The 55,038-nt window shown below is 71.3% G+C and carries 51 protein-coding genes (1 of these 51 running past the window's edge); 18 read left to right on the top strand and 33 right to left on the bottom strand.

What is annotated here, in order from left to right:
- Positions 1-260: 260 nt before the first annotated feature.
- Positions 261-536: a hypothetical protein gene (locus tag ABZU25_RS19270; protein WP_355030710.1), complete on the top strand. Its 276-nt coding sequence runs from the start codon at positions 261-263 to the stop codon at positions 534-536.
- Between the two features lie 127 nt (positions 537-663).
- On the opposite strand, the gene nudC is transcribed toward ABZU25_RS19270, so the two are convergent.
- From nudC to ABZU25_RS19250, 4 genes are read right to left on the bottom strand one after another with little or no spacing between them, the layout of a single operon-like run.
- On the bottom strand, positions 664-1,623 hold the full coding sequence (gene nudC / locus ABZU25_RS19265; protein WP_355030709.1) for an NAD(+) diphosphatase: 960 nt from the start codon (positions 1,621-1,623) through the stop codon (positions 664-666).
- A 46-nt stretch (positions 1,624-1,669) separates the two neighbouring features.
- Positions 1,670-3,013, bottom strand: coding sequence for a pitrilysin family protein (locus ABZU25_RS19260; RefSeq protein ID WP_355030708.1), 1,344 nt, complete (start codon positions 3,011-3,013; stop codon positions 1,670-1,672).
- Entirely contained in the window at positions 3,010-4,320 is a 1,311-nt protein-coding gene (locus ABZU25_RS19255) for a pitrilysin family protein (RefSeq protein ID WP_355030707.1), read from the bottom strand. The genes ABZU25_RS19260 and ABZU25_RS19255 overlap by 4 nt, the downstream gene beginning before the upstream one ends.
- A gap of 10 nt (positions 4,321-4,330) precedes the next feature.
- Positions 4,331-5,446 carry an LLM class flavin-dependent oxidoreductase gene (locus ABZU25_RS19250; RefSeq protein ID WP_355030706.1) on the bottom strand — a complete coding sequence of 372 codons (1,116 nt, stop codon included), beginning with the start codon at positions 5,444-5,446 and terminating at the stop codon, positions 4,331-4,333.
- Positions 5,447-5,979: 533 nt separating this feature from the next.
- Between ABZU25_RS19250 and ABZU25_RS19245 the strand changes: the two genes are divergently transcribed.
- The 6 genes from ABZU25_RS19245 (at position 5,980) to ABZU25_RS19220 (ending at position 10,519) form a co-directional block, all read left to right on the top strand.
- On the top strand, positions 5,980-6,372 hold the full coding sequence (locus tag ABZU25_RS19245) for a hypothetical protein (protein WP_355030705.1): 393 nt from the start codon (positions 5,980-5,982) through the stop codon (positions 6,370-6,372).
- Positions 6,373-6,439: 67 nt separating this feature from the next.
- Entirely contained in the window at positions 6,440-7,012 is a 573-nt protein-coding gene (locus tag ABZU25_RS19240) for a hypothetical protein (protein ID WP_355030704.1), read from the top strand.
- A 363-nt stretch (positions 7,013-7,375) separates the two neighbouring features.
- Positions 7,376-8,434: an ABC transporter substrate-binding protein gene (locus ABZU25_RS19235; protein ID WP_355030703.1), complete on the top strand. Its 1,059-nt coding sequence runs from the start codon at positions 7,376-7,378 to the stop codon at positions 8,432-8,434.
- On the top strand, positions 8,431-9,210 hold the full coding sequence (locus tag ABZU25_RS19230) for an ABC transporter ATP-binding protein (RefSeq protein ID WP_355030702.1): 780 nt from the start codon (positions 8,431-8,433) through the stop codon (positions 9,208-9,210). Before ABZU25_RS19235 ends, ABZU25_RS19230 begins: the two co-directional genes overlap by 4 nt.
- Entirely contained in the window at positions 9,200-10,084 is an 885-nt protein-coding gene (locus ABZU25_RS19225; RefSeq protein WP_355030701.1) for an ABC transporter permease, read from the top strand. The genes ABZU25_RS19230 and ABZU25_RS19225 overlap by 11 nt, the downstream gene beginning before the upstream one ends.
- A 3-nt stretch (positions 10,085-10,087) precedes the next feature.
- On the top strand, positions 10,088-10,519 hold the full coding sequence (locus ABZU25_RS19220) for an Rrf2 family transcriptional regulator (RefSeq protein WP_355030700.1): 432 nt from the start codon (positions 10,088-10,090) through the stop codon (positions 10,517-10,519).
- A 107-nt stretch (positions 10,520-10,626) separates the two neighbouring features.
- Here the strand turns inward: ABZU25_RS19220 and ABZU25_RS19215 are convergent, their stop codons facing one another.
- The 8 genes from ABZU25_RS19215 to dapE form a co-directional block, all read right to left on the bottom strand.
- A complete protein-coding gene (locus ABZU25_RS19215) occupies positions 10,627-10,827 on the bottom strand; it encodes a hypothetical protein (RefSeq protein ID WP_355030699.1) in 201 nt (66 codons plus the stop codon).
- 250 nt (positions 10,828-11,077) lie between these two features.
- On the bottom strand, positions 11,078-12,391 hold the full coding sequence (locus ABZU25_RS19210) for a DEAD/DEAH box helicase (RefSeq protein WP_355030698.1): 1,314 nt from the start codon (positions 12,389-12,391) through the stop codon (positions 11,078-11,080).
- 223 nt (positions 12,392-12,614) lie between these two features.
- The gene (locus ABZU25_RS19205; RefSeq protein ID WP_101369720.1) at positions 12,615-12,818 is read right to left on the bottom strand and encodes a cold-shock protein; all 204 of its coding nucleotides are present in this window, start codon (positions 12,816-12,818) and stop codon (positions 12,615-12,617) included.
- Between the two features lie 227 nt (positions 12,819-13,045).
- Complete coding sequence (locus ABZU25_RS19200) at positions 13,046-16,450, bottom strand: UvrD-helicase domain-containing protein (protein ID WP_355030697.1); 3,405 nt, start codon at positions 16,448-16,450, stop codon at positions 13,046-13,048.
- Between the two features lie 27 nt (positions 16,451-16,477).
- Positions 16,478-20,239 (bottom strand): ATP-dependent DNA helicase, encoded by a 3,762-nt coding sequence (locus ABZU25_RS19195; protein WP_355030696.1) that lies wholly within the window; start codon positions 20,237-20,239, stop codon positions 16,478-16,480.
- A gap of 128 nt (positions 20,240-20,367) precedes the next feature.
- Positions 20,368-20,913, bottom strand: coding sequence for a TIGR00730 family Rossman fold protein (locus ABZU25_RS19190; protein WP_355030695.1), 546 nt, complete (start codon positions 20,911-20,913; stop codon positions 20,368-20,370).
- On the bottom strand, positions 20,913-21,776 hold the full coding sequence (locus ABZU25_RS19185) for a TIGR00730 family Rossman fold protein (RefSeq protein WP_355030694.1): 864 nt from the start codon (positions 21,774-21,776) through the stop codon (positions 20,913-20,915). Before ABZU25_RS19185 ends, ABZU25_RS19190 begins: the two co-directional genes overlap by 1 nt.
- Positions 21,777-22,149: 373 nt before the next feature.
- Complete coding sequence (gene dapE / locus ABZU25_RS19180; protein WP_355030693.1) at positions 22,150-23,223, bottom strand: succinyl-diaminopimelate desuccinylase; 1,074 nt, start codon at positions 23,221-23,223, stop codon at positions 22,150-22,152.
- 78 nt (positions 23,224-23,301) lie between these two features.
- On the opposite strand from dapE, the gene dapD reads away from it, so the two are divergent.
- Positions 23,302-24,261, top strand: a complete 960-nt coding sequence (dapD, locus tag ABZU25_RS19175) for a 2,3,4,5-tetrahydropyridine-2,6-dicarboxylate N-succinyltransferase (RefSeq protein WP_355030692.1) — start codon at positions 23,302-23,304, stop codon at positions 24,259-24,261.
- Positions 24,262-24,311: 50 nt separating this feature from the next.
- Here dapD and ABZU25_RS19170 read toward each other — a convergent pair whose 3' ends face one another.
- Positions 24,312-27,614: a S8 family serine peptidase gene (locus ABZU25_RS19170; RefSeq protein WP_355030715.1), complete on the bottom strand. Its 3,303-nt coding sequence runs from the start codon at positions 27,612-27,614 to the stop codon at positions 24,312-24,314.
- A gap of 161 nt (positions 27,615-27,775) precedes the next feature.
- Here ABZU25_RS19170 and ABZU25_RS19165 point away from each other — a divergent pair, with 161 nt between their 5' ends.
- The gene (locus ABZU25_RS19165; protein ID WP_355030691.1) at positions 27,776-28,333 is read left to right on the top strand and encodes a sugar O-acetyltransferase; all 558 of its coding nucleotides are present in this window, start codon (positions 27,776-27,778) and stop codon (positions 28,331-28,333) included.
- Positions 28,334-28,438: 105 nt separating this feature from the next.
- Here ABZU25_RS19165 and ABZU25_RS19160 read toward each other — a convergent pair whose 3' ends face one another.
- The 5 genes from ABZU25_RS19160 to fdxA form a co-directional block, all read right to left on the bottom strand.
- Positions 28,439-29,086 carry a nucleoside/nucleotide kinase family protein gene (locus ABZU25_RS19160; RefSeq protein WP_355030690.1) on the bottom strand — a complete coding sequence of 216 codons (648 nt, stop codon included), beginning with the start codon at positions 29,084-29,086 and terminating at the stop codon, positions 28,439-28,441.
- On the bottom strand, positions 29,086-29,736 hold the full coding sequence (locus ABZU25_RS19155; protein WP_355030689.1) for an SIMPL domain-containing protein: 651 nt from the start codon (positions 29,734-29,736) through the stop codon (positions 29,086-29,088). The genes ABZU25_RS19160 and ABZU25_RS19155 overlap by 1 nt, the downstream gene beginning before the upstream one ends.
- A gap of 10 nt (positions 29,737-29,746) precedes the next feature.
- Positions 29,747-30,760 (bottom strand): prephenate dehydrogenase/arogenate dehydrogenase family protein, encoded by a 1,014-nt coding sequence (locus tag ABZU25_RS19150; protein ID WP_355030688.1) that lies wholly within the window; start codon positions 30,758-30,760, stop codon positions 29,747-29,749.
- Between the two features lie 97 nt (positions 30,761-30,857).
- Entirely contained in the window at positions 30,858-31,967 is a 1,110-nt protein-coding gene (dapC, locus tag ABZU25_RS19145; protein ID WP_355030714.1) for a succinyldiaminopimelate transaminase, read from the bottom strand.
- Positions 31,964-32,290, bottom strand: a complete 327-nt coding sequence (gene fdxA / locus ABZU25_RS19140; protein WP_355030687.1) for a ferredoxin — start codon at positions 32,288-32,290, stop codon at positions 31,964-31,966. The genes dapC and fdxA overlap by 4 nt, the downstream gene beginning before the upstream one ends.
- Positions 32,291-32,369: 79 nt before the next feature.
- On the opposite strand from fdxA, the gene ABZU25_RS19135 reads away from it, so the two are divergent.
- The gene (locus ABZU25_RS19135) at positions 32,370-33,341 is read left to right on the top strand and encodes a GNAT family N-acetyltransferase (protein ID WP_355030686.1); all 972 of its coding nucleotides are present in this window, start codon (positions 32,370-32,372) and stop codon (positions 33,339-33,341) included.
- A gap of 12 nt (positions 33,342-33,353) precedes the next feature.
- Here ABZU25_RS19135 and ABZU25_RS19130 read toward each other — a convergent pair whose 3' ends face one another.
- The 3 genes from ABZU25_RS19130 to mshB all read right to left on the bottom strand — a co-directional run bounded on the left by ABZU25_RS19130 (position 33,354) and on the right by mshB (position 35,273).
- Positions 33,354-33,818 (bottom strand): hypothetical protein, encoded by a 465-nt coding sequence (locus tag ABZU25_RS19130; RefSeq protein WP_355030685.1) that lies wholly within the window; start codon positions 33,816-33,818, stop codon positions 33,354-33,356.
- 64 nt (positions 33,819-33,882) lie between these two features.
- Positions 33,883-34,332: a hypothetical protein gene (locus tag ABZU25_RS19125; protein WP_355030684.1), complete on the bottom strand. Its 450-nt coding sequence runs from the start codon at positions 34,330-34,332 to the stop codon at positions 33,883-33,885.
- Positions 34,333-34,346: 14 nt separating this feature from the next.
- The gene (gene mshB, locus ABZU25_RS19120; RefSeq protein ID WP_355030683.1) at positions 34,347-35,273 is read right to left on the bottom strand and encodes an N-acetyl-1-D-myo-inositol-2-amino-2-deoxy-alpha-D-glucopyranoside deacetylase; all 927 of its coding nucleotides are present in this window, start codon (positions 35,271-35,273) and stop codon (positions 34,347-34,349) included.
- 86 nt (positions 35,274-35,359) lie between these two features.
- Between mshB and ABZU25_RS19115 the strand changes: the two genes are divergently transcribed.
- Entirely contained in the window at positions 35,360-37,504 is a 2,145-nt protein-coding gene (locus tag ABZU25_RS19115; RefSeq protein ID WP_355030682.1) for a prolyl oligopeptidase family serine peptidase, read from the top strand.
- A 75-nt stretch (positions 37,505-37,579) separates the two neighbouring features.
- Here the strand turns inward: ABZU25_RS19115 and ABZU25_RS19110 are convergent, their stop codons facing one another.
- The 3 genes from ABZU25_RS19110 to ABZU25_RS19100 form a co-directional block, all read right to left on the bottom strand.
- Entirely contained in the window at positions 37,580-38,047 is a 468-nt protein-coding gene (locus ABZU25_RS19110; protein ID WP_355030681.1) for a hypothetical protein, read from the bottom strand.
- Between the two features lie 412 nt (positions 38,048-38,459).
- Entirely contained in the window at positions 38,460-39,158 is a 699-nt protein-coding gene (locus tag ABZU25_RS19105; protein WP_355030680.1) for a hypothetical protein, read from the bottom strand.
- Positions 39,159-39,229: 71 nt separating this feature from the next.
- Entirely contained in the window at positions 39,230-39,727 is a 498-nt protein-coding gene (locus tag ABZU25_RS19100; protein WP_355030679.1) for a response regulator transcription factor, read from the bottom strand.
- A gap of 225 nt (positions 39,728-39,952) precedes the next feature.
- On the opposite strand from ABZU25_RS19100, the gene ABZU25_RS19095 reads away from it, so the two are divergent.
- Genes ABZU25_RS19095 through ABZU25_RS19080 form a run of 4 tightly spaced genes read left to right on the top strand, consistent with a single transcriptional unit; the run spans position 39,953 to position 43,882 of the window.
- The gene (locus ABZU25_RS19095) at positions 39,953-40,690 is read left to right on the top strand and encodes an ABC transporter ATP-binding protein (RefSeq protein ID WP_355030678.1); all 738 of its coding nucleotides are present in this window, start codon (positions 39,953-39,955) and stop codon (positions 40,688-40,690) included.
- Positions 40,687-42,027, top strand: a complete 1,341-nt coding sequence (locus tag ABZU25_RS19090; protein ID WP_355030677.1) for an ABC transporter permease — start codon at positions 40,687-40,689, stop codon at positions 42,025-42,027. The genes ABZU25_RS19095 and ABZU25_RS19090 overlap by 4 nt, the downstream gene beginning before the upstream one ends.
- On the top strand, positions 42,024-43,241 hold the full coding sequence (locus ABZU25_RS19085; protein ID WP_355030676.1) for a sensor domain-containing protein: 1,218 nt from the start codon (positions 42,024-42,026) through the stop codon (positions 43,239-43,241). Before ABZU25_RS19090 ends, ABZU25_RS19085 begins: the two co-directional genes overlap by 4 nt.
- Positions 43,232-43,882: a response regulator transcription factor gene (locus ABZU25_RS19080; protein WP_355030675.1), complete on the top strand. Its 651-nt coding sequence runs from the start codon at positions 43,232-43,234 to the stop codon at positions 43,880-43,882. Before ABZU25_RS19085 ends, ABZU25_RS19080 begins: the two co-directional genes overlap by 10 nt.
- Before the next feature lie 45 nt (positions 43,883-43,927).
- Here ABZU25_RS19080 and ABZU25_RS19075 read toward each other — a convergent pair whose 3' ends face one another.
- Positions 43,928-44,326, bottom strand: coding sequence for a helix-turn-helix domain-containing protein (locus tag ABZU25_RS19075; protein ID WP_355030674.1), 399 nt, complete (start codon positions 44,324-44,326; stop codon positions 43,928-43,930).
- 104 nt (positions 44,327-44,430) lie between these two features.
- Between ABZU25_RS19075 and ABZU25_RS19070 the strand changes: the two genes are divergently transcribed.
- A complete protein-coding gene (locus ABZU25_RS19070) occupies positions 44,431-45,333 on the top strand; it encodes an NADP-dependent oxidoreductase (protein ID WP_355030673.1) in 903 nt (300 codons plus the stop codon).
- A 230-nt stretch (positions 45,334-45,563) separates the two neighbouring features.
- On the opposite strand, the gene ABZU25_RS19065 is transcribed toward ABZU25_RS19070, so the two are convergent.
- The 3 genes from ABZU25_RS19065 to ABZU25_RS19055 all read right to left on the bottom strand — a co-directional run bounded on the left by ABZU25_RS19065 (position 45,564) and on the right by ABZU25_RS19055 (position 47,426).
- A complete protein-coding gene (locus ABZU25_RS19065) occupies positions 45,564-45,938 on the bottom strand; it encodes a DUF805 domain-containing protein (RefSeq protein ID WP_355030672.1) in 375 nt (124 codons plus the stop codon).
- Positions 45,939-46,087: 149 nt separating this feature from the next.
- Positions 46,088-47,272: a helix-turn-helix domain-containing protein gene (locus ABZU25_RS19060; protein WP_355030671.1), complete on the bottom strand. Its 1,185-nt coding sequence runs from the start codon at positions 47,270-47,272 to the stop codon at positions 46,088-46,090.
- Positions 47,262-47,426, bottom strand: a complete 165-nt coding sequence (locus ABZU25_RS19055; protein ID WP_355030670.1) for a hypothetical protein — start codon at positions 47,424-47,426, stop codon at positions 47,262-47,264. The genes ABZU25_RS19060 and ABZU25_RS19055 overlap by 11 nt, the downstream gene beginning before the upstream one ends.
- Before the next feature lie 144 nt (positions 47,427-47,570).
- On the opposite strand from ABZU25_RS19055, the gene ABZU25_RS19050 reads away from it, so the two are divergent.
- Both ABZU25_RS19050 and ABZU25_RS19045 read left to right on the top strand, forming a co-directional pair.
- Positions 47,571-48,323: an XRE family transcriptional regulator gene (locus ABZU25_RS19050; protein WP_355030669.1), complete on the top strand. Its 753-nt coding sequence runs from the start codon at positions 47,571-47,573 to the stop codon at positions 48,321-48,323.
- A 584-nt stretch (positions 48,324-48,907) separates the two neighbouring features.
- Positions 48,908-49,171, top strand: a complete 264-nt coding sequence (locus tag ABZU25_RS19045) for a type II toxin-antitoxin system prevent-host-death family antitoxin (protein ID WP_355030668.1) — start codon at positions 48,908-48,910, stop codon at positions 49,169-49,171.
- A 3-nt stretch (positions 49,172-49,174) separates the two neighbouring features.
- On the opposite strand, the gene ABZU25_RS19040 is transcribed toward ABZU25_RS19045, so the two are convergent.
- The 5 genes from ABZU25_RS19040 to ABZU25_RS19020 all read right to left on the bottom strand — a co-directional run.
- Complete coding sequence (locus ABZU25_RS19040; protein WP_355030667.1) at positions 49,175-50,917, bottom strand: ABC transporter substrate-binding protein; 1,743 nt, start codon at positions 50,915-50,917, stop codon at positions 49,175-49,177.
- Between the two features lie 144 nt (positions 50,918-51,061).
- Positions 51,062-52,048 (bottom strand): ABC transporter permease, encoded by a 987-nt coding sequence (locus ABZU25_RS19035; RefSeq protein WP_355030666.1) that lies wholly within the window; start codon positions 52,046-52,048, stop codon positions 51,062-51,064.
- Positions 52,049-52,057: 9 nt separating this feature from the next.
- The gene (locus ABZU25_RS19030) at positions 52,058-53,065 is read right to left on the bottom strand and encodes an ABC transporter permease (protein ID WP_355030665.1); all 1,008 of its coding nucleotides are present in this window, start codon (positions 53,063-53,065) and stop codon (positions 52,058-52,060) included.
- The gene (locus tag ABZU25_RS19025) at positions 53,062-54,150 is read right to left on the bottom strand and encodes a dipeptide ABC transporter ATP-binding protein (RefSeq protein ID WP_355030664.1); all 1,089 of its coding nucleotides are present in this window, start codon (positions 54,148-54,150) and stop codon (positions 53,062-53,064) included. The genes ABZU25_RS19030 and ABZU25_RS19025 overlap by 4 nt, the downstream gene beginning before the upstream one ends.
- Positions 54,147-55,038: the 3' portion of an ABC transporter ATP-binding protein gene (locus ABZU25_RS19020; RefSeq protein ID WP_355030713.1), read on the bottom strand. It continues 164 nt past the right edge of the window; the window shows 892 of its 1,056 coding nt (coding positions 165-1,056); its start codon lies off the right edge, out of view; it ends in the stop codon at positions 54,147-54,149. Before ABZU25_RS19020 ends, ABZU25_RS19025 begins: the two co-directional genes overlap by 4 nt.

The following is a 55,038-nucleotide window of genomic DNA, read 5'->3' as shown; positions in this document are numbered from 1 at the left end:
GGTTTAATTAGGTTTTCTAGTCGTAAGTTGCTAGTTCTTTATTAAATTACCCAGTGACCGGGAAGGGGCCGTCGGCATACTGCCGGCGGCCCCTTCCCGTTGCGGGTGCAAGCCCGCTGAGCAGGCATCGGATGATCGGACGAGGCTCAGAACCGATAGGCGAGTTTGCGTTGCTGGGATGTTCACGCGGCGTAACATGGCCGTCGAGAACGTGGAACTTCCACACTGGCTCATCCGTCGCGGTTCATCCGGAGACCCTCATGCGGTTCCTGATCGTTCGCACCGACATCCGCGCCGTCGCCGACGGGGACATCGCCGCCGCCTGGGCGGACGGCCACCGACTCCGCGACGAGACGACAGCGCCCGAGCCACGACGGCAGATCGTGCACGCCGAGGACCGGGACGCCGCACTGCTGCTGGCCCGCGCCCTGGCCGCGGTCGGCGCGGTCCGCGCCGGCCGGCAACGGGTCAAGGTCCTGCCGCTGAGCGAACCCCGGCCCGCCTTCCGGAACAGACCGCGCCGCACCAGCACCTGAAAACCACCGGACGTCCGTCGTGGTCGGACCGGCTCCCCCGCCGCGTTTCGCGCACCGCCGACCACGACGGCCCGTGTTCCCGGCCTGTGACCGCCGCGGCAACGGCGGCCACAGGCCGGGACCGTGCTCACCGGTCCGCGTGCACCCAACCGTCCAGCCAGCGGTGAATGAGGAACAGCGCGATCGACGAGGGTGGGGGCAGGATCAGCCGAGCCCCATCACCCACATCGACCGTCTGCCCGGCCAGCGCCGCCCCGATCTCCCGGCGTGCGAACCACCGGGCGTACGCGATCTCGGACGGATCGACCCGTACCGGATCGGTCGGGTTCGCGGTGGCCAGGAAGCCCAGCATCAGCGAGCCGGGGAACGGCCAGGCCTGGCTGCCCACGTACCCGATGCGCTCGATCCCGACGCCCACCTCCTCGCGGACCTCGCGCAGCACGGCGGCCTCCGCCGACTCGCCCGGCTCGACATAGCCGGCCAGACACGAGTAGCGCCGGCCACCCGGGGTGCCCGCCCAGCTGGCGTTGTTGCCGAGCAGGCAGCGCCCGTCCGGACCGTCCACGCCGTCGTGCACCAGCACGATCATCGCCGGATCGGTACGCGGCCAGATCCGCCCACCGTTGCGGTCCACCCGGGACCAACCGGCCTCGTCCATGGCGGTCGGTGCCCCGGTGCTGGACGAGTAGCCGTGCCGGGTGTGCCAGTTGACAAGCGCCAACGCGGTGGTCAAGATGCCGGCCTCCCGGTCGGCGAGCAGGTGACCCACCTCGCGCAGGTTGACCGCCCGGGTCCCCGGTAGCTCCGGCAGCGGCGCGTCGACAGCGAAGACCGGCACCCCGTCCGGCTCGACACCGAGGAACATCGCCGTCGACACCGACCCGGCGGGCACGTCGGCCGCGGCGAACAGCACCAGCGTGGGAGGTGACGCGTCGGCGCGGGCCAGCGTCCGACCCTCGTCGGACGAGTCGAGCACCAGCACCCGGGCGCGCAGCCACGCCTCGGTCAACCACTGCGGGTCGCCCCGCCGGTGTGCCGCCCGATCCAGTGTGGACCGGGCCAACGGCGGCGCAGCCTCCCCGCTCACGCCCGCGCTCCGCGGCTGTGCCGGATGGCCCGCCCGCTGCGCTCGTTCACGACACCGGCTCGGTACGGATCGTGGTGAGCGCGGCCAGCCCCGGCGTGACCCGCTCGGCGTCGCCGAGCACCACGATCGCCGCCCGAGCGGGTGCCAGGTACCGGGCCGCCGCCCGCGCGACGTCGTCGATGCTCGTCTTCGCCAACCTCGCGGCGTACTCGGCGAGGAAGTCCAGGCGCAGCCCGTTGCCCGCGTACGCGCTTGTCAACGCCGCCAACCCGGCCTGGGTGGACATGCCGAGCTGGAGCGTGCCCAGGGCGTACTGGCGGGCCTGCTCCAACTCCTCGGGCTTCGGCGGCAGCGACGCCAGCCGACCCAGCTCGTACGTCGTCTCCAGCAACGCCGGACCGGTGACCTCGGTGGCCACCTCGGCGGAGGCGACAAGCACCGACCCGGCCACGGAGTGCTCGATGCCCGAGTGCGGGCCGTACGTGTAGCCCTTGTCCTCGCGGATGTTCTCCACCCAACGGGAGGAGAAGTAGCCACCGAAGATCAGGTTGGCCAGTTGCAGCGGAGCGTGGTCGGGGTCGGTGCGGGGAACGGCCGGAAGCGCGATCCGCAACGAGGACTGCACCGAGCCGGGTCGGTCGACAAGCAGCAGCGGCCCCGGTTCCAGCGGCGGAGTCGCCGGCAGCTCGGCGACGCGCCCGGCGCCGGCCCAACCGCCGAGCGCCCGCTCGGCCGCGTCCAGGGCCTTCTCCGGCTGCACGTCGCCAACCACCACCAACTGCGCGCCGGCCGGGTGCACCCGCTCCGCGTGCAGGGTGCGCAGCGCCGCCGGTCGAACGGCGCGGATCTGGCCGGGCTCCGGGGTCTGCGTCGCGTACGGGTGCCGGCCGTAGATTCGCTTCAGCAGCGCCTCCCGGGCCAGGTGCGCCGGCTGGCTCTGCGCCACCTGGATCCGGTCGACGAGCCGGTCCCGTTCGGTGGCCACCTCGTCGCTGGGGTAGCTCGCGCTGGTCAACACCTCGGCCAGCAACTCCAGCATCCGGTCCAGGCCGGTGACCAGCCCGGCGCCGGAGAGCATCAGCCGGTCCGGGTCGACGCCCGCGGAGAGCCCGCCGCCCACCTTCTGCAACTCGGCGGCGATCTGCACACTGGTCATCGACTCGGTGCCGGACAGCATGGTCTGCGAGAGCATCGCGCCGCGGGCCAGGTGGACCCGGCCGAACGGGACCCAGAGCCGCAGCTCGACAAGCGGCACGGCGGGCCGGCGTACGGCGATCACGGTGAGACCGTTGCGCAGTGTGCGCTCGGCCTGCTTGGGCACCTTGAGCTTGCGGGTCGGACCGAGCGGGGGCAGCGTACGCGGCCCGGCGGGAACGGTGGTCGTGCTCATCGGGCGCCTCCGGCAATGACCTCGATCGCGGCGCGGCGCTCCGGGCGCAGGGTGGCCGCGGCGGCCCGGACCTGCTCCTCGGTGACCTCGCCGACCAGCCGGGGCAGCTCGTTGAGCAGGCCCGGTTCACCGCGTTGCTGCTCCAGCACTGCCATTCGCAGCGCCCGGCCGAGCACCGCATCGGTGTCGCGCAGCAGGTGGGTGGCCATCCGGGCCTGGGTGCGGGCCAGCTCACCGTCGGTCAGCCCGTCGGTGGCCAGCCGGTCCAGTTCCTCGTCGATGGTGCGCAGCACCTTGTCCACGTCGCCCCCGGGCGGCAGGTGCGCCTGCAACAGCAGCGCGGTGGGGTCGCGGACGTCGAAGGGGTCGCCCATGAAGCCGAGGTATCCGCCGAGGCTGGTCACCGTGCGGTCCCGTTGCACCAGGCGCTCGACGAGCCGCGACGCGTCACCGTCGGTGAGCACCTCGGCCAGCACCACGTAGGGCAGGTAGCCGGCGAAATCGGTGATCGGGTCGGGCACCCGCCAGGCCCCGGCGATCGCCGGCAGCGGCGCCAGGGCATCGGTGTACGAGGTGCGCCGCTCGGCGGTCAGGTCGGGCTCGGTGAAGTCGGGCCGAACCGGCGCCGGTCGGGCCGGAACGTCGCCGAAGTGCCTGTTGACCAGCTCGGTCGCCTCCGCCACGTCGATGTCGCCGCTGACGGCGAGGACCGCGTTGCCGCTGGCGTAGTACCGGCGGAAGAAGTCCGCGGCATCGGCGACGGTCGCCGACTCCAGGTCGTCGAAGGAGCCGTACCCGTCGTGCGCGTTCGGGAAGGTGTCGAACATGACCGGCGGCAGGGTCAACCAGGGGAAGCCGCCGTACGGCCGGTTGAGCACGTTGACCCGGATCTCCTCCTTGACCACGTCGACCTGGTTGCGCAGGTTCTCCTCGGTCAGTCGGGGGCCGCGCATCCGGTCCGCCTCCAGGAACAGCGCGCGTTCCAGCGCGTTGCTCGGCAGCGTCTCGAAGTAGTCGGTGTAGTCCAGGTGGGTGGAGCCGTTGAACGTCCCACCCGCTCCCTGCACGTGCCGGAAGTGGGCCAGCTTCTCCAGATTTTCCGAGCCCTGGAACATCAGGTGCTCGAAGAGGTGGGCGAAGCCGGTGCGTCCCTCCGGCTCCGAGCGGATGCCGACGTCGTAGACCACCGCCACCCCGATCACCGGGGCGCTGCGATCGGGGGTGAGCACCACCCGCAGGCCGTTGTCGAGGGTGAACCGCTCGACCGGATACTTCGTCGCTGGAATTCTGGATCTCCGCGCAGGCACGGAGTCGACCCTAGCGCGTCGACACCCGCGCCACCGCCGACCTCGACGGAGCCGCCGGAACCGGGGCGGTGACGAGGGGCAGCACCTCGGCGCCAACCCGCTCGGCCTCCTCCCGGTGTGGCCAACCGGAGAGGACGAACTCGTCGACACCGAGCGCGGCGTACTCGTCGATCCGGGCCGCGACCTCGGCGTAGCTGCCGACCAGCGCGGTGCCGGCGCCCTCGCGGACGAGGCCGACACCGGCCCACAGGTTCGGCGCGACGGTGAGCCCGTCGGTGCGGCCGGCGTTGAGCGCGGCCATCCGGGCCTGTCCGACGGAGTCCATCCGCCGGAATCGGGCCTGGGCGGCGGTGATCCGCTCCGGGCTCATCCCGGCCAGCAGCCGGTCGGCCTCCGCCCAGGCCGCGGCGCTGGTGGGCCGGGCGATGACGTGCAGCCGCAGGCCGGTGCGCAGGGTACGGCCGTGTTCGGCGGCGAGCGCCCGGATGCGGGTGACCCGGGCGGCGATCGACGCCGGCGGCTCACCCCACATCAGGTAGACGTCGGCCTGCCGGGCGGCCACCGTCTCGGCGGCCGGGGACGCGCCGCCGAAGTAGACCGGTGGCGGCTCGGCGAGCGGGGTGGCCAGCCCGCCGCCCTCGACCCGGTAGTGCGTCCCGGTGTGGTCGAAGGGCCGGCCGGCCCAGGCGCGGCGGAGCACCTCGATGAACTCGCCGGTGCGCGCGTAACGGTCGTCGTGCCCGAGGAAGTCGCCGTACGCCCGCTGTTCGACGGGGTCGCCGCCGGTCACGATGTTGAGCGACAGCCGGCCACCGGAGACGGCCTGGAACGCCTCGGCCTGCTGGGCGATCAGGGTGGGCAGCGCGAAACCGGCCCGGACCGCGACCAGCATGCCGAGCCGCTCGGTGTGCTGGGCGATCGCCGCGCAGACGATCCACGGGTCGGGGCAGCCGGCGCCCACTGGCGTGAGGACGGCGCCGAAGCCGTGCGTCTCGGCGGCCCGGCCGACCTCGGCCAGGTACGCGACGGTGGCGGCCCGGTCGTGCCGGGCGGCGCCCGCCGTGACGGTGGCGGCACCGACCTGGTCGCCGTCACCGGAGGTGGGCAGGAACCAGTGGAAGGTCATCGCGTCGTCGCCTCTCCGATGGATCTCCGAGTGCCGGACACCCTAGCAAACCGGTAGGAAATATCGACATGCAAGAGGCGCGCGATCCCATCACGTGGAGCCGGCCCGCTCCGACGACAGCCCGCCGCGTGCGATGGCAGGCCCTGACCGGCCCCTGATCCCGACCCGGACCGGAGCACTGAGGAGCAGAGCCAACGGCGCGACATGCCGAGTGGTCGTGACACAAGGCTCCACTTGGTGACGGAAGTACGGTGCCCGGGCTCAGGTTTACCAGAACGTTATACAACGAGGCGCGATTCGCCCCGCCGCAACTCCTGCCTGCGCCTGGTGGCCTGAAACGCCAGCTTCCACCGACCTCGTGGCAGATCATGGAAGGCGCAAATGCGACATCGCCACCGGCACTGCGGGGGCGCCATTGACAGCGTTCAAGACCGAGTTAATACTCGACTTCACCGGTAGGTTTATTAGAGTTGGGCGAAGCCAGCGCCCAACACCTGCTCGGCAGGTCGAGAACGGGGGACAAATTGAGAAAGATGTTTGGACGCATTACTGCCGTATTCGCGGTGGCGATGTTGGCGGTCGCTGGGATGGCGGTTCCCGCACAAGCGGGAAGTTACGTCCTACTGGACCCTTGCTTTGCGCTCGGCTTCACCGAGCGGAAGGGATCCGGCATCAACACCTGGGCCGTCGCCACGACGTTCACCGACAAGATCCAGGCCGAAAAGCGGGGCAGCACGAAGTGCGACACGGTGAAGGCTCGGGTCCAGTGGCGCGACCGTACGGGTGGGGTGCACTGGACGGGTTGGGTCAGTAGCTCGACCAACGCGGTGGCCACCGGCTGGAACGAAAACTACGGCTGGGCCCTCAAGGGTGAGCACAAGGGTGTCAAGTGGGGCTACGAGACGAGCTTCTCCAGCACGCCGTAACCCCCGAACCGGCAGGATGACGGTGCGGGCCCGCCCTGACCTGCGGAAACGACCAGAGAGGAGCGGCATGGACGCCAGGACCGTCCGGGTGATGACAGGCACACTGATCATCGTGGCCATCACCCTGAGCGCCTGCTCTGCGGGGCCTGTCGACACGCCCGAGCGCGGCGGTTATGCGGAGGCACTTCGCCGGGGGGCCAACGGGCAGGCGACCGCGCTCAAGGACTCGCAGGTGACCGAGGACGAGTATCGGACAGCCGTGACCGAGATGGTGGAGTGCGCGCGAGGGGCCGGGTTGATCGTCTCGGAACCAAGGCCCGACGGCACGGGAATTCTCCTCAACTACGACTTCTCAGTGCCCGACGGATCGGATGCTGATGAGCGGGAAAAAGCTCATGACGCATGTTATCGAATGCATCTTGAAATCGTTAGCGACGAGTACCTCGCGCAGCGCAGATCCCTGTTCGAGGCCAAGGAGAAGGCCCTCTTCGACACGGTAGTCGAATGCATGAAGGAGCGGGGGGCTGAAACCGGGAGGGTAAATACCCAGGATGGCGCGGAGATTAATCGGATCAACCATGAATGGCCCGAGGAGTTTGTGATCTGCCATCGCCAGGTGTTCGAGCCGGGCAGCTCGTGACTGACAGGCCCTACGCCTCCCAGCCCTAGCACCGGAACGGACAGTAAACTCATGACGTCCGAGGGCAAGAAAGTTACTTGATCTTCGACTGTCCGCTCCAATCCTGGGCAGCGGTCCGGCAATGTCGCCTTGGTCCGAAATGCAACACCGACCTCGGGAACAAAGCACAACACCGCTGGCCGCCGTCCGGGTCTGCCGCAGGATGGCCAGTCCTTGCGAAACGGGCCGAGAGCCCCGCCACCCAAACCCTCCCCGGGCTTGCGCTGGTGCCTCCTCTCGCTATCTGGACCGCTCTTGACACGACGATGGGCCTGTTCCATCCTTCCTACCAATCAGGTAGGAATACTTCAGATTGGATGGATCATGAGACGGCTCACCTCCCGTCGGCTGATCTCGATAGCCGCCGTTGTCGCCGTCGGCGTCGCAACCCTCGGCACCGCTGGGGCATGCGGCGACGACAGCGGCAGTGCAGGCGCGGGCCCCGTCACCCTGCGCTTGGGTTACTTTCCCAACATCACCCACGCTCCGGCCGTGGTGGGGGTAGAAAAGGGCATCTTCAAGGAGAAACTGGGCAGCGGAGTAACCCTCGATCCCAAGACCTTCAATGCCGGACCCGAGGCGATCGAGGCCATCTTCTCGGGCGCCCTGGACGCCACCTACATCGGTCCGAACCCGACCGTGAACGCGTTCTCCAAGTCCAAGGGCGAAGCGGTGCGGGTGATTTCGGGCGCGGCCTCGGGCGGCGTGGCGCTGGTGGTCAAACCCAGCATCACCTCGCCGGAGCAGTTGCGTGGCAAGAAGATCGCCACGCCCCAGCTGGGCAACACCCAGGACGTCGCGATCCGTTACTGGCTCAAGGAGAAGGGCCTGAAGACCACGAAGGAGGGCGGCGGCGATGTCAAGATCGTCCCGCAGCAAAATGCCCAGACCCTGGAAACCTTCCGCAGTGGCGCGATCGACGGGGCCTGGGTCCCCGAGCCGTTCGTCTCTCAACTCCTGAACGCCGGCGGCAAGGTGCTGGTCGACGAGCGCGACCTCTGGCCGGACAAGAAGTTCGTGATCACCAACCTGATTGTCAGCACCAAGTTCCTGAAGGCTCACCCGGACGTGGTCAAGAAGCTGGTTGAGGGGCAGGTGGCCGCCAACGAGTTCGTCAACACCAAGCCCGATGAGGCACAGCAGGCCATCTCCGAGGCGATCGGCAAGATCACCGGCAAGCCGCTGGACCTGAAGCTGATCAAGCAGGCTTGGCCGACACTCGAATTTATCAACGACCCGGTCGCGTCCTCGCTGAAGACTGGGCTCGATCACGCAGTCGCGGTCGAGCTGACCGAGCCGACAAGCCTGGACGGCCTCTACGATCTCAAGTACCTGAACGAAGCGCTGAAGGCCGCCGGCAAGCCCGAGGTCGTCCAGCCATGACGTCGACCACGACGACGCCGGAGAGCGCGACCACCGCGGTCGCGCTCTCCGGCGTGACCAAGGTGTACGGACGCGGGACGAGCGCCGTCCTGGCCCTGGACGGCGTGTCGCTGGACGTCGCGCCCGGTGAGTTCGTCTGCCTGGTCGGCGCGTCCGGCTGCGGCAAGAGCACCCTGCTCAACCTGGTGGCCGGGCTGGACCGGGTCAGCGGTGGGCAGATCACCCTGGCCGGCGACGCCAACCCGGGCCTGATGTTCCAGGAGCCGGCGCTATTTCCGTGGCTGACCGTCGACGCCAATGTGGAGGTGCCACTCAAGCTGCGCCGGCTGCCCCGGGCCCAGCGCCGCGAACGGGTGGCCGAGCTGCTGCGCACCGTGCACCTGGCCGAGTTCGGCCGCAAGCGCCCGCACGAGCTCTCCGGCGGAATGCGGCAGCGGGTCGCGCTGGCCCGCACCCTGGCCCTGGACACCCCGGTGCTGCTCATGGACGAGCCGTTCGGCGCGCTGGACGCGATGACCCGGGACATCCTGCACGACGAGCTGGAACGGATCTGGTCCGAACGCCAACTGTCGGTACTCTTCGTGACGCACAACGTCCGCGAGGCCGCTCGACTGGCCGACCGGATCATCCTGCTCTCGAGCCGCCCCGGCCGGATCATCTATTCCACCGAGGTGAACATCCCGCGCCCCCGACGGATCGACTCCCCCGAGGTCGCCGCCATCGCCGCCGATGTCACCGAGCGACTCCGTACGGAGGTGGGCCGTCATGGCCAATGACACCCTTACCAGCTCGGCGCGGACCGATGCGGAGATCTCCGGCCTCGATGCCTTGGAGATCGCCGGCCGGGACAAGGAGATCTCCCGGGGCGCTCGGATCTGGGCAGCCACCTGGCCTAAGCTGGCGGCGCTGACCATCGCCATCCTGGCCTGGCAGTTGGTGGTCTGGTCGGGTTGGAAACCGCCGTACTCGTTGCCGGGGCCCACGGAGGTCGGCCGTGAGCTGATCAGCCAGGCCCAGGGTCCGCAACTCTGGGACGGCCTGGTCACCACGCTACGCCGGGCCGCCGTCGGGTACGTCTTCTCGGTCGCGGTCGGCCTGCTGCTGGGCTTGGCGGTGGCCCGGTCGAAGGTGCTGCGCGCGGCCATCGGCTCGATGATCACGGCGTTGCAGACCATGCCGTCGATCGCCTGGTTCCCGCTGGCCATCCTGCTGTTCGAGCTGAGCGAGAAGGCGATCTTTTTCGTGGTGGTGCTCGGCGCCGCACCGTCCATCGCCAACGGGGTGATCTCGGGTGTGGACTACGTGCCGCCGCTGCTGCTGCGGGCCGGCCGCAACCTGGGCGCCCGTGGGCTCAACCTCTACCGCTACGTCATCGCGCCGGCCGCCCTGCCGGCGATCGTCGCCGGACTCAAGCAAGGCTGGGCGTTCTCCTGGCGCAGCCTGATGGCCGGCGAGCTGCTCGTGGTCGGCATCTCACAGACCTCGCTCGGTGCTCAGCTGACGTACTCGCGAGACCTGTCCGACGCGCCCTGGCTGCTCTCCACCATGATCGTGATTCTGGTCGTCGGCCTGGTCGTGGACGCTGCCTTCGGCGCGGCGGACAAGGCGATCCGGCGTCGCTGGGGCGTGCTCGACCAGGCGGGCAACTGAACGGTGTACGTCTCCGCGCGCAGCGACTACGCGCTCCGGGCGATGCTCGCCGTCGCCGCCGGTGGTGGCGGCGGCGAGTTGGTCAAGGCGGCCAGCCTGGCCGAAGTGCAGGACATCCCGCTCAGTTTCCTCCAGGGCATCCTGCTCGACCTGCGCCGGGCTGGTCTGCTGCACAGTCATCGCGGCGCTGACGGCGGGTACGCCCTGACCCGCCCGGCCGACGAGATCACCGTCGGGGACGTGTTACGCGCGGTCGGCGGTTCGCTCACCACGGTGCGCGGTCTGCCGGCCGAGCGCGCCGGCTACCACGGAGTGGCCGCGGGGCTGACCGACGTCTGGCTGGCGGTGCGCGGGGCGATCGCCACGGTGGTCGACAGCACCACCCTGGCCAATCTGCTCACCCACCACCCGACCGACCACGCCCCCACCACCTGAACCGGCGGAGGCGATGTGGTCGGGTCGGTGCCCCGCCGACCCGACCACGCCTCGTACCGATCCTGGCCGGGCCTGCCGCTGGCCCGCACCGGTCGATCGGCCACTGCTCAGCCCACGTGCGCGACCACCGGGGCGAGGCCCGGGTCGTCGGGGCTGCGCAGCTCCACCAGGCTGGCGGGAGCGTTACCCGCCGGGGTGGCGCGCCAGGGTACGAAGGCCGCAACCATGGCGAGCAACAGACCGGCGAGCGCGACCGCGACCACCAGGATCAGTTCGCGCAGTGCACCCGAGCCGGCTTCGCCCGCCATGGTCACCCCTCCCGCGCCGAGCCCCCCGCCCGACTTTCCCCCGCTGGCCAGCTTCGACCACGGACCGGCAGGGCACAATCGGCCAGCCGACCCAGCCGAGGCTGATAATTGACTGAGCGGTAAGGCGATCAGGAGGTGTCGGGGGGTCGCACCGGCCCGGCTCCACGCGGGTGCCTGCCGCAGCGCCGCTCGCCGTAGACAGACCGACCCGCCGCGCCGAAGCGGGGCGGGTCGGTCGAAGCGCAGAAGATCAGACGGTACGCGGGCGGCGCGGGCGGCGCGACCGACCCGACGCACGGTGCGCCGGACGGGCGCCACCGTCAGTGGCCGAGCCGCCGGCCGTACGGACCCGACTAGCGGGCGCCGGCGGGGCGACGATGGTCACCGGCACACCGGACGGCTCGCGGGCACCGGTCACCCGGGCCAACGACCCGTCGCCCGGACGCACCTGCACCGACTCGGGTCGGATGCCGGCAACCGCCATCAACCGCGACACATCCCGGCGCTGCTCCGGCAGGACCAGGGTGACCACGGAACCGGACTCGCCGGCCCGCGCGGTCCGGCCGCCGCGGTGCAGGTAGTCCTTCGCCTCGGTCGGCGGGTCCACGTTGACCACCATGTCCAGGCCGTCCACGTGGATGCCCCGGGCCGCCACGTCGGTGGCCACCAGAGCGGTCACCTGGCCGTTGCGGAACTGCTCCAGGATGCGGGTGCGCTGCGGCTGGGACTTGCCGCCGTGCAGCGCGGCCGCGCGTACGCCCTTGGAGAGCAACTGGCGGGCGAGCCGGTCGGCGCGGTGCTTGGTGCCCATGAACAGGATGGTGCGGCCCTCACGGGCGGCGATCCGGGTCAGCGCGTCGGGCTTGTCCAGCGCGTCGACGTGCAACACGTGGTGGGTCATCGCGGTCACGGTGGCCGTGCCCGGGTCGACCGAGTGGGTGACCGGGTTGCTCAGGAAGCGGCGGACCAGCCGGTCCACGCCGCCGTCCAGGGTGGCGGAGAAGAGCATCCGCTGCCCCTGCGGCGCAACCTGCTCCAGCAGCTTGGTGACCTGCGGCAGGAAGCCCATGTCGGCCATCTGGTCGGCCTCGTCCAGCACTGTGATCTCGACCTGGTCCAGCCGGGCGTCGCCCCGGTTGATCAGATCGTGCAGCCGGCCGGGGGTGGCCACGACCACCTCGGCGCCGGCACGCAGGGCGTCCGCCTGCCGCTGCAACGACAGCCCGCCGACGACGGTGGTGCAGCGCAGCCCGACGGCGCGGGCGTACGGGGCCAACGCGGTGGTGACCTGCTGGGCCAGCTCACGGGTCGGCACCAGCACCAGGGCCAGCGGGCGACCCGGCCGGGCCTTACGGCCGGCGGTGCGGGACAGCAGCGGGAGCCCGAAGGCAAGCGTCTTGCCGGAGCCGGTACGACCCCGGCCCAACACGTCCCGGCCGGCGAGCGAGTCGGGCAGCGTCGCCGTCTGGATCGGGAACGGCTCGGTGATGCCCTGCGCGATCAGCGCGGTGAGCAGCGCCGGCGCCAGACCGGTATGAGCGAACGAAGGAATAACTGTGGTCATGCGAGAGCCTTTCTCGACGCGGAACGTGTCGAGGGAGGGCGCCGAAGTCGGCGCTGTCAACCGGCGGCGCAAGGCAGCCAGGACTCACAAGCACGAACCGATTGGAGTACGGGCCGGCCCGCCGCCGGGCCGCCGCCTGCGTGTGCAGGCGGCAGCGAGGCGGGCCGGTCCCGTCACCGTCACACCCGGAGGGCGCGACAGGTAATGCAGACCAATCCGAAGATCAGATCGGGCGGATGTTCTCCGCCTGCGGGCCCTTCTGGCCCTGGGTCACCTCGAACTCGACCCGCTGGTTCTCGTCCAGGCTCCGGTAGCCGGAGGACTGGATCGCCGAGAAGTGGGCGAAGACGTCAGCGCCGCCGCCGTCCGGGGTGATGAAGCCGAAGCCCTTGTCAGCGTTGAACCACTTCACGGTGCCAATAGCCATGTGTTTCGTCTCCTTGACGGAACGTCGGACTCGCACTTGTTGCGTGCCCGAAGAGGAGCGCTCCGCGCGGGGATGCGCGAATCGCCTGTCGCTTCTGGTCGCCCCGCCCGGAGAACTCCGGACACAACAAAGAGCGCCTGGGGCCACAATTCCCGCCAGGCGCACACAGAGTCTCTGGTAACCAAAACTGCAACCCGGCCAACGTATCATGGTTTTCCCGCGAGCGGTCAATCTTGGGCGGAATCTTCGGGCAACTGGGCGATCATGGCCGTGAGCCCCGTCACATCCAGCAGGTCCGCGGGCCGAACCGTCACGCCGTGCCGGACGTAGTGGAACGCCGCGCCCACCCGGTCGACCGGCACGCCAGCCAACTCCGCCCAGGCCAACCGGTACACGGCCAACTGCACGGCGGCCACCTCCGCCGCCGGCCCGGTCGGCTGCGCACCGGTCTTCCAGTCGACCACGTCGAACCGCCCACCCGGCCGGGCGAAGACCGCGTCCATCCGCCCCCGCACCACCACTCCGGCGATCACCGTGGCGAACGGCACCTCCACCTCCACCGGCGACCGGTCGGCCCACTCGCTGGCCAGGAACCGCTCCTGCAACTCGACCAGCGCCTCGTCGGGCGCGGCATCCGCGTCGGCCGCACCGGGCAGCTCGTCCAGGTCCAGCAGGCGGTCGGCGCCGAAGCGCTGCTCCAACCAGGCATGAAAGGCGGTGCCTCGGCGGGCGTACGGGTTGGGCTCGGCCGGCACGGGACGGCGCAGCGTACGGGCCAGCCCGGCCGGGTCACGCCGCAACGCCACCAGCTGGGTGACGCTCAACTGCCCGGGCAGGGCCACCTCGACCGCACCGGAGAGCCTGGTCAGCTCGGCCCGTTCGGCCAGCAGCAGATCCGCCTCGCGCTGCCAGCGCGCCACCTCCGGGTCCACCTCCGGCTCGACCGACACCAGCGGCCCGGCGACCACCGGCCCCACCGGCCCGACAGCCACCGAAGCCGGCCCGTCGGTCATCAGGCGGCGCACCAACCCGGCCGCCTCGGCCAACTCCGGTCGGCGGCCACCCAGCGGGTCGGCCGGCCACTCCGCCCGGAGCACCACCTCGGCGGTGGGATTCGTGGCATCCGGGGTCGGCTCCGGCGCCCAGGCGTCGATCACGTGCCCCGGCCCACCGTCGAGGCAGGCGTCGTACATCTCGCGCAGGAAGACCGACGGACCTCGCGGTCGCTTCGTGCCCTCCCCCCACCAGTAGCCGGAGCACAGCAGCAGCCGGCGCGGCCGGGTGACCGCCACGTACGTCAGGCGACGTTCCTCCCGCTCGTCGTGCGCCCGCCAGTCGTCGGTGAAGTCGTTCACGGCCCGGGCCACCGCCCGCTGGTCGGCCGCCTCGTCGAGCGCCAGCTCAGGCAACCCGTCGGCGTCGCCCCGCAGCGGGAACGGCAGCACCCCCAGCCCGCCCAACCAGTGATCGGAGTTACGCACCGGCCCCGGCCACGACCCACGGCACAGGCCGGCCACCGCCACCACGTCCCACTCCAGGCCCTTGGCGGCGTGCGCGGTGACCACCTGCACCGCGCCCTCCACCACCTCGACCTCGCCCGGCGCCAGACCCCGCTCCTCGTCCTCGGCAGCGGCCAGATAGGACAGAAACCCGGACAGTGTCGCGCCCGGCGTCTCCCCGCTGAAGCGGGCCGCCACATCACCCAGGGCGTCCAGGTGACCCCGGGCCAGGCCGGCGTCGCCGGCACCGTCCCGACCGGCACGCACCGCGACCTCCACGTCCAGGCCGATGGTCCGCTCGATGTCCGCGATCAGATCCGGCAGCGCCTGGTCCAGCCGGTACCGCAACAGCGCCAACTCCATGCCGTACGCGCGCAGCCGCGCGAAGCCCTCCGCCGAGTACGCCTGCGCCGGGCCGAGATCGGCCAGCGCCTCCACCAGGGTCGCCTCGTCCAGCAGATCGGGGCTGATCTCCGCGGCGTCGTCGGCGGCCACCTGGCGGCGGGCGTTGGCGATGGCTCGGGCCCGCCTGTGCAACGCCACCAGGTCACGCGGCCCGATCCGCCAGCGGGCGCCGGTGAGCAACCGCAGCAGCGCGGCCCCGTCGGTCGGGTCGGCGAGCACCCGCAGCGTGCAGACGACGTCGCGTACCTCGGGGGTGTCCAGCAGGCCGCCGAGCCCCACCACCTCGACCGGGAGGCCACGCTCACGCAGGGCCGACTCGATCGCCGGGATCTGACTGCGGACCCGGACCAGCACGGCAGTGGTCGGGCGCTGCGCCACCGGGATGTGTTCGGGGGCGACGCCCGGCATCCGGGCCGCCCCACGCCAGGCGGCCAGCACGCTGTCGGCGAGCCAGTCCGCCTCGTCGGCGTACGTGGGCAGCAACGCGCAGTGCACAGTGCCGCCGGCCGCACCGCCGGGGCTGCGGTGCGGGATCGGGTCGCGGACGGTCAGCGCGGAGCGCAGCTCCGGCACCCGGGCACCCGCCGCCCGCAGCGGAGCCGACAAGGCGTTCGCCACCCGCAGGATCTCCGGGCGGTTACGCCAGCTCGTGGTGAGCCCGAGCGCCGGGGCGGGCTGACCGTCGGCGCGGGCGAACTCGGTGGGGAACCGGTCCAGTGTGCCGGCGCTGGCCCCCCGCCAGCCGTAGATGGACTGGCAGGGGTCGCCCACCGCGGTCACCGGGTGCCCGCCACCGAACAGGGCGTTGAGCAGCACCACCTGGGCGTGGCTGGTGTCCTGGTACTCGTCGAGCAGCACCGCCCGGAAGCGGCCCCGCTCGATCTCGCCGACCCCCGGGTGGTCCCGGGCGACCCGGGCCGCCCGCGCGAGCTGGTCGGCGAAGTCCATCGCCTCGAAGTTCTCCTTGCGCCGGGCGTACGCCCGCACCAGCGGCAGCAGGCGCAGCCGGGTCTGTTGCAGGGTGAGCGCCTTGCGTACATCGGCATACACCCGGCCCGGCCGGGACTGCACCTCGGCGAAGAACCGACCGGTCCAGGCCGCCAGTTGGTCCGGCGCGACCAGGTGCTCGTCCAACTCCCCGGCCAGCGCCAGCACCGCGTCGGTGATGGTGCTCGGCATCCGGTCCACCTCGGACATGTCGCCGTCGTAGTTGCGCACCAGCAGGTCGACCAGCTGCCAGCGGGACGCCTCGGTGAGCAGCCGGGTCGACGGCTCGTAGCCGGACCGCAGCCCGTGCTCGGTGACGATCCGCCCCGCGTACGAGTGGTAGGTGGAGACGGTGGGCTCACCGGCGAGCGGGTCGTCCAGCGGGTCGCGGCCCTGCCGGCCGAGTCGGCGGATCAGTTGGTCGAGCCGGGCGCGGATCCGGTGGGCCAGTTCGCCGGCTGCCTTACGGGTGAAGGTCAGCCCGAGGATCTGCTCCGGGCGCACGTACGAGTTGGCCACCAGCCAGACCACCCGCGCGGCCATCGTCTCGGTCTTGCCCGACCCGGCTCCCGCGACCACCAGCAGCGGTTCCACCGGAGCGGCGATGATCGCGGCCTGCTCCCGGGTGGGCGCCGGCAACCGCAGCAGCTTGGCCAGCTCCACCGGCGTGTACCGGGGGCCGGAGTCCGCCAGCCGGGGCGCCGGCGTGGGGCCCGCGCCGAACAGGGTGGGCTGGCTCACGGTGCTGTCTCAGGATGCGACACCCGCTCACTCCTCGCCCTCACTGTTGCGTCGAACGGTCGGCGGCTCGACGACCTGACGCCCCTGCCCGGACACCGGGCAGCTGGTGCGGACCGGGCAGACCCGGCACTTCGAGTTGGCCACCGCGGCGAACGTGGCGGCTGCCATCGTATCGGCGGTCCTCCGAACCAGCGCGGTCGCCCAACCGGCCGCCGGTCCCTCGCCGGCCGCCGGCTGGTTCTGTTCCCGGGCATCCTTGGCGGAGGTGCCGAGTTGCACGAGCGCCGCGCCGCCGGACTCGTCACCGAACTCGGCGAACGCGCCCGCCTCCACCGCCGCCTGGTACGCGCCGAGCTGCGGATGCTCGGCCAGGTCGCTGCCGGTGACGGCGGTGGACTTGCCGGTCTTCAGGTCGATCACCACGAGCCGCCCGGACTCGTCGACCTCCAGCCGGTCGACCCGGCCGGCCAGGTCGACGGGCCGATTCGGGTCGTCCAGGCGGACCGCGAACTCGTGCTCGATGGCGAGCAACCGACGCGGATTGGTGGCCAGCCAGCGCAACAGCTTGTCGACCATCGCCTCGGCGCGTTCCCGCTCCGGCCCGGCCATCCATCGAGCCGCCAGCTCGATGGCGTCGAACCGGGCGGCCACGTAGTCGAGCAGCGCACCCCGGTCGGCGCTGGCGTCCTCGGCGAGCATCGCGGCGGCGTGCACCAGGTTGCCCACCCCCTGCGCGGTGCTGGTCGGGCCACTGCCGCCGTGCCGTTCCAGCAGCCACCGCAGGCTGCATCGCAGGGCGCTCTCCATGGCCGACGGGGTGACCCGTACCGGCTCCCCTTCGTCGACGAGCGGTCGGTCGTCGGAGAGCGCGCGCAACCCCCACCAGTCGTCCGGGTGCGCACCGGGAACCCCGGCGGCGGCGAGCCGGGCCAGCTCGGCCGCCGCCGCGCGCCGCCGGCTCGCCGGGGCGGCCGGGTCGGTGATCGCGGTACGCAGTTCGGCCACCAGCGCCGGCAGGGTGAGCGCCCGAGGTGGACGGGTCACCGGCAGTGCCCCGGGACGGTCCGGCTCGCCGTCATCGCCGGTCGCGCCGCCGGTCGTCACGCCGCCGGTCCCGCCGTTCGTCACGCCGCCGGTCCCGCCGCCCGTCCCGCCGTCGGTCGTGCCGGTCTTCATGTCGCCGGTCCCGCCGTTCGTCACGCCGCCGGTCGCGCCGGTCGTCATGTCGCCGGTCGCGCCGGTCGTCGTGTCGCCCGTCCCGCCGCCGGTCCCGCCGTTTGTCGCGCCATCGGCCGCGGACGTGGCCTCCGCTGGGTTGGAGGCTGGGTCCTCGGCCTGCGGGCCGGTGCGCGGGCCCGGTGGCGTGGGCGGGCCCGGTGGCGTGGGCGGCTTGACCGGCCCGGCATTCGGAGGGGTGGGCGGCGCGGTCGGGCCCAGCTCGTGCAGGAACCGGCTCGGCTGCTCCTGGTGGTCGTCACCGCCGACGGCGGCCGAGGCCACGGCGCTGACCAGCAGCCGGTGCCGGGCCCGACTGATGGCGACGTGGAAGAGCCGGCGCTCCTCGTCTAGCAACGCCGAGGTCTGGCCCACCACGTTCGCCGCGGTGGCACCGTCGACAGACCGGCCGGCCAGCACGTCGACAAGCCGTTCGGAGCCGAGCAGGCTGCCGCGCAGTCGGAGGTCCGGCCAGATGCCCTCCTGCACGCCGGCCACCGCGACCAGGTCCCATTCCAGGCCCTTCGCGGCATGCGCGGTGAGCAGGCGCACCGCCGCGCCCCGATCGGCGGTCGGGGCGATGGTGTCGGCCGGCAGATCCTGGGCGAGCACGTGGTCGAGGAAGACCTCGGAGCGGGCGCCGGGCAGCCGGTCGGTGAACCGGGCCGCCGCGTCGAAGAGCACCAGCACGGCGTCGAGGTCACGGTCGGCCGCCTCGGCCCGCCGCCGCCGGGCCAGGTCCCCCTCGCCGGGCGCCGGCCGCCCCTGGTTGATCGCACCCGCCCAGCGCTCGGCGAGACCGCTGGCACTCCACACGGCCCAGAGCACGTCCTCGGCGGTCGAGCCCGGCACGGCGGCGGCGTCGCGTGCCGTGGCCAGCAGCCCAGCCACCGCCTGCGCCGGCTCCGCCCAGCGCCGGTCGATGCCGGCCAGCTCGGCCGGATCGCCCAACGCCTCGACGATCAGCTCCCCGGACGGACGCCGGTCACCGCCGGCCAGCGCGAGGGCACGCAGGCCCTGCCGCAGCCGCCGCTCGGCCAGCGGGTCGGCCCCGCCCAGCGGCGAGTGCAGCAGCGCGACCGCCGCCTCCTCGTCCAGCCGGTCCGGCTCCAGCGCGCAGCGCAGCAGGAGCAGCAGCGGCGCGACCGCCGGTTGCAGATGCAGGGGCAGATCCTCGCCGTGCACCACGGTGGGCACCCCGGCGGCGTGCAGCGCCCGTCGCAGAGTGGGCAGCTGCAAGGCGGTGGACCGCACCAGCACCGCCATCCGCGACCAGGGCACGCCGTCGAGCAGGTGGGCCGAGCGCAGCGCGTGGGCCAGCCAGGCCGCCTCGCTGGTCGCCGAGCGGAACGTGTGCACCTCGACCGTCCCGGGTGGCGCGTCCGGCAGTGGGCGTAGTCGGCGGTGCGCGGCCGGGCCACGCAGCCGGCGGCCCAGCCGGGCCATCGGGGCGAGCAGACCCGGCCCGGCCCGGTACGACATGGTCAGCAGCACCTGCGCGGCGGGCGCGCCGGAGGCGGTCCGGAAGCGGTGCGCGAACGTGGTCACCCCGGCCGGGTCGGCGCCGCGGAAGGCGTACGTGGAGGAATCCGGGTCGGCGAACGCGACGAGCGACTTGCCTCCGCCCGCGATCACCGAGAGCAGTTCCAGCTGGGCCGGGTCGGTGTCGGCCAACTCGTCGAGGTAGACGTGGGCGAGCCGACGGCGTTCGGCGGCCAGCAACTCCTCGTCGTCGCGCAGCAGCCCGGTGGCCGCCCGGACCAGCTCCGCCGGGTCGTACGCGATGGAGCCCCGGTTGCTGACGTCGCGCAGCGCGAGCACTGCGACGTACTCCCGCAGGAAGCGGGCGGCGGCCGGCCAGTCGGCGCGGCCGAGCCTCTCACCCAGCCGGGCCAGGTCGATCGGGCCCACGCCGCGCTCGGCAGCGCGCATGAGCAGGTCGCGCAGCTGACCGGCGAAGGCCCGGGTCCGCAGGGCCGGGCGCAGGTCGTCCGGCCAACCGACCGGGTCGTCCTCGGGCTCCTCGCCGACCACGTCGAGCAGCTCGCGGATGATCAGATCCTGCTCGGGGCCGGTCAGCAGCCGGGGCGACGGCTCGCCTCGTTCGGCGGCGGCTCGGCGCAGCAACCCGAAGGCGTACGCCGGGAAGGTGCGCACCAGCGGCTCGCGCAGCACCCGGTGGCCGTCCTGCGCGATCCGGGCCTCGATGCGTTGACGCAGGGCGGTGGCCCCGCGACGGCCGAAGGTCAGCACCAGGATCCGTTCGGGGTCGACCCCCTCGCTCGCCCGCGCGGCGACCGCCTCGACCAGCGTGCTGGTCTTGCCGGTGCCTGGGCCGCCGAGCACGAGCATCGGCCCGGCGGTGTGCCCGACCACCTCGGCCTGCACCGGATCGGCCCGCCAACCGCTGCCGTCGACCGTCAGCGTCGGCCCGGCGGCGCGATCGGGCCCAACCGACGCGCCGACACCGCCCGTGGACGGGCCGGCGCCGGCGGGCACGGAAGCGTCGGCCGGCGCTGCCGCATCCCCCCGCGCCGGCCCTCCGGACCGCCGCACCAACCGGTACGCCTGCATCAGCTCATCCCATCAGACCAGTACGACACCCACCCAACCCCCCATCCACCCGCGTCGATCATGACGTTGGCGGCGCGACACGCCGACAGCGACGCCGCGACCGCGTCAGCAACGCGATTCGGGCGGGGTCAGGTCAGGTGGGACTCCAGGGCGTCCAGGGCTTCGGGGACCGTGCTGGTCACCGTCAGGAGCTCGCGGCCGGCGGTCTTGAGGAAACGTTTGTCGGCCAGCCCGTTCAGCCAGTCCAGCAGGGGGCGGTAGAACCCGTCGGTGTCGATCAGCACCATCGGCTTGGCGTGTAGGGCAAGGGTCGCTGTCGTCCAGACCTCGAACAACTCGTCAAGGGTGCCCAGCCCGCCGGGCAGGGTGAGGAACGCGTCCGACTTGTCGATCATCAGGGTCTTGCGGCTGGCCATCGAGTCGGTCACCAGCAGCTCGTCCGAGGCCAGGTCGGCGACCTCCAGATCGACGAGCGACTGCGGGATCACCCCCAGGGTGCGCCCGCCAGCGGATCGGGCGCCGTCCGCCACCGCGCCCATCATGCCGACGCAGCCACCGCCGCTGACCAGCGTGTGACCGCGCCGGGCCAGCTCCGCACCGGTCTCGGTGGCCAGGTCCAACCAGCGCTGGTCCAGCGTGCGGGAGGAGGCGCAGAAGACACAGATAGCGGCCATCACTTGTCCCGCGGCTGGTCGGCGGCCTGCGCGGCGGCGGCCTGCTGGTCCGCGCCGGTACGTGCGACGGCCTCGTCGCGGACCGCGTCCTGCTCCACGGAGAGCGCGGCCTCCGCCTCGACGATGTGCCGCACCGCGGCGTTGACGTCGTCGGTGAGGCAGATCAGGTCCAGGTCGACCGGCCCGATCTTGCCGTTGGCGGCCATCGTGTCGCGCAGCCAGTCGAGCAGGCCCTGCCAGTAGGAGAGCCCCATGAGCACCACCGGGAAGCGGGTGACCTTGCCGGTCTGCACCAGGGTGAGCGCCTCGAACAGCTCGTCCATGGTGCCGAACCCACCGGGCAGGACGACGAACGCCTGGGCGTACTTGACGAACATCGTCTTGCGGGCGAAGAAGTAGCGGAAGTCGATCGCCAGGTCGACCCACTCGTTGAGGCCCTGCTCGAACGGCAGCTCGATGCCGAGCCCGACGGAGAGCCCGCCGGCCTCGCTGGCGCCGCGGTTGGCGGCCTCCATCACCCCCGGCCCACCTCCGGTGATCACCGCGTAGCCGGCTCGGGCCAGCGCGCCGCCCAGTTGCTCGGCCAGCCGGCACTCGGCGCTGTCCGGTCCGCTGCGGGCGGAGCCGAAGACGCTGACCGCGGGCGGCAGGTCGGCGAGGGTGTCGAAACCTTCGACGAATTCGGAGAGGATGCGCAGCGCGCGCCAGGCGTCCTTGGTCTTCCAGTCGCTCCGCCCACGTGAATCCAGCAACCGCTGGTCGGCGGTGCTGCTCGGGATCGACCCTCTGCGCAGCGTGACCGCACCGCGGTGCCGCTCCTGTCCCGGACCGCGACCGGCCTCCCGCCCGTTGCTCTGGCTCATGGGGCAACCGTAGTGGAGCGACACCTCGCAGGTGCGCGGGGCGCGGACGCCGAGAAATAGTTCGGGATCATGGGCAACGAATCCGTCCCCCCGTACGTCTTACTATTCACATACCGGGTATGCCCCGGCGCGCGCCTTCGGGGGAGGAGACAGCGTGATCAGTAACAGCGAGATGATCCGGATCCGTCGCCAGATGCAGCGACGGATCCGAGACGTGGTGGCCGAACGCCGCCGCACCCGACTGCAAGACCCACCCCTCGTCTCCCCCACTGCCCCCGCCCCCGCCCCCGCCCCCGCAGGAGCTGATCAAGAGGTTTGCGTCGCCGACAACGGGCCCGGCTGACGCAAACCTCTTGATCACCGGCTGGACCGGTCAGGCCGGGGCCAGCCAGCGGTGCAGGGTGGCCGCGCCATCGCGGATCTTGCTGATCTCGACGTGCTCGTCGGGGTGGTGGGCCAGGTTGGGGTCACCCGGGCCGAAGTTCAGGGCGGGGATGCCCATGGCCGCGAACCGGGCCACGTCCGTCCAGCCCAGCTTGCCGATCGGCGCCGCGCCCACCGCCGCCAGGAACTCCTTCGCCGGGGCCGCCTCCAGCCCGGGGGCAGCGCCCGCCGCGGTGTCGGTCACCACCACCTCGAAGCCGGCGAACACCTCCCGCAGGTGCGCCTCCGCCTCGGCCGGGGTCCGGTCCGGGGCGAACCGGTAGTTGACCTCGATCTCACAGTGGTCGGGGACCACATTGCCGGCGACACCGCCGTTGATCCGCACCGCGTTCATGCCCTCGCGGTAGTCGCAGCCGTCGATGGTGACCCGGCGCGCCTCGTACGTCTGGAGCCGCCGCAGCACCTCACCTGCGGCGTGGATGGCGTTCACCCCGTGCCAGGAGCGCGCCGAGTGGGCGCGTACCCCGGTCGTGGTGACCACCGAGCGCATGGTGCCCTGGCAGCCCGCCTCGACGATGCCGTACGTCGGCTCCAGCAGCACCGCGAAGTCCGCCTCCAGCCACTCCGGGTACGCCTGGGCCACCAGGTTGAGCCCGTTGTACCGCGACTCGATCTCCTCCGCCTCGTAGAAGAAGTACGTGACGTCGTAGCGCGGTTCGGGCAGCGTCACCGCCAGGTGCAGCGCGTACGCGGTGCCGGACTTCATGTCCGAGGTGCCGCAGCCGTACATCAGGTCGCCGCGCATTGTCGACGGGAAGTTGTTGTTCAACGGCACCGTGTCGAGGTGCCCGGCCAACACGACGCGCTGCGCCCGACCAAGGTCGGTACGCGCCATCACCGTGTTGCCGTGCCGGTGGGTGGTCAGGTGCGGTACGCCCCGCAGCACCTCTTCGACACAGTCGGCGATCGCCTTCTCGTTGAGGGACACGGACTCTATGTCGACCAGAGCGCGGGTCAGCTGCACCGGATCTGCGAGGACCTCGGGGGTCAGCGGGTTCTCCATGGTTCGCACGGTACCTTCAGGTCTGTCAGCGCGAGGAGTGAGCTGAGGCCGGCGCGGCCGCGACCGAGAGGTGTAACAGTGACGTCCGCAGATTCCGCCTGGGGCATTGGCCTGGCCACTGTCACGGCAGATGAGCAGGTGCTCGACACCTGGTACCCGACCGGCAAGCTGGGCCTGGGTGAGCTGCCGCTGGTCGCCGGGGAAGACAAGTCGGACGTGCTCGACCTGCCGCCGGCGGCGCTCGGTGACCGCTCACTGCCCGGCCTGCGTACCGTCCAGGTGGTCACCGTGATCGGCTCGCTCGACGACCCGATCAAGGACGCCCCCGACGCGTACCTCCGGTTGCACCTGCTCTCGCACCGGCTGGTCCAGCCCAACCAGCTCAACCTGGACGGCATCTTCGGCAAGCTGGCGAACGTGGCCTGGACGTCCGCCGGGCCGTGCCCACCGGAGCGGGTGGACGAGCTGCGGGTGATCGAGCGGGCGGCCGGCCGCCACCTGGCGGTGTACGGGGTGGACAAGTTCCCCCGGATGACCGACTACGTGGTGCCCGCCGGGGTGCGGATCGCCGACGCCGACCGGGTCCGCCTGGGCGCGCACCTGGCCGCCGGCACCACAGTGATGCACGAGGGCTTCGTCAACTTCAACGCCGGCACCGCGGGCACCTCGATGGTGGAGGGGCGCATCGTGCAGGGCGTGCTTGTCGGCGACGGGTCCGACGTCGGCGGTGGCGCCTCGATCATGGGCACCCTCTCCGGTGGCGGCACCGAGAAGGTGAGCATCGGCGAGCGCAGCCTGATCGGCGCGAACGCGGGCGTCGGCATCTCCCTCGGCGACGACTGCGTGGTCGAGGCGGGCTGTTACATCACCGCCGCTTCGAAGATCACCCTGCCGGACGGCCGGGTGGTCAAGGCCCGGGAGCTGTCCGGCGTCGACGGCCTGCTGTTCTGGCGCAACTCGGTGACCGGCGCGCTGGAGGCCCGGCCACGCACCGGCCGGGGCATCGAGCTGAACGCCGCCCTGCACGCCAACGACTGACGGACCCGCCGGGTCCGCGGCACTCGGCCGCGGACCCGACGGGGTACGCCTCAGCGCAACCGGTACGCCTGGATGATCCGCTCGGTGACAGTGGTGCCGGCGGCGTCCCGGGCGGTGGCCCGCAGGGACGCGTGACCGGCCCCGGCGGGGTGCTTCACGGTGGCCGTCCAGCCGTGGCCGCCGTGCCGGACCTGGGCGGCCTGCCAGGTCCTGCCCCCGTCGTAGGAGACGTCCACTGTCAGCTTGGTCAGCCGCGACCCGGCGACGCCGGGTTGCCTCTTCACCTGCACCGGGATGACCAGGCTCCGGCCGGCCCGAGCGGTGTTGTCGGCATCCAACGGTGGCGTGAACCGGATGGCCGACACCGGCAGCCGACGATAGTCGGCACCGGGGACGTGCCGGGACCGGAACGTCCACGCCGTGCTGACCTCGGTGCTGAGGTCGGTGAAGCTGCGCTTCGCCGACACCTCCAGCCGGTAGGCCGCAGCACCGGGTGGCACCGCGAACTCTCCGAAACCGGCGTCCGGTGACTCGCCGACCAGCACCCCGTTGCGGTAGAGGGCGGTCCGGGCGGTGTCGACGAACGAACCCCCGGGGTGCCCCTCGGCGTCGCCGTACAACTGCACGTCCACCTGGATGTCGTCACCGAGTCGGGTGACCCCCTGGCCGGGCCAGCGCGGCGTCGGGAAGGACGGGCCGTAGGGCGCGCTGCCCCAACTCTCCCGGGTGTGTCGGCCGGGCCGGTACGCGCGCGGCTCGGTCGTCAGCCCCGCCCTGAACTCGGTCCACCACTCCTCGACGGGCGCCCAGAACGTCAGCTCCGAGGACCAGCGCACACCTCGGGTGTTGTAGTGCTCGACCCGCTGGCCGGGCACCACGGTGGGCACTCCGGCCGCCCAACCGCTTAGATCCGGGTCGAGGTGCGGATAGACCACCCGTTCCCCCTTCAGGCCCGAGTAGCCGCCCTTGAACTGCTGCGTGACGGTGGCCAGCTCGGAGCTGCGGTAGGTCTTGTCGAAGCCGGTCGGCAGCCGGCCGGGGAAGGTCTCGCTGAGCGCGTACAGGTAGGGGCTGTGGGCCACCTCCAGGTCCGCCCACTGGCTGCTGATGGTGCTGACGAACTGTTTGCCGGAGACCGCCCGGCCGACCTGCCCGGTGGCCAGCCCGGTGAAGTCGAAGCTGAGAATCCCGAAGCCGGAGGAAGCGCCGTCGGGGGCCAGGAAGGTCGCCCCGATGTCCACGAGTGCCGGTTTGGCCGATCGATCGGGAACGGCGCTGCGCACCGGCCGGGCCTTGCGGGCGTCGAGGGTGACCGCGGTGTCGTCGCCGATCACCAGCTCGGGCCGCGCCAGCGAGGCGGCGTCGACGTCGCCGGTGAAGATGGAGCTGACCAGTCCGTACCGGCCCCTGGGCAACCGGATGTCGACGGTGCCGTCCGGGTCGTACAGCTCGTAGCTCTGCAGGTTGTCCAGCCGCACCAGCGAGGTGAAGTATCCCTCGGCGGCCGCGCCGGTGGCGTCGAGGTGCCGGACGGTGAGCTGGTAGCTCTCCACCTCCCGGTGGACCGCGACCGGGGTGACCGCCACGGCCGTGCCGGAGCGGGCCACGATCCGTCCGGTCCAGTAGCCGTCCGTGCCGAGGCGGGTGTCCACTGTGGCAGTGGTGCCGGCGGTGCCGCCGGCGGGCACTGTGACCTGGCTGGCCGCGAGGGTGAACATGCCGGCCGGTGCCGGCTGACCGTCGGGTCCGGTCACGTCGAGGGTCAGGTCCAGGGTGATCGGATCCGGGCCGTCGTTGCGCCAGTCGACAGTGCGGGCGATCGGGGCGTCGTCGTCATGCGGCCAGGCCGGTTGCCCGAAGGCGACACTGACCGGGTCGCTGACGACCCGCTGGGTGATCGCCCTGGCCACGTCGACCCGGCCGGCACCCTGCTGGAACGCGGTCTGCTCCGGGTGTGGCTTCGCCGAGGCCATCAGGGTGGCCTTGAGCTGTGCCCCCGCCCAGCCGCTGTGCTGCTGGGCGAGCAGCGCCACCGCGCCGGTGACGTGCGGCGCGGCCATCGAGGTGCCGGTGAGCGCTACGTACTTCTCCCCCACCGGGTCGCCGAGCAGCGTGCCGTCACCACGGGCGGCCACGATATCCACCCCCGGGGCGGTGAGGTCCGGCTTCAGCCCACCGTCGCCGACCCGGGGGCCGCGGCTGGAGAAGTCGGCCAGGGCGTCGTCGCGGTCCACCGCGCCGACCGACAGCGCGGATTCCGCAGTGCTCGGCGAACTGACCGAGCCGTCGCTTCCGTCGTTGCCGGAGGAGATCACGAAGAGCGCGCCGGTCTGCGCGGTCAACGACTCGACCGCCGCCTCCAGCGGGTCGACGTCAGGCGTGTCGCTACCACCCAGACTCATGTTGATCACGTCGGCGTGCTTGTCGACGGCAGCCCACTGCATGCCGGCCAGGATCGCGGATTCCAGGCAGCCCTGTTCATCACAGACCTTGCCGTTGAGCAGCGTGGCGTCCGGCGCGACGCCCCGGTATTTGCCGCCGGAGGCCGCACCGCTGCCCGCGATGATCGAGGCGACGTGGGTGCCGTGGCCGACGGTGTCACCGGCGTCGGTGGCTTCGGTGAAGTTGTGCGACTCGGCGAGCCGCCCGGTCAGGTCGGGGTGGCCGGCGTCGATCCCGGTGTCCAGCACCGCGACCCGGACGCCCTGGCCGGTGAACCCCGCCTGGTGCGCGGCCGGCGCGCCGATCTGCGGCACGCTGTGATCGAGGGTGACGTGTCGGCGGCCGTCGAGCCAGATCCGGTCGGCAACCCCCGCCGTGCCGACCCGGGCGCCGGTGCCGGTGAGTGCTGCCCAGACCTCCGTGACCCGCTTCTTGTCCGCTGTCGCGGCGACGCCGCCGACAGCCGGCAGCTCGGCGGTGACGGTCAGTCCGGTGGGCGCCGCGGCGACGCGCCGTCGCGCGCCCGCGTCGCCGGTGACCAGCACCGGCAGGTTGTCCCGGCGGGCGTCGTCGTAACCGGCGGCGATCAGCCCGGTCACGTCGAACAGTCGCCGGTCGACCCGACCGGCGCGGACCAGCGGCAGAGCGTCCTCCGGCAGCACGATCAGCTGACCGCGGTCGCGGGTGGTGAGGAAGCGCAGCTGAGCGCGGTCGGGGCCGGGACGTACGGCGGCGGACCCGGACGCGGTGACGGTGACCCGGTCGCCGGTGAGCAGGGTGACCGTCTTCGCGGTGGCGGCGCCGGTCGCGGTCCGCGGGGCGGCGTCGGGGGCGGTGGTCGGTGGGCTGGCCACGGCGATCGTCGGAGTGCCCAGTACGAGGGCGGCGATGGCGGCGACGGCGGTGGTCATTCTGCTGCGTCGATGCAACGGATCCTCCTTGGTGGAGCGTTGTACAGGCATGAGACGTGCATAGACCGCCGTCAGTATTGCATACTCGGTATGCAAAGAAGGGGTCGAAAATATGACGAACCTGCCAACCTGCGACGGGGTCGGCAGGCATCATCGACCGGGTGACCTCCATGAAGGACCGGATGCTCGCCGGCGAGCCCTACCTCGCCGACGACCCAGAACTCATCGCTGACCTGGACCGGGCCGCCCGGCTGATGGAACGCTTCAACACCAGTGCCGCGGCGGATCCGCAGGCGCGGCTGGGGGCGCTGCGCGAGCTGCTCGGCGACCTGGGCGAGGACGCCTGGGTCCGCCCGCCGCTCTACTGCGACTACGGCTGGCAGATCCGGATCGGCCCGCGCAGCTTCGTCAACTACCACGCGGTCTTCCTCGACACCGCGCCGATCACCATCGGCGCGGACGTCCAGATCGGACCGAACGTGCAACTGCTCACGCCGACCCACCCGGTGGAGCCCGGTCCGCGCCGCGACAAGTGGGAGGCCGCCAGGCCGATCACCATCGGCGACAACGTCTGGCTCGGCGGCGGCGCGATCGTGCTGGCCGGAGTGTCGATCGGCGCGAACACCGTCGTCGGCGCGGGCGCGGTGGTGACCCGCGACCTGCCCGCCAACGTGGTCGCCGTAGGCAACCCCGCCCGGCCGATCCGCGACCTGGACTGAACGCACCAACCCCGGCCGGTCGGTCAGGCCGCCAGCGGCTCGGACCGGCGGACCACGCCGGCCCCGCCCCGGCCGGTCAGGCCGCCGGTGGCTCGGACAGGCCGGTCAGGCCGCCGGCGGCTCGGACAGGCGGACCACCAGGTCGGCTCGGTCGGCGGTCGGGGTGATCAGGGCCGCGTTTGCCTCGTCACTGCCCAGCGCCCACTCGCGTGCCTGCTCCGGCGACCGCCCGAACGCCTCGTGTCGGGCGGTCAACCGACGCTGGCGCAGGTCGGCGTCCAGGTCGAGAAACCACGTCTCGTGCAGCAGCGCCCGCACCTCCTGCCACGGAAAATCCGGCAGCAGCAGGTAGTTGCCCTCGGTCACCACCAGCCGGACCGACGGCGGCACCTCGATCGCCCCGGCCACCGGCTCCTCCAACTCCCGGCGGAACTCCGGCGCGTACACCGAGGTGGGCTCCAGCCGACGCAGCCGGCGCAGCAACGAGACGAACCCGTTGGCGTCGAAGGTGTCCACCGCGCCCTTGCGGTCCGCGCGACCCAACCGGACCAGCTGGGACTGCGCCAGGTGGAAGCCGTCCATCGGCACCAGCCTGGCGGCCGACCCGACGGCGGCCACGACCTGCTCGGCCAGCGTGGTCTTCCCCGCGCCCGGCGCGCCGACGATGCCCAGCAGTTGTCGCGGGCCGGCCTCGGCCAGCGCCAGCGCGCGCTGCACCAACTCGTCGACCGACAACACCCGAGCCGGAGGCATCAGTCGAGGACCGGCGCACTGATCGTGAACCGCGCCTGCACGGCCGCCTGGACGGACTGCGGCTGCGGGTCCAGCTCAAGCTCCGGCGGACCACCACCCGCGCCGCCAGCCCCGGCGAACGCCGCGCGGGCGAACATCGGTCGATCAGCCGGCCCGGCGTCGGCCAGCTCAAGCAACGAGGTGACCTGGGCACCCAGCGCCTCGGCGTACTCGCGGGCCCGTACCAGCGCGTCGCGAATCGCGGCGTGTCGGGCCTCGCGGTGCGCGGGGCTGTCCGGGCGAAGCTCCCACCAGGGCCCGGCCACCTCGACCTGATCCTGGTCGGCCAACCGGAGCATCAACTCGCCGAGGGCGGTGAAGTCGGTGACGGTGACAGTGGTGGTCACGCTGCCGTGCCAGGCGACCACCCGCTCACCCGAGCGACGGGTCTCCGGTCGCACCCGCAGATCGCCGGTCTCCCGGCGTGCCACCGCTGGCCCAGAGGCGTCCAGCAGCACCCGGATGGCAGCGGCACGCTCGGCCAGCCGGGTCAGGGTGGTCTCCCGATCCCGGTCCCGCGCTGTCGCGGTGACCGCGAACCGGGCCAGCTCGGGCGGCACCTCCCGGTACGCCTCGCCGCGCACCTGCACCACCGGACTGTCCGCCGCCATGCCCCTCAGCCTAGTCAGCCGCGGGCCGCCGCGCCTCGTACGAGACGTTGTCGACGCCGACGTGGAGACCCGTCAGGTGACCGCCGGCCACCCCCAGCTCACGCAGCCAGGACACCTCCGCGGTGTGGTCACCACCGGTCGGGAACTGCCTGTCGTACGCGTCGAACCGCCGTTCGCGCAGCGCCTCGCGGGCGGCACGTGCCTCGTCGTACCGTGCCGTGAGCGCCGGTGCGTCGTTCGCGCGCAGCGCGGCGGTCAGGTCGTCCAGGAACGCGGTGACCTCGGCCAGCTCGCGCAGCACCCGGTCCCGGTTGCCGAGCAGCATGTTGGCGGTCCGACCGGCGGGGGTGCCGGCGACCCGGGTGCCATCGGAGAAACTGCCGGCGGCGAGCGCGAGTATCGCGTCGCGCAGCGGTGCGCGCTGCACCGCACCGGCCAGCGCGCCGGCCAGCAGGTGCGGCACGTGTGAGGCGAGCGCGGCGGCCGAGTCGTGCTCCGCCGCGGACATCGGCACCACCCGGGCCCCGAAGAGATCCACCAGCAGCTCAGCCAGCCAGCGGAACGCGGTCGTGGCCGGCCCAGCCGCGGGACAGAGCACCCAGGCGGCGCCGACGAGCAGCTCCGGCCCCGCCGCCGTCAAGCCCGCCCGGTCGGTGCCGGCCATCGGGTGGCCGGGCACGAACCGGTGCGTCAGCCCGTGCGTGGCGGCGAACGCCGCCACCTCCTCCTTGGTACTACCCACGTCGGTCAGCACACAACGCTCACCGGTCATCGCGGCCACCTCGACCAGGGTCGCCGGCAGGGTGGGCAGCGGCCCGCAGAGGAAGACCACGTCCCGGTCGGCCACCGCCTCGACCAGCCGGTCCGGAGCGGGTACGCCCACCCGGCGGGCCTCCCGCCGGGTGCTCTCGTCCGGATCCCACCCGGTCACGTCGATGCCTGCGGCGTGCAGTCGGAGCAACACCGAACCACCGATCAGGCCGGTACCGACCACCGCCGCCCGCACACCGGGCCTGTCCACCATCCGCACACCTCGACGATCCTGCTGGGGTGTGGAGCCGACACGGCCCCGACCAGGTCGGGCCGAGGATATCGTCCGGCTCGACCGCCCGGAGGTGCTGTCAGTTCTGGACGAGGCGGGCCGCGACGCCGGCGATGTGCTCGTCGGACTCGGTCAGCGCCGCCCGTACGTGCTGCTGGCCGCCGGGACCGTAGAAGACGCCGGCAGCGACCAGGATGCCGCGCCGCGCCAGCCAGTCGACGGTCTGCCAGCAGTCTTCACCGCGGGTCAGCCACAGGTAGAGGCCCGCCTCGGAGTGCTCGACGGTGAACCCGGCACCGGTGAACGCGGCGGCCAGCACCTCCCGCCGGGCGCGGTAGCGCTCCCGTTGCTCCTCGGCGTGTCGCTCGTCCTCCAGGGCCGCCACCATGGCCGCCTGCACCGGCGCGGGCACGATCATGCCCGCGTGCTTGCGCACCTTCAGCAGCTCGGCGACGAGCGCCGGGTCGCCGGCGACGAAACCGGCCCGGTAGCCGGCGAGATTGGATCGCTTGGACAGCGAGTGCACGGCGAGAATCCCCGCATAGCTGCCGCCGCTGACCTGCGGCGACAGCACCGAAACCGGCTCGGCCGACCAGCCGAGTGGCAGATAGCACTCGTCGCTGGCGACCACGGCACCGCGTTCCCGAGCCCAGTCGACCACCTTGCGCAGGTGCGCAGGGGGCAGCACCCGGCCGGTCGGGTTGCCGGGCGAGTTGACCCAGACCAGGCGGACCCGCGAGGTCGGCCCGACCGAGGTGAGCGAATCGGTGCGGACGACTGTCGCGCCGGCCAACCGGGCGCCGTCCTCGTAGGTGGGGTACGCGATCGACGGCACCACCACCACGTCACCAGGGCCGATGCCGAGCAGGGTCGGCAGCCAGGCGACCAACTCCTTCGAGCCGATGGTCGGCAGCACGCCGAGACCATCGACCCCGGCGCCACAGGCCCGGGACACCCACGCCGCGATCGCGGCCCGCAACGCCGGGGTGCCGGCGGTCAGCGGGTAACCGGGAGCATCGGACGCGTCAGCCAACGCCCGGCGGATCACCTCGGGCACCGGGTCGACCGGCGTACCCATGGAGAGGTTGATCAGGCCATCCGGATGCGCCGCGGCCAGGGTGGCCGCGGCATCCAGGGTGTCCCAGGTGAACTCGGGCAGCCGCGACGAGACCGGCGCGGGCCGGTTCAGTGGTCCTCGCCGCGCGGCGGCTGCGCGGCGACGAAGGTGGCGTCCTTCTCCACCTTGCCGACCTTCGAGGCACCACCGGGCGAGCCCAGCTCCTCGAAGAACTCGTAGTTGGCGCCGGTGTAGTCCTTCCACTGCTCCGGGACGTCGTCCTCGTAGAAGATCGCCTCCACCGGGCAGACAGGCTCACAGGCACCACAGTCGACGCACTCGTCGGGGTGGATGTAGAGCATCCGATTGCCCTCGTAAATGCAGTCGACCGGGCATTCCTCGATGCATGCCTTGTCGAGCACATCCACGCACGGCTCGGCGATGATGTAGGTCACCGGTCTTCTCCTCCGCAAGACACGCCGCGATCACCCGCGACGGTAAGAGCCTAGTATCTCGCCGGGGAGGGGGTCGATCGTGCTCCGACAGCAGGATGTGGGACACCGAATCGTAGTCCGCCGGATTGTGGGGATTCGCGAGGGCCGCCCGCTCTTCTCCGACGCCCTCGGCGAGCTGGTCGAGCTGAGCGAGACTCATCTCACGCTCTCCACCGCGCAGGGGCAACTGCGCGTCCCGGTGGCGCAGGTCCACCGCGCCAAGCGGGTGCCACCCACCCGCCGGCCAACCGCCGCGGCAGTCGTGGCGCTGGAGCGGGCCGCCGACGAGGCCTGGCCGGCACCAACGCGGGGGCAGCTCGGCGACTGGCTGCTCCGCTCCGCGGACGGCTGGAGCGGGCGGGCCAACTCGGCGCTGCCGATCGGCGACCCCGACCGACCGCTGCCCGCCGCCGTGGACGCTGTCGAACGCTGGTACGCCGAACAGGGCCAGCCACCGATCATCAACACGCCGCTGCCACTCGCCGCCCCGGTCGGTGCCGAGTTGGACGCCCGCGGTTGGGCCGCCCGACCGCCGGTCCTGGTGCAGACCGCGCCGCTCCCGCTGCGTCCGCCCGGCATCGCCGTCGGGCCGGCTGGTCGGTGGGGCAGCGCGGTCGTCGACCTGTCCACAGCGCCGAGCGCGGAGTGGCTGGCCGTCGCCGCCGGCCGCAAGGGGGGCCTGCCGGACGCCGCCCGGCACGTGCTCACCGCCGTGGGCCAGGTTCGCTTCGCGCACGTGTACGTCGACGGCGCGCTGGTGGCGGTCGGCCGAGGCACGGTGACCGGCCAGGGGCGCTGGCTGGGCCTCAGCCTGATCGAGGTGTTGCCGGTGGCCCGCCGTCAGGGGCTGGCCGGCCGGGTGATCGACGAGCTGGCCGCCTGGGGCGTGTCCGCCGGCGCGACACACGCGTTCCTCCAGGTCGAGCAGCACAACACGGCGGCGGTCGCGCTCTACCGGCGATTCGGCTTCGCCACGCACCACACCTACCTGACCCGGGTCGCCCCGCACTGACCCGGCGTCGGGTCAGCGGCGGACGACGCGGCGGGGCTTGGCGGCCTTGACCTCGGCGTACCGCTTGAGCTGCCACGAGCGGTAGTCACGCCCCAGCGCGGTGAGCACCAGGTAGCCGATCAGCACCCCGGCGCCTGCGGCGAGCAGGTACAGCCAGAGCTGGGCGAAGAACGTCGGCGCGCCGCCAGCGAACGGGTTGTGGCCGATCAGCAGCGGCCCGACCAACACGGTCAACACCATCGCCGCCAGCACCACGAGGGCCATGTCGGCCGCCCACTCCGCCAACGGCCGGCGACGACCCCAACGGAAGGCGACAACGGCCAGGATCAGCCCGATCACCGCGAACATCGCCAACGACACCCGGTCGGCGGTCGTGTCGTCATCCTCGAAACCGAACCGGATGATCAGCCGAGCCACCACGTTGACCGCGAACAGTGCTGCCACGAGCACCCCGATGTCACGCCACCGTCTGTCCATCGCCGGACCTCCTGCCGTACGCCCCGTCGCGGGCTCACATCCCTGGCTGGAATATCTACCACCCCTACCTGGGTGGCGTCATCAGCCCGAGCGTGGACGGCGGAGCGAGGATCTGCCGGAAGCCCATCACCGCGAAGGTCATCGCGCCGGCCACGATCATGGCCAGACCGACCCAGTTGTCGCCGGCCAGCAACAGGTCACCCTCGCTGGTCCGGATGGCGGCCACCGCCATCAGCGCGAACCATGGCACCGCCGGCAGCACCACCGCCCACCTGCGGCCGACCGCCTCGTACGCGAACCAGCTCAGCACGATGTTGGCACCGACGGCGAGGAGTGCCGACACACCGATCAACTGCCCGCCGACGCGGACCGTGGCGAGCAGCAACTCCAGCACCCCGCTCAGCACTGCGGCGACCACCACGACGATCGCGCCGGCCAGCCGCAGGCCCAGGTCGAGCAGTCGCGGCGGTGGCCCCGCCGGGGGCGGGGCATCCTGCTCGTCCAGAACCGTCATCGACGCCGGCAGGGTCACCGAAGACCCGCCGCCGCGACCGGCGACCGGTCCGAGGCGGTTTCCTCGGGGAGCCCGGCGAAGAGGTCGTCCTCCCAGCCGTACGGCCCGAAGCCCGGACCCTTCTCGCCGACCGCGAGGGTGAAGAACTCCACGCCCATGAACTCACCGCCGAAGTTGCCGGCGATCGAGTAGAGCCAGGAGGTGGCCGGGATCTGGGTGGCGTGCGCGCGCATCGCGGCCTCCTTGGCCGGGTGCTGGTCGGTGCCGTCGATCCGGGCGGCGATCTGGGCATCCGGGGTGCCGAAGGGTAGGTCGGCGATGTCGGCGATGCCGCCGAACGGGTTGTCGGAGGACTCGGCGAAGTGCGCCATGCCGGCTTCCAGGACGCTGAGCGGCATGGCGGTCCAGTAGACCTTCAGCGGGGCGCAGCCCTCGGCGGCGGCCAGCTCGACAGCGCGCATCGCGACCCGGTGAGCCTGGATGTGGTCGGGGTGGCCGTAGAAGCCGTTCGGGTCGTACGTGACAAGCACCTGCGGGCGTACCTCCCGCATGATCTCCACCAGGTGCCCGGCGGCCTCGTCGAGGTCGGCCTGCCAGAAGGCGCGGGGGTGTTCGTTTGTGGCGAGCCCCATCATCCCCGAGTCGCGGTAGCGGCCGGCCCCGCCCAGAAAGCGGTGGTCGTCGACGCCGAGCGCGGCGCACGCGGCGGCCAGCTCGGCGATCCGGTACCCGCCGAGCTGGTCGGCCTCGGCGGCGGCGAGCTGGGCCAGCGCCGGCACGTGAATCTCGCCTTCCTCACCGAGGGTGCAGGTCACCAGCGTGACGTGGGCGCCGTTGGCGGCGTAACGGGCCATCGTCGAGCCGGTGCCGATCGACTCGTCGTCGGGGTGCGCGTGGACCAGCAGCAGGCGGCGGTCGGGCAGCATCGTCACGACGGTCACTCTAACCGGCGGTCAGGTCCCACCGGCGCTGACGCGTCCGCCCAGGTCGGCCACATCACCTCCGGTACCGCTCTACGATTTGGTCTGTGGACTTTCCGGAGCTGGCCGCCCGCACCCGCCGGTTCAGCCACGGCGCGCCGCGCGCTGTCTCCGTGGCTGACGACGGCTCCCGGGTGATCTTCCTGCGCTCGGCCGGGCCGGAGGATCCGGCGGACGCGCTCTGGCTGCTGGACGTGGCCACCGCCGAGGAGCGCCTGGTCGCCGACCCGACGACCCTGCTGGGCGAGGGCGGGGACGTGCGGTCGCTCTCCCCCGGCGAACGCGCGCTGCGTGAGCGGTTACGGCTCAGCGCCGCCGGCATCGGCTCGTACGCGCTGGACGCCGCCGGGCGGGTTGCGGTGTTCGCGCTGGCCGGGCGGTTGTTCCGGGCCGATCTGGTGCACGGCGACGTGGTGGAGGTGGCCACCGTCGGCCCGGTGCTGGACCCCCGTCCGGACCCGACCGGGCAGCGGTTGGCGTACGTGACCGACGCGGGCGAGGGTGTGCGCCGGGGTGAGCTGCGGGTGATCGAGGCAGACGGCGCCGACACCCTGCTGGCCGGCGAGAACGCCGGGGTGAGCTGGGGGCTGGCCGAGCACATCGCGGCGGAGGAGTTCGGCCGGTTCCGGGGCTACTGGTGGGCACCGGACGGTCGCTCGGTACTCGCCGCCCGGGTCGACGAGTCCCGCCTGGACCGCTGGCACCTGCACGACCCGGCCGAGCCGGCCAGCCCGCCGACCGCCGTGGCGTACCCCCGGGCCGGTGGGCCGAACGCGGAGGTCAGCCTGCACCTGCTGGACCTCGACGACGGCTGGGTCGACGTGCACTGGGACCGGGAAACCTACCCGTACCTGACCGCTGTCAGCTGGGTCGAGGGCAGCCCACTGATCACCGTGTTGCGCCGCTCACAGCAGCACGGGCTGGTGCTCGCCGTGGACCCCCGGACGGGTGAGACCCAGGTGCACGCGGAGCTGGCCGATCCGCGCTGGGTCGAGCCGATCACCGGCACCCCGGCGCACCTGCCGGACGGCCGGGTGCTCGTCGGCGGGGAGTTGGCACACGACGGGTACGACGCGCGGTGCCTGTTCGCGGACGGCACCCTGCTCACTCCGCCGTCGCTGTACGTGCGGCGGGTCGTGGGTCGGCTGCCGGCCATTTCCGGCCCGGCCGACCTGCTGGTCGAGGCCAGCGACGGTGAGCCGAGCGAGCGGCACCTGTTCCGGGTCCGCACCACCATCGGGGGTGGGGTGGACGCGCGCCGGATCACCAGCGACTCGGGTTGGCACACCGCCGCCGTGGGCGGCGACGTGCTGGCCGTCGGGGTCGCGTCACTGGACCACGCCGGGGTGCGGTGGACGGTGCGACGCGGCGACCAGGAGGTCGCCGGGTTGCGGTCGCTGGCCGCCACCCCTCCGTATTCTCCGCTGCCGTTGCTGGAACGGGTGACCGATCGACGGCTGCCGGCGGCGGTGCTCTACCCGGACAACCACGTGACGGGCCGGCGGCTGCCGGTGCTGCTGGACATCTACGGCGGGCCGGGGCACCAGGAGGTCGTGGCGGCACGGGCGGCCTGGTTGGAACGGCAGTGGTGGGCCGATGCCGGGTTCGCGGTGGTCACCATCGACAACCGGGGTACGCCGGGAGTGGCCCCGTCATTCGAGAAGGCGATCCACCGGCGGATGGCCGACGTGACAGTGACCGACCAGATCGACGCCCTGACCGCGCTCGCCGGGAAGCACCCCGACCTGGACATGGGACGGGTGGGGGTGCGCGGCTGGTCGTTCGGCGGGTGGCTGGCCGGGTTGGCGGTGCTGCGCCACCCGGAGCTGTTCCGGTGCGGGATCGCGGGCGCGCCGGTGACCGACTGGACGCTGTACGACACCGCGTACACCGAGCGTTATCTGGGGTTGCCCGAGGACGGCATGGACATCTACGCGCACCACTCACTTGTCGAGTTGGCCGCCGAGCCGGTCACCGGCCCGGACCAGGCCCGCCCGTTGCTGCTGGTGCACGGCCTGGCCGACGACAACGTGGTGGCCGCGCACACGCTCCGGCTCTCCGCGGCTTTGCTGAGCACCGGCCGCCCGCACGCCGTCCTGCCGCTGACCGGAGCCACCCACATGGCCGCGAACGGCACCGCCGAGCGACTGCTCCCCCTGGAACTCGACTTTCTCCGTACCCATTTGTTGTGAGCGGAATTCGACAGGTGATTTCGGCACCCCAGTGGCACAAAACGGCGCGTCTGGCTGCGCCGGCCCGATCCGCTGTCAGCGATGGTCCGCCATGGCGGGATTCCGGTTTGCCGAGCCGTCTGACTTTTTCCGGGGCTGAACAATGAGCAGTGCCGTCACCAGTTGGGCACCTGCCACGGGCAGAGCCATCCGCAGACCATAGGTGCTGAAGACGAACAGCGGAAACGGCACGGCGAAGAGCAGGATCGCGCAGAGCCTGAACCAGTACCAGCGCACGTCGGACAGCAGACGCAGCACTCCCAGGCACACGGTGCCGGCGACGCTCAGGAGCGCCCACAGTGGGAAGAGGAACATGATCCCGATGACCAGCAATAGCAGGTTTTCGGCGAGCCCCACGCCCGGGACCGTATCTGTCAGGGCATAAACGACAAGTCCCGCCAGCCACACACCGAGGTAGAGCAGGACGTTGAAGCCAAACCAGAGGGCCCACGGTAGTTCGGCGAAACGGTCCAGCGGCTGACGGCGAAGCATGTCGATGTTCACCGCCGTATCGTATCGAGGCGACTGGCCACGACGGCGCCCCGTTCTTTGCGTAATGCCGCCGCACGGATGTCGTTTCCGCCACACCCACCGGGGGCTGGGCAGGTCCTCATTCAGAACGGGCTGCGGACGCAGCGAAGGGCGCTCGCTATCCGCTGTGGCTGTCCGCCATCTCGATGTGCTCGTGAGCGGTATACCTCAGAGGTATGAATATGACTCAGAGGTATACCGCTCACTACCGCATCCGTCCCCGCACGGAGGTGACCGACGGTCACCTCCGGCCGCCGGCGACAGCCCGAGTCAGGGTTGGGAATCACTCGTCCAGAAGCGGACGCGGCGATCGGCCAGCCCGTGCTGGACGCGGAACGCGAGGGGTGCCGCCGAACTCGCCCACGGGCCCCGGTCGGCTACCTGATCAGCGCGGGTTACTGCGCATCGCGGCAGTGCAGGACCCGCTGACCTCCCGTACGCGGGAGAAGAACGCCGACAGCAGGAAGACCGCGAAAATCAACAGGTTGAGCACCCACCGAGGGTCGTCGATGTGCAGCGCCGAGGAGAACTGATCCTTCTCCGCTGCGGTCAACACCGCTGTGGACCGCTCCGCCGCGGCGAAGTCCAGGCGGTCGGGGGCGAACACGAGGTAGGTCCAGACCCGGTGGACGAAATACAGAACGGCTGCGCCGATGAAGAGGACCCGACGGGTACCGGGACGCCACCCGAGGACCAACAAACCCGGGAGGATGACGAGTTCGGTCGGGACGTTCGCCGCGATCGCGATCGGAATGCTGGGTAGGAACATCGTCACCATCGTCTCCCCGGTGATCGAGGAGCTGCTCAGCGCAGTGCCCAGCATCAGCAGCCCGATGGCGCCGCCGAACGCGAACAGCGCCATGGTTACACAGCCCAGTGCCACAAGGCCGTCCTCTACCCAGGCGCTCAGCGTCCGCCTGCGGCGGATCCAGCGTGCGACGAGCCCGATCAAGACCGCCCATCCGGCTCCGATCAGCAGGGCGGTCGGCAGTGGAAGGAACTCCATCAGGGACAGCCCTTGCACCACGATCGTGAATACCGCAACGAGTGCGAACGGCGGGAGGTGATCAATACGCTGCTTCATGCACCGGGACGCTAGGAAGGACAGCCGGACACGGCATCTGCCGATCGGTCTACCGGTGGTTTAAACCGGGTTTATTCGAGCAGACCGGCCTCGCGGGCGTGCGCAACGGCCTGCAGACGGCTCGCCGCCTCGAGCTTGCGGAAGATGTGGTTGAGGTGCGCCTTGACCGTGCCGGGCGCGACGAAGAGCACCTTGGCGATCTCCGCGTTGCTGCGGCCGGTCGCCAACTGGTGCAGCACCTCCAGTTCGCGCGAGCTGAGCGGCTCGGCGGGCCTGCGCTGCACCGCGACAGGCGACGGTCCCTGAGCGGCGACGGGTGCGGGCAGACTTGCCGGTGCCGGGTCGGCCCTTGACGGGGCTGTGGGGACCCAGCGGACGGCCAGCACCGCGATCGCCAACACGAACGCGCCGAAGAATGGGATCACCCACCACTGTCCGCCGCCGCGCTCCACCATCGCGAACGACAGTCCAACGATGACCATCGCCCAGACGAAACAGCCGATCAGCACGGCCGCGATGAACAGACGTCTACGGATGAAGGGTGACCGGAGCCAGTGGGTGGCGCGCATCGGCAACTCCCAAGGTCAGGAACCGGGCCGATCCTAACCCGGGAAGTCCTGCTGCCGACGGCTCAACCTCAAGGTCGCGTTGGCCGGAAGCAACTGCCAATGGACTCCGCGGTGCGTGGCGCGGCCACCGGGTCGGTACGACAGGGGCCGGTACGGATAACCGCACCTCGTACCGTTCGGGCCGCCCTGATGTCCCTGTCGCCGCCGGCGCCGAGGCTGGACCGCATGGACAACGTTGTGGAACTAGACGGGGTGACCCGCACCTACGGCTCGCGCCGCCGGCCCATCGCCGCTCTTCGCGGCGTCTCACTCGGGGTGTCGGCCGGCACGTTTGTGGCGGTGATGGGCGCGACCGGGTCGGGCAAGAGCACGCTGCTGCAGTGCGCGGCCGGGCTGGACCGGCCGACGTCGGGCCGGGTCCGGTTGGTCGGCCGGGACGTCACGCGGATGCGCGAGGGTGCGCTGACCCGGCTGCGCCGCGACCGGGTGGGTTTCGTCTTCCAGTCCTACAACCTGCTGTCGGAACTGACGGTGCGGCAGAACGTGCTGCTGCCCCGTCGGCTGGGTGGTCCGCGCCCGCGCCCGCTCGACGAGGTGCTGGCCGAGGTTGGGCTGTCCGGGCTGGCTGGTCGGTCGGTCGGCGAGTTGTCCGGTGGCCAGCGCCAGCGGGTCGCCATTGCCCGTGCGCTGGCTGGCCGTCCCGCCGTGGTGTTCGCGGACGAGCCGACCGGGGCGTTGGATCCGGCTACCGGTGGGCAGGTGATGCAGCTGTTTCGCGGCGGGGTGGACCGGGCCGGGGTGACGGTGGTGATGGTCACCCACGACCCGATGGCAGCGGCCTGGAGCGACCGGCTCATCCTGCTGCGCGAGGGCGAGGTGGTGGCGGACGGCCCGACGCCCGATTCGACGAGCATCGCGGCGCGGCTGCGCGCCACCGTGCAGGACCCGGCGGTGGCCCGGTGAACGCGGGGCTGACCAGGCAGGCGCTGCGCAAGCAGCCGTGGGCCTTCGCTGGACCGTTCGTCACGCAGTGCCTGGCCGCCGCGCTGGTGTCCGGAGCGCTCGGCGCGAACTCCTCGATGTCCGGCGCGCGGTTGGACCCGGCCGCCCGGCAGGCGCTGACCGAGAGCGGGATCCCCGAGATGGCCGTGCTGTTCGTGGTGGTGTCGGTGTACCTGACCGCGTTGATCGTTGGGTTGACCATGACGTCGTCGATCGCCCGGCAGGGCCGGGACATCGCGCTGGTGCGGGCGGTCGGTGCCACTCCCGGGCAGGTACGCCGCGCGGTGGCGGCCCAGGCCGCCGCGGTGGCGGTGCCGGCGGCCGTGCTCGGGGTGCCGCTCGGTGCCCTGCTCGCCCGCGCCTGGTTGGCGGGGCTCACCGGGCACGGGGCAATCCCACCCGGCGTGACGTTCCACCCTTCGGCCGCGGCACTGCCCGCCGCGTTGGGCATCACCGTCGGGGCGTCGCTGGTCGGCGCGCTGGTCGCCGCAGTACGCCCGGCGCGAGTACGCCCCGCCGCCGCGCTGACCGAGACGGCGGTTCCGCGACGCCGGGTCAGCGTTGTGCGTACCGCGATCGGGGTGGTGCTCGTGGCTGGCGGCGTGGTGCTGTCGCTCCGCATCGCGAACGGCGACCCGGCGAAGGCCGGCGACGCGAGCTTCTTCACGATGCTGGCGATGTGCGTGGGGGCCGGTTTCCTCGGTCCGGTCCTGCTGCGGCTGGCCGCCCCGCTGGCGCGACTGTTCGGAGGGACCGGGGCGCTGGCCGCGGACAACCTCGCGGTGCGATCCAAGGCGCTGTCCGGCGCTTTGGTACCGCTGGTCCTCGCGATCGCGTTCGCCACGGTGAAGGTGGTCACGCACACCACGTCCGTACACGTGCGCGCCGTGCCCGACCCACCGGCGCAGGTGTGGACGGAGTACTCCGGGACCGCCGTCTACGTGGCCTTCGCGGCGGTCGCGGCGGTGAACACGCTGGTGACCGTGCTGCTGGCCCGACGTCGGGAGCTTGCGGTGACCCGGCTGGTCGGCGCGAGCAGGACGCGGGCGCTGGCCGTGGTCGTCTGCGAAGCCCTGATGGTGACCGGGACCGCGTTGGCGGTGGGTACGGTGGTCGCGATGGTCACCGTGGTGCCGATGCTGCACGGCATGCTGGGTACGTGGATGCCGTACCTGCCCACCGGGCAGCTGATCGGCGGCCTGGCCACGGTGATCGGCCTGGTCCTGCTGGGCACCGTGGTGCCGGCGCTGGTCGCGATGCGCCGCCCGCCGGTGGAGTCGCTGGCGGTGGACCCGTGAGATCGGTCGCCAGCAGAGTCCTGCGCGCGCCGGTGGCCGCCCGCACCTGGAGCGAGGTCGGATACACGGTCACCGGCACCGTACTGGCCGTGCCGACGTTCGCGATGGCGCTGCTGGGGCTGGTGTTCTCGGTGCTGTCGCTGCTGACGATCGGGCTGCCGCTGCTGACCGGTGTGCTGCTGCTGGCCCGGCTGACCGTCCGGTACTTCCGGGGGCCGGCCCGACTGTTCCTCGGCTGGAGTTGGCCGAACCCGCCGCCCCTGCGCCGGCGCGGGCCGGGTCCGGTGCGCTGGGCCGGCGCGGTGCTGACTGACGCCAGCGCTTGGAAGGCCCTCGCGTACTGCTTCGCCCGGCTGCCGCTGATGGCCGCGGCTGCCTACCTGGGCGGGGTCCTCATCGCCGGAGGGCTGCTCGGGATCACCTATCCCGTGTGGACGCACCGGTTTCCCCAGGATCCGCCGTGGGGCGGTCCCTGGGGTTTGGCCGCGCAGGGGTTGGCCGCGCTGCTGGTGTTTCCGTGGTACTTCCGGCTCATCGTGTGGCTGGACCGGCGGTTGGTGGGGGCGCTGCTGGAGCCGGGCCCGGAGCGGGCCCGGATAGCGGCGTTGGAGGCCAGCAGGGCCGCGCTGCGCGCGGACGCGGCGGCGCTGTTGCGGCGCGTGGAGCGGGACCTGCACGACGGTACGCAGGCCCGGCTGGTCGCGCTGGGCGTGGCGCTGTCGCGCATCGAACGGCGAGCCGACGAGCCGGAGCTGCGGACGATGGTGGCGCAGGCCCGGGGCGCGGTGGTGGAGGCGCTGACCGAGCTGCGGGACATCGTGCGGGGCATTCACCCACCCGCGCTGGACGCCGGCTTGAGCACCGCGATCGAGACCCTGGCCGCGCGCAGCGCGGTACCCGTCGACGTGCAGGTGGACCTGCCCCAGCGGCCACCGCCCGACCTGGAGTCGGCGCTCTACTTCAGCGCCGCCGAACTGCTCACCAACGTGGCGAAACACGCCAGGGCCGGCCGGATTCGGCTGGACCTTCGCGCGCAGGGTGGCGCGCTGCGCCTGACCGTCACCGACGACGGACGCGGCGGGGCGAGGCCGGGGAGCAGGGGTACGGGTCTGGCCGGGCTGGTCCGGCGGGCCGAGTCGCTCGACGGCGCTCTGTGGGTGGACAGCCCGCCGGGTGGGCCGACGACCATCACCGTGGAGTTGCCATGCGAGTAGTGATCGCCGAGGACAACCCGTTACTGCGCGACGGGATCAGGTTGCTACTGACCGATCACGGATTCACCGTCGTGTCGACTGTGGACAACGGTGACGACCTGCGGGCGGCGGTCGGCGAGCACCGGCCGGAGGTGGCGGTGGTCGACGTGCGGATGCCACCGACCTTCACCGACGAAGGTCTGCGGGCGGCACTGGCGATCCGGGCGGCGCACCCGGACATCGGAGTGCTGGTCTTCTCGCAGTGGGTGGAGACCCGGTACGCGCGGCAACTGATCGCCGAGCACCCCGGCCGGGTCGGGTACCTGTTGAAGGACCGCATTGTCAGCACCGACGACTTCGTCGACGCGCTGCGCAGAGTGGCCGCCGGCGGAACAGCACTGGACCCGGAGGTGGTGCGGCAGTTGCTGGCGGCACCGGCGGTGGACGCGGGCGTCGCCCGCCTCAGCGAGCGGGAACGGGAGGTCCTGGGGATGTTGGCCGAGGGCCGCTCCAACGCTGCCATCTGCGAATCGCTCCACCTCGCCGCTCGCAGTGTGGAGAAGCACGTGACAGCCATCTTCACCAAGCTGGACCTACCCCAGGCGCGAACCGACCACCGGCGAGTGCTCGCCGTGCTGCGCTACCTGAACGCGGCGCGCTGAGCCAGCGATACGCCGCGCGGTCTGTGCGGTCGGCGTCGTACGCCTTCAGGGTCGGGCGTCGAATTGGGTCCGGGCTTCGAAGACGCGGTCCATGTGTGTCTCCGCCCAGTCTTTGATCGCGATCATGACCGGGAACAGTTCATGGCCGAGCGGAGTGAGCTCGTAGTCGACGCGGACCGGTACCGAGGCGGTGACCGTGCGGGTGACCAGGCCGTCGCGCTCCAGCGTCCGCAGGGTCTGGGTGAGCATCTTCTGGCTGACGCCGGCGATGCGGTGGGCAAGCTCGCCGTGCCGCTGCGGGCCGTCGACGAGCGCTGGGATCACCAGGGCAACCCACTTGTCGGTGAGCCTGCTCAGCAGCTCGCGGGTCGGGCACTGTTCCAGGAACGCGTCGTAGTCGCGTTTGGCCTGTTCACGGCGTTGAGCCGCGGTCGTCGTCGCCATCTTCGCTCCTTTGGTGCCCTAGGCACTTTACGGTACCTACTTTCTCATAGTGCCGATGATTCGTACGGTCGTGGTGATCACGAAGTCCCACGAAGGAGACGGCGATGCGCGCAGTCAGCTATGCACAGTTCGGAGGGCCGGAGGTCCTGCACGTGGCCGACGTGCCGGTGCCCGAGCCCGGGCCGGGGCAGGTCCGGGTGCGGGTGGCGGCGTCAGTTGTCCATCCGGTCGATCTGATGGTCCGCTCCGGTCGGTTCCCGGCCCCGTTGCCGACCGGTCTGCCCTACACGCCCGGCTGGGACGTTGCCGGCAGCGTCGACGCGGTCGGCCCGTCGGTCGAGGAGTTCACGATCGGCGACGAGGTCATCGGCTTCTCGCCGTGGCTACAAACCACTGTCGGCGCCCACGCCGAGTACGTGGTCCTCGACGCCGCCTGGCTGACCTCCGCTCCCACCGGCGTCCCCGCCACCGAGGCGGCGACCCTGCCGACCAATGGCCTCGCCGCCGCCCAGGCCCTCGACCTGCTCGCGCTCCCGGCGGGTTCGGCCGTGCTCGTCACCGGCGCCGCCGGGCAGGTCGGCGGGTTCGTTCTGGCGCTGGCCCGGGCAACCGGTCTGCACGCCACGGGACTAGCCGGGGCCGACGACCGCGAGTTCGTCGAGTCGCTGGGCGCGGCGTTCCTGTCGCGCGCCGACGATCCGACGGGGACGTTCGACGCGGTCATCGACCTGGCGGTGATCGGCACCTCGCTGCTGGACCTCGTCCGGGACGGCGGTGGCTACGTGGCCGCGTCACCCCCGCTACGCCCGGAGCCGGTGCGGGGAATCCGGACCTTCGCGCTGGAGGTGCTACCGGACGGATCCCGGCTGGGCGAATTGGTCAAACTCGTCACCACCGGCGACATCCCGCTCCGGGTCGCTGACGTGTACCCCTTCGCCGACGCGGCAGCCGCCCACGAGCGGCTGGCCCAGGGCGGCGTGCGCGGCGGCGTGGTGATCGTCCCCTGATCCGCTGCGGAAGCTCGGCCGTCGCGCATCGCGGGGTACTGCGCTGCGCGGTAGGGGTCATCGACGTGCAGCGCCGGCCAGCTACACCGGCCCTGCCCGCGTCGATGCCCCCGCCGGCGAGCCAGCCGGAGTAGCCGGGAACGGCTAGCACCCGCCTAACGTGCCTTCGTCCGAGTTACGGCTTGACGTAGGTATTCGGGATGGTCACGCGCGATGCGCGCGGACAGCGGTCAGTCCTTGGGGCTGGCGCCGAAACGGTTCGCGCCGGGCGTGCCGTCCAAGACCAAGAACACGAGCAGGACGATGCCGCCCACGATCGGCACCAGGCCGATCAGCACCCACCACCCCGTCCGGTCGGTGTCGTGCAGGCGTCGCACCGCGACCGCCAACGCCGGCAGCAGAAGCACCAGGTAGACGATGAGGCCGACGAACCCGGTCGACGAGGACTCCCCAAAGGTCAATCCCAGCGCGTTGTCCAGGATGGCAGCGACAATGCTGACCAGGGTGCTGAACAGGGCGAACCACCAGTACTCAGACCGGCGGGCCCGACCCTTGAAGCCGACGTACTGGCTGAACACGGATTTGATCGCGGCAATGAAGGACATCACTAGCTCCGGTCTTTCGAGGGGTTTACAAGGTCATCGCGGGCAGCCAAACAGATCGAATCGGCGGGGTCATCAGCCGAGCAGCCAAGGCGTAGGGGCCGCAGCGCCCACAAACGATCATCCGCATTCGTCGATGAGCCCGAAGTGAGCTACCCGACCCCCAGTGCCACAGCGAGCCGATGAATCGTCGGCGGGGCGTTCGGGTCGCGGGCGACCTGGGCGACCACCTCCCGGACAGTTGGCCGGTGGCGAATCTCGGCGGGCGCGATGGTGTCGGCCCGCAACAGAACCCGGGCCGCGTTGGTCGGGTCGTCCGTCTGGAGGTAGGCGCGCGCCGCGTCGATCAGGTGTGCGGGGCGGTGCTCGATCGGCAGCCACCGCCACCCGTCCCGCCCGACCGCGTTCTCGTGCCGGGCGACCGCCTGCGGCCCGTCGCCCAGCTCGACGGCGGCGGCGACCCGCGCCAGCTCGACGGCGGTCGGCCCGAACGCGGTCCAGCAGTGGTCATGTCCGTCGCCCACCTGAGCGGCCAGCTCGGCGGCCTCGTCCAGCAGGTCACCGACCACCCGGTCGTCACCCGCCCGGGCCGCGATCAGGGCCGCCTGCACGAGCAGCGACCCGCGCAGCGACAGTTCCGCCGGCGTGCCAGCCCTCGGACTGGGAGCGACCTGGGAGGCGGCGGCCAGCATCACCGGCCCTGCCCGGGTCGACGCCCGCAGCACCTGACCCAACTGCACCGCCGCGCAGGCCAGCAACACCCGGTCACCGGTGGCGGCGGACATCGCCCGATCAGCGGCCAACCAGGCGAGGCTCCCCTCTCCCAGCTTGACGAGCAGCGCCGCCGTCACCCGGTACACCTCCACCACGGCCGCCCGCCCCGCCTCGGGTTCCTGCGCGTAGGCGCGGTGAGCCTCGGTCACCACCGTGGGCAGCAGCTCGACCAGACGCGGATACCGGGCGTGCTGGTAGGTCGTCCACACGTGCCGTACTTCCCGAGCCAACCCCTCGGGCGACATCACCGCCCGGTCCGCCGGGCGACCAAAAGCCATCGGGTACGCGGACAGGGCGGCCCGGATTTGCGCGACGCCCTCGCGACGCTCGGCCACCCCGGCGGGCTGGACATCACGACCGAGCAGCGCTGCAGCATCGACCCGCAACACCGCCGCGATTTCCCGAATGGTCGACAGCCGTTCCAGGGAGCGGACCCCGCGCTCGACCTTGTCCACCCAGCTCTTCGACTTGCCCAACCGATCCGCGAACGACTGCTGCGACAGCCTCCGCCGCACCCGCAGGTAGGCCACCCGTCGGCCGATCGGCACCGGATCACGGCTCACCACGCCACCGCCGATCCGGCACCGCCCGGCTCGTCTCCTGCACCGGTATCCGCTCCGCCTCGGCCTGCGCGAGCAACCGGCGCTTGGCTTCTTCCCGTTCGTGGGCGTCGATCTGCTCGCCACGGCTGAGCGGCTCGTGGTCAGAACTGGGCATCATCACCTCCGCTATTGGAGCGCACCGGCAAGATCGGCCGTCGCGTGGTGTCCAGAATGACGCTGAACTGTCGTCGGGCGCGGCGGCATAGAGCGCGACATCCCGGGCACATTCGGGGCGACATTAAGGCGACACATCGCTATCGTGGCGAACATGAACGCTCCGAACACCGCCCTGCGCGCGATCCGTACCGGGATGCGCATGAGCCAGGATGATTTCGCCCGCGCACTCCAGGCCGCGGGTCACCGCGTCGGCGAGCCCAACGACGCCAGCAAGCGACTCGTCCAGCGCTGGGAGTCCGGCGCGATCGCCGCACCGCGACCCGTGTACGCCCGCGCCCTGGAGGTCGTCACCGGCCTGCCGGTTTCGCTGCTCGGCTTCGCCGCGATACCCGACGGCCATCTCGCCGATGACCAACACGGTGGCCACGACCTGACCTCGACCCTGTCCAGCCTGGCCACGCCAGCGTCCAAGCCACTTGCGGTCCACGGGTCGTACGAGGGTGTCTGGCTCAGCCGCTACCAATACCATTCCAGCGGCCGGGGGGAATCATTCGCCGGGCAGCACTTCGTGGTCGTGCTTCAGCACCGCGACCGACTCACCGTGCGCAGCCTGCCCGGCTCGGCGGCATCGTCACTGTCGCTGGATCTCACCGTGGACGCTGCCGTGGTCACCGGCACCTGGGTCGAGCAGACCGATCACGCCGGCTACTACCGGGGAGCCCGGTACCACGGCGCAATCCAACTACTGGTGGAGCCCACCGGCCGACGGATGGCCGGAAAGTGGGTCGGGTTCGGCAAGGACATGGACGTCAACACCGGCCCCTGGGAGCTGACCTTCCGGGATGCGTCCACGTCCAAGGCGACGCTCGACCAGTACAACAGGTCGCCCGAATAGGATCTCGCCTCTATCTGTTAACGCAATCCAGCCTGCACCAACGAGAGAGCTATCGCAATACAACATCACGCACCCTATCGGCTGGTCCTGCAGGCGTGATGGCCCGCCCGCCATCGAAAGCCGCAGCCACCTCGGGCGCACGAGCGGCGGGCGTTCCGGTCTGGTGGCGCAGATCAAGGAGCGGGAGGGCACCACCTGCCCGAGCCGGACGCGACACCGATCCTCCTCCAGTTCGGCCTGCCCTGTGGGTCGCCATAGGCTGTCGTGTCGAACCTCGATGGGTCCGCGTCCTGCAACCGTGGGTTAGCACCCAGTCATGGCGAGCCACGCCAGCGACCTGCCTGATGCTGCCGACCCCGGACGTTGCCGCGACCGTCACGTCGATGCGTGTGGGACCCACGTGCACGGATCTCCCGCAGATCGCGAGCCCTGGAGCGCAGGCAACCGGCGGGGGTAGGCGCGATCGTGCCGTAAGGCCCATCCAATCAACCTTGAAATACGAGCACCGCAGCGGCCCGTGGGAACCTACCGAACCCCGACCGGACAACTTTCGACGGCGGCAGCACAGGCACTACCTTTGACTTATGCGCGAAGTTGGCCTGCGGGAGCTACGACAGAACGTCAGCGACCTGGTGCGTCGGGCACAGGCCGGTGAACGCCTGACGCTCACTGTCGCCGGCCGACCGGCAGCCGTGCTCGGCCCGGTCAGTCCTCGGATCTGGCGCGAATGGGATGACTTCGCCGACGTGTTCGACCAGCCAACCGATCCAGGGTGCGCCGATCGCCAGGAACAGCAGGGTCCCTTCCCGACGGCGCTGTCGGGAAGGGACCCTGCTGGTCTGAGGTGAGACTTACGGCTTGACGTACGCGTTCACGAACGCCGGGTAGCCGAAGACGCTGGAGATGAAGACCCCGCCGGCCTTTGACCCGTGCACGTTGTAGGCCACGTCGACGAAGAGCGGCACCACCGGCGCGTACTCCTTCATGATCCGCTCGTCGAGCTTGGCCCACTCCGGGCCCTGGTCGGCGGCGGGCATGGCCTGAATGCGGTCCATCTCGGCGTTGATCGTCGGGTCGTTGAAGTAGGACTGGTTGCTGTTGCCTTCGGCCTTGATGGTGCGGCCGTCGTAGAGCACGGGCAGGATCGACGCCCCGCTCGGCCAGTCCGCCGCCCAGTTACCGATGTACAGGTCCCAGGGGTTGTTCTTCTTCTTGATCTCGTCGAGCTTCGCGTCGTCAGAGATGTTCCGCAGCGTGATCTTGAAGCCGGCGCGCTCCAGGTTGGCCTTGAGCTGTGCGCCCTGCTGCTGCTCTGTCGAGTTGTCGGCGACGCCGAGGACCAGCTCGGGCGTCTTCCCGCCGAGCAGTTCCTTGGCCTTGTCGACGTTGCCGTTGGCGCCCGCCGGGTACGCGTCGTACGCCTTGTAGCCGATCGTGGCCGACGGCATCAGCGTGGTCAGCGGCGCGGCGACGGTCTGCCCGCCCATCGCCTTGATGAAGCCCTCGCGGTCGATGGCGTAGTTGAGTGCCTGGCGGACCTTCAGGTCGGTGACCCGCTGGTTGTTGATGACGAGCTGGTTGGCGCTCGGGGTCGGCGAGAGGATCGTCCGGGACTTGAGCGCTGCGTCCCCGGCCACCTTGGCGACCAGCGAGGCGGGCACGGTGTTGAAGGCGAGCGCGCTCTGGTCGGCGCCGTTGTCGGCGATCACCCGGTTGTTGGCGGCGTCCGCGGTCGGGCCGAAGCTCCACACGAACTGGTCCGGGTACTGGTGCCGGACCGGGTCGGTCTTCGGGTCCCAGTTGGGGTTGCGGTCCAGGGTGAGCTGCACGCCGACCTGGTTCTTGGCGACCTTGTACGGGCCGGACGAGAACGGCTGCTTGTCCAGGTCGACGCCGGTGTCCTTGTCGGCCGGCAGCGGCGCGGTGGTCGGCAGCGAGACCGCGAACGGCAGGTCACAGCGGGGCTTGGCGAACTCGAAGCGCAGCGTCTTCGCGTCCGGCGTGCTCAGGCCGGGCGGCAGCGACGTCTTGTTCTTCTTGAAGTCCCACTTGGTGTCGAACTGCGCGGTGTCGGCCAGCCACTCCTGGATGTAGGTCGGGCCGCCGGAGAGGTCCGGGTCGAAGGACCGGGCGATGCCGTACGCGATCTCCTTGGCGGTGATCGGCCGGCCGTCCTCGAACTTCACCCCGTCCTTGACTGTGAATTCCCAGACCTTGCAGTCGTTGTTGACGTTCTTGCCCGGCGTCTCGGCCAGGTCGCCGACGAGGACCAGGCCGCCCTTGCCGTCGTCCTTCCACGTGGTCAGGTAGCGGGCGAAGAGCGGGTTGGTCATCAGACCGGCGAACGAGTACGTCCGCTGGGGGTCCAGGTGGGAGATCGGCGACTCTCGGATGATGGTGAAGGTGCCGCCCTTCGCGGCGCCGCTCACCTCGGCCGCCGGCCCCTGCGAGTCCTTGGGGTCGGTCGCGATGACCCCGGTCTGCTGCCGGTCGGTGTCCACAGTGGTGCCCTCGCCCGTGTTCTTCGAGCACGCACCCAATGCCACAACCAGAGCGATCGCGCCGCCTGCGGCAGCCACCACGCGTGGTTTCATGAAGACCTCCTTCACCCATGTGCCGTGCGTTTCGTCGGGGCGAGAACCGCCGACGTCCCGAGGATCGTAAAGAAGAAAACCTACGAGTTGTGTAACAGTTGTCGATAAATTTTGCCAGCAGCCACGCGCTGGACAGCGGCCGGATCAGCGCAGCCGGACCCGCGGGTCGATGGCCGCGTAGAGCAGGTCCACCAGCACGTTCGCCAGGACCACGAAGACGGCTGCGATCAGCACGGTGGCCATGATGGTGGGCAGGTCCCCCGAGCGCACCGCGTCCACCGCCGTACGCCCCAACCCCTGGATGCCGAACGTCGTCTCGGTGATCACCGTGCCGCCGAGCGCCCCGCCGACGTCCAGTCCGGCGATTGTCACCACCGGGGTGATCGCCGCGCGCAGCGCGTGCCGCCCGTACACGGTGGGTTTGGCCAGGCCCTTGGCCCGCGCGGTCCGGACGAAGTCCTCCGAGAGCGTCTCCAACATCTGCGCCCGGGACAGCCGGGCGTAGATGGCCGAGAAGAGGAAGGCCAACGCCACCCAGGAGAGGACCAACCCACTTGCCCACTTCGCCGGGTTGTCGAAGAGGGGGGTGTAGCTGGGCACCGGCAGCAGCCGCAGGTTGTAGACGAAGACCAGCAGCAGCACCGCCCCCACGAAGTACAGCTGCAACGAGGCGCCGGTCAGCGAGAAGCCGATGGCCGCCCGGTCCAGCCAGGTGCCCCGACGCAGCGCGGAGAGCATGCCGAGCCCCACACCGAGCAGCAGCCAGAGGATGGCCGCCGGGATCACGATGCTCAACGTCACCGGCAGCACTCGGGCGATGGTGTCCGAGACGGCCTCGTTTGTGACGTACGACCAGCCCAGGCAGGGCGCGTCGCACCGGCCGCCCTGCGCGCTGCCCAGGTCCCGACCGGTGACGATGCCCTTCATGTAACCGGCGTACTGGCTGATCAGCGGGTCGTTCAGGCCCAGGTCGTCGCGGACCCGCTCCAGCCGCTCCGGGTTGCAGTTCTTCGAGCAGATGCTGCTGACCGGGTCGCGCGGCAGGGCGAAGAACATCAGGAAGGTCAGCACGCTCACCGCGAACAGGGTCAGCGTGGCGGAGAAGAGCCGCTTGATCAGAAATCTCGACACGAGAAACCCCTACCGGGACGACTTCGGGTCGAGCGCGTCCCGCAACGCGTCGCCGAAGAGGTTGAAGGCGAACACCAGCGCGAAGATCATGATGCCCGGGAAGAACACGTAGGCCGGGTCGGTCTGGAGGAAGTCCAGACTGTCGTAGATCATCCGGCCGAAACTCGGCGTCTCGTCGCTGAGGCCGACGCCGATGAACGAGAGCGCGGCCTCGCTGGTGATGAACTGTGGGACCGCCAGGGAGAACGAGACCAGGATCGGCGCCCAGATGTTCGGCAGCAGTTGCCGGAACAGCATGTGCCCCAGCCCGGCCCCGCTGGCCCTGGCCGCCTCCACGAACTCCCGCTCGCGCAGCGCGATCACCTGCCCCCGCACCAGGCGGGCGGTGCTGGTCCAGCCGAAGATGGCGAACACGGCGATCAGCACGCCGATGCCGAAGGCGGACGACACCTGCCCTCGCTCGCCATAGAAGCGCAGCGTGATGGTGGGGGTGAGAGCCAGGGCGATGATCAGGAACGGCATGGCCAGGGTCAGGTCGGTGATCCAGTTGATCACCGCGTCGAACCAGCCGCCGAGGTAGCCCGCGAGCGCGCCGAGCGTGATACCGATCGTCGCGGTGATCAACGCGGCGGCGAACGCGATGAACAGCGACGTCCGCAGCCCGTAGATCAACCGGATGAAGATGTCCCGGCCCAGCCCCGGCTCCAGGCCGAACCAGTGTTCTCCGGTGACACCACCGGCGTAACCCAGCGGCATCCCGAACCCGTCCAGCAGGTTCTGGAACTGCTCCCGCGGACCCACGCCGTAGGCCATCTCGATCAGCGGAGCCGCCAGCCCCACCAGCAGGAAGAGGACCAGCAGCACGCCGCTGACCATGGCCGTCCGGTCCCGGCGCAGCCGCAGCCAGGCGAGCTGACCTGGCGAACGCCCGACCACACCCTTCGTCGCCGGCCCGCCCGCGCCCGTGCCGGACCCGATCTCGGCCAGCGCCACACCCTCCACCGGGGACAGGCTCACGACGGCACCTCCTCGACGTTCACGGCGGCTGCGCGCGACGCCGCCCGGGCCACTGGCACACCGGGCTCCGCCGCGGCGCCGGCGTCGGCGGGTTCCGGGCTCGTGCTGGCCGCTTCCCCTTCCGGGAAGTGACACGCGGTGGCCTGCCGGCCGCCGTCGCGTGGCACCAGCGCGGGCTCCTCGCTCGCGCAGATGTCCTGCGCCTTCCAGCACCGGGTGCGGAACCGGCAGCCCGACGGCGGGTCCAGCGGGGTGGGCACGTCACCGGTCAGCCGGATCCGGCCCGCCGGCCCGAGCTGGGTGACGTCCGGGATCGCCGAGAGCAACGCCCGGGTGTACGGGTGCTGCGGGCGCTCGTAGATGTCGGCGCGGTCGCCGATCTCCACGATCCGGCCCAGGTACATGACCGCGACCCGCTGGCAGAAGTGCCGGACCACGGCCAGGTCGTGCGCGATGAACACGAAGGCCAGGCCAAGCTCCCGTTGCAGGTCACGCAGCAGGTTGACCACCTGCGCCTGGATCGAGACGTCCAGCGCGCTCACCGGCTCGTCGGCGACGATCAGCTTGGGCCGCAACGCCAACGCGCGGGCGATGCCGATGCGCTGGCGCTGACCACCGGAGAACTCGTGCGGGTACCTGTTGTAGTGCTCCGGGTTCAACCCGACAAGCTCCAGCAGCTCCTGCACCCGGGCCTTGATCCCACCCGGCGGCTTGATCCCGTTGACCTGCAACGGCATCGCCACGATCCGGCCGACGGTGTGCCGGGGGTTCAACGAGGCGTACGGGTCCTGGAAGATGATCTGGAGTTCCTGGCGCAGTGGGCGCAACTCCCGCCGGCCGGCGTGGGTGATGTCCCGCCCGGCGAACTCGATGCTGCCGCTTGTCGGCTCCAACAGCCGCACCAGCATCCGGCCGGTGGTGGTCTTGCCGCAGCCCGACTCCCCCACCAGGCCGAGCGTCTCGCCGGGGCGCACCTCGAAGTCGAGCCCGTCCACCGCCCGCACCAGACCGGTGGCGCGCAGCCCCTGACGTACCGGGAAGTGCTTGGTCAGCCCGCGTACCCGCAGCAGTGGTTCGTCGGTCATCGGGCCACCCCCACGGATGCGATGTCCTCGGCGTAGAACGTGGCACGCTCCTCGACGCTCAGGTGGCAGGCGACCAGGTGGCCGTCGGCCCCTGCTGGGCGCAGTTCCGGCACCTCGCTCTGGGAGCGGCTGCCGACGCGGTCCGCGTACCGGCAGCGGGGGTGGAACGCGCAGCCGGGCGGCAGGTCGATCAGGCTGGGCGGGTTGCCGGGGATCGGCACCAGGTCCGCGTCCGCGTCGCCGTGCAGCGACGGCACGCTGGAGAGCAACCCCCAGGTGTACGGATGCTGCGGCGCCCGGAGCACCTGCTCGACGCTGCCCCGCTCGACGGCGCGCCCGCCGTACATGACAAGCACGTCGTCGGCGACCTGACCGACCACGCCGAGATCGTGGGTGATCAGGATGATCGCGGAGTGGAACTCGGCCTGAAGGTCGGCGAGCAGGTCCAGGATCTGCGCCTGCACTGTGACGTCCAGCGCTGTGGTCGGCTCGTCGGCGATCAGCAACGCCGGGTCGTTGACCAGGGACATCGCGATCATCGCCCGTTGGCGCATGCCGCCGGAGAACTCGTGCGCGTACTGGTCGAAGCGGCGGGCCGGCTGCGGGATGCCGACCCGGTCCAGCATGTCCACCGCCCGTTGGCGGGCCTCCCGCCGGTTGGCCTTCGGGTGGTGCACCCGGTACGCCTCGGCGATCTGCCGGCCCACCGTGTAGTAGGGGTGCAGCGCCGACAGTGGATCCTGGAAGATCATCGCCATGTCCCGGCCGCGCAGCCGGCGTACCTCCTCGTCGGGGAGGCCGACCACCTGCCGGCCGCCGACGGAGATCTCCCCGGTGATGGTGGTCCGTTTGGGGTCGTGCAGGCCGAGGATGGCCAGCGAGGTGACG

Source organism: Micromonospora sp. NPDC005215 (assembly GCF_040607915.1).
Classification (GTDB): Bacteria; Actinomycetota; Actinomycetes; order Mycobacteriales; family Micromonosporaceae; genus Micromonospora.
The sequence above is the reverse complement of the archived record's forward strand: the minus strand, read 5'-3'. Positions and strand labels throughout refer to the sequence as shown.

Coding starts and splice junctions, on each gene's coding strand:
- ABZU25_RS19230 (WP_355030702.1), top strand. CDS start 8,431: ATGACGTCGACCACGACGACGCCGGAGAGCGCGACCACCGCGGTCGCG.
- ABZU25_RS19105 (WP_355030680.1), bottom strand. CDS start 39,158: ATGAAGCAGCGTATTGATCACCTCCCGCCGTTCGCACTCGTTGCGGTA.
- ABZU25_RS19040 (WP_355030667.1), bottom strand. CDS start 50,917: ATGAAACCACGCGTGGTGGCTGCCGCAGGCGGCGCGATCGCTCTGGTT.
- ABZU25_RS19215 (WP_355030699.1), bottom strand. CDS start 10,827: ATGGCGGGCGAAGCCGGCTCGGGTGCACTGCGCGAACTGATCCTGGTG.
- ABZU25_RS19065 (WP_355030672.1), bottom strand. CDS start 45,938: ATGTCCTTCATTGCCGCGATCAAATCCGTGTTCAGCCAGTACGTCGGC.
- ABZU25_RS19190 (WP_355030695.1), bottom strand. CDS start 20,913: ATGGCCGCTATCTGTGTCTTCTGCGCCTCCTCCCGCACGCTGGACCAG.
- ABZU25_RS19235 (WP_355030703.1), top strand. CDS start 7,376: ATGAGACGGCTCACCTCCCGTCGGCTGATCTCGATAGCCGCCGTTGTC.
- ABZU25_RS19150 (WP_355030688.1), bottom strand. CDS start 30,760: ATGGTGGACAGGCCCGGTGTGCGGGCGGCGGTGGTCGGTACCGGCCTG.
- ABZU25_RS19225 (WP_355030701.1), top strand. CDS start 9,200: ATGGCCAATGACACCCTTACCAGCTCGGCGCGGACCGATGCGGAGATC.
- ABZU25_RS19210 (WP_355030698.1), bottom strand. CDS start 12,391: ATGACCACAGTTATTCCTTCGTTCGCTCATACCGGTCTGGCGCCGGCG.
- ABZU25_RS19045 (WP_355030668.1), top strand. CDS start 48,908: ATGCGCGAAGTTGGCCTGCGGGAGCTACGACAGAACGTCAGCGACCTG.
- ABZU25_RS19125 (WP_355030684.1), bottom strand. CDS start 34,332: ATGACGGTTCTGGACGAGCAGGATGCCCCGCCCCCGGCGGGGCCACCG.
- ABZU25_RS19205 (WP_101369720.1), bottom strand. CDS start 12,818: ATGGCTATTGGCACCGTGAAGTGGTTCAACGCTGACAAGGGCTTCGGC.
- ABZU25_RS19155 (WP_355030689.1), bottom strand. CDS start 29,736: ATGGCGGCGGACAGTCCGGTGGTGCAGGTGCGCGGCGAGGCGTACCGG.
- ABZU25_RS19025 (WP_355030664.1), bottom strand. CDS start 54,150: ATGACCGACGAACCACTGCTGCGGGTACGCGGGCTGACCAAGCACTTC.
- ABZU25_RS19130 (WP_355030685.1), bottom strand. CDS start 33,818: ATGGACAGACGGTGGCGTGACATCGGGGTGCTCGTGGCAGCACTGTTC.
- ABZU25_RS19170 (WP_355030715.1), bottom strand. CDS start 27,614: ATGACCACCGCCGTCGCCGCCATCGCCGCCCTCGTACTGGGCACTCCG.
- ABZU25_RS19245 (WP_355030705.1), top strand. CDS start 5,980: ATGTTTGGACGCATTACTGCCGTATTCGCGGTGGCGATGTTGGCGGTC.
- ABZU25_RS19270 (WP_355030710.1), top strand. CDS start 261: ATGCGGTTCCTGATCGTTCGCACCGACATCCGCGCCGTCGCCGACGGG.
- ABZU25_RS19080 (WP_355030675.1), top strand. CDS start 43,232: ATGCGAGTAGTGATCGCCGAGGACAACCCGTTACTGCGCGACGGGATC.
- ABZU25_RS19195 (WP_355030696.1), bottom strand. CDS start 20,239: ATGCAGGCGTACCGGTTGGTGCGGCGGTCCGGAGGGCCGGCGCGGGGG.
- ABZU25_RS19095 (WP_355030678.1), top strand. CDS start 39,953: ATGGACAACGTTGTGGAACTAGACGGGGTGACCCGCACCTACGGCTCG.
- ABZU25_RS19055 (WP_355030670.1), bottom strand. CDS start 47,426: ATGCCCAGTTCTGACCACGAGCCGCTCAGCCGTGGCGAGCAGATCGAC.
- ABZU25_RS19240 (WP_355030704.1), top strand. CDS start 6,440: ATGGACGCCAGGACCGTCCGGGTGATGACAGGCACACTGATCATCGTG.
- ABZU25_RS19260 (WP_355030708.1), bottom strand. CDS start 3,013: ATGAGCACGACCACCGTTCCCGCCGGGCCGCGTACGCTGCCCCCGCTC.
- ABZU25_RS19100 (WP_355030679.1), bottom strand. CDS start 39,727: ATGCGCGCCACCCACTGGCTCCGGTCACCCTTCATCCGTAGACGTCTG.
- ABZU25_RS19250 (WP_355030706.1), bottom strand. CDS start 5,446: ATGACCTTCCACTGGTTCCTGCCCACCTCCGGTGACGGCGACCAGGTC.
- ABZU25_RS19075 (WP_355030674.1), bottom strand. CDS start 44,326: ATGGCGACGACGACCGCGGCTCAACGCCGTGAACAGGCCAAACGCGAC.
- ABZU25_RS19185 (WP_355030694.1), bottom strand. CDS start 21,776: ATGAGCCAGAGCAACGGGCGGGAGGCCGGTCGCGGTCCGGGACAGGAG.
- ABZU25_RS19160 (WP_355030690.1), bottom strand. CDS start 29,086: ATGCCTCCGGCTCGGGTGTTGTCGGTCGACGAGTTGGTGCAGCGCGCG.
- dapE (WP_355030693.1), bottom strand. CDS start 23,223: ATGGAGAACCCGCTGACCCCCGAGGTCCTCGCAGATCCGGTGCAGCTG.
- ABZU25_RS19070 (WP_355030673.1), top strand. CDS start 44,431: ATGCGCGCAGTCAGCTATGCACAGTTCGGAGGGCCGGAGGTCCTGCAC.